Raw genomic sequence first — 43,743 nt, 5'->3', positions numbered from 1 at the left:
CAACTTTGGACGCCGATTGACAAAGCGGGGCCGGCCATAGCCGAAGCCGGAGTGCCCCCCGTAGCGGTGGTCGACATACTGGCGGGACTGGGCATTGGCGATGGCCGAGCCGATCAGCAGACCGCCCACACCGGCCGCGATGCCGATGGCAAGATGGTTGTTGGAGCGACGCGCGTTCTGCGCCTCGGCTTCGCTGACGAGCATCGGGCAGGCGGCAAGACTGGCGGCGAAAGCGGCAATGGCGAGCTTGCGGGTCATGGTGGTCTCCTGTGGGGTTGCTGGCGAACCATTCCGCCCATGTGATGACCCTAGAGCCGCCCCGGCATCGCCGCTGTTCCCACCGGAACAGGCGGAAGGACATTTCGGACCCGCTCACGATCCCATCAAACGCGACAGCGGGGACCCAACGCGCTTGCTTCCAGGACGCCGGCAGCATCGAGACTGGCCGTCGTTGCAGCCTTCAAGACTCCCGCAGCATCCCGGTTGGCGACAGCGGCTCGCCATACGCCCGCAACCCGTCCGTGGAGGGAACTGGCGATCCGTCAAACCTTGCCGGCTCAGATCGGTTTTCCCGGAGCGCTGGCCCTGATACCGGTCGCAGTCTCGATCCGCTTGATCACCGGTGACGGCGAGCGGTCCTTGGACCCCCGCGCGCGCAGCGTCAGGATCAGTTCCGCCGTCATTCGACCGATCGTGCGCGGATCGACCTTGACCGTGGTGATGGCCGGCAAGGCGATAAGCGAGATTTCGAAATCACCGAAGCCCGCCACGGCGATGTCCTCGGGGACACGCACGCCGCGGCGCTTCCGTGCATTGATGACTCCGAAAGCCAGAGGGTCCGACACGCACATGATGAGGTCCGCCCCGGGACAGTCGCGCATGACGACAGCCAGCGCCGCCTCACCATCCGACATCGTCGCTGGTGGCCGGCCGATGGAGCACATCCGCGGATGGTCGACGCCGCGCAGCATGTGGGCTTCGGCGAAGCCGCTCGCCGCTTCAGGTGCCTTCGTCGGCATTCTCGCCGACATAGACGATGTTGCTGGAGCCACGATCCATCAGGGCAAAGGTCAGGTCGCGCATGGCTTCGCGGCTGGAGAACCCGACGACATGCTGGATCGGATCCTCCGGTCGGCCCCAGATCTCGACCACTGGCAGGTCGGTCCGCGCCAGAAGACGGCGCAGGTCGGGCTGGTGCTCGTCATTGGTCAGCGCCAGCGCCTCCGGCTTGCGCGACAGAAACGCGCGCACGAGCGATGATTGCGTGCGGCTGTCTGAGTTGGTGCTGCCGATCAGCGGCTGGATCCGATGGGTTGCAAAGGTCTCGTCGAGCGCCAGGACCGTCTCGCTGAAGTGCGGGTTGTTCGGGGCGCTTCATGCCTGCGATGTCTTCGAACAGTCATCGCACCGCGACCTTACCTTCACATCGCCGTGGCACTCGTGAGCCTCACCCGCCGCTTGGAGGTCCGCCATGCCGTTACGCATACCCGAACTCGCCCGCCGCCTGGTGGTCGCGCTGCCGATCATCGCCGGTTTCGCGGCACCGCTATCGGCCCAGCCTGCCGACACGCGGCCGGTCATCACCATTGCCGTGCAGCAGATCGTGACGTCCGGTGCTCTCGAGCCGCTGCGCGAGCAGTCCAATGTCGGCGCGCGCATCTTCGATTCGATCTTCGAGAACCTGATCGAGGTGGACAAGACCGGCGATCTCAGCCTCAAGCCCGGCCTTGCCGAGAGCTACCGCCGCATCGACCCCCAGACCATCGAATTCACGCTGCGCCGCGGCGTCAAGTTCCACGACGGCCGCGAGATGACGGCCGAGGACGTGGTCTTCACCTTCGGCCGCGAACGCATGTGGGGCACGGGTGAGGCCAATCCGCAGACCAGCGGCCAGCCCACCGCGACGCTGTTCGCACAGGGCGCGCAGGGCGCGACCTCGGTGCCGCGCGAGGCGGTCGCCATCGCCGGCCGGCTGCTGCCCGCCTTCGGCTCGATGGAGGCCGTCGGCCCCTATACCGTGCGCTACACCAACCGCGTGGCGGACCTGACGCTGGAAGGCCGTCTGACCCGCAACGGCACCGAGATCATTTCCCGGGCCGGCTTCCAGGCCGCGGAGAACTGGGGCGCCTGGGCCCGCCGCCCGGTGGGCACCGGTCCCTACCGTGTCAAGGAATTCCGCCCGGACAACATTCTCGTCCTTGAGGCCCATGACGACTACTGGGGCGGTCGCCCGCCGATCCGCGAACTCCGCTTCGTCGTCGTGCCGGAAATCGCCACCCGGGTGAACGGGCTTCTGTCCGGTCAGTTCGATTTCATCACCGACGTTCCGCCCGACCAGTTCCGGGCCATCGAGCGCTCGGCGCGTCACGACGTGATCGGCGGCGCCATCCTCAATCACCGCCTTCTGGTGTTCGATAAGAACCATCCGCGTCTGCAGGATCCCCGCATCCGCCGCGCGCTGACCCATGCCATCGACCGGAACCTGATCGTCGAGGCGCTTTTCCAGGGGAAGACCTCGGTCCCCGCTGGCCTGCAGTGGGAATATTACGGCCCGATGTTCCATTCCGACTGGACCGTGCCGGCCTTCGACCCGGCCCTTGCCCGCCGCCTGCTGCAGGAAGCTGGATATCGCGGTGAAGTCATCCCCTACCGGGTCGCCTCGGGCTACTACACCAACCAGGTCCCGACCGCGCAGGCCCTGCAGCAGATGTGGCAGGCCGTTGGTCTCAACGTGCAGCTCCAGATGGTCGAGAACTGGCAGCAGATTTTCGACCGGTCGAATCCGCAGAACCCGCGCGCCATCCGCGACTGGTCGAACTCGGCCCCCTTCAACGATCCGGTGTCCTCGATCGTCAACCAGCATTGCGAGCGTGGCCAGCAGCAGCAGGCCGGCGAGTGGACCAACGCCGACTTCAACGGGCTGTGCACGGTGCTGGAAACCTCGACCAATGCCGATGAGCGCCGTTCGACGTTCCGCCGGATGATGGAGATCATCGAGCGTGAGGACCCGGGCTATACGGTCCTCCACCGCTCGGTACTCTTCTTCGGCAAGCGCAAGGACATCGAGTGGAAGCCCTCGCCGACCCAGGCGATGGACTTCCGGGCGTCGAACTTCCGCATCGTCCCGGCCACCCGCTGACCCGGCATCGCCTGCCAGCGGCCGCGCCCATTCCGGCGCGGCCGGCATCCGGAGGAGCGTTCATGACCAGCCCACTCGTCGAACTGAAGGACCTGACGGTCGACTTTCCCGTGGGTGGAAACTGGGTCCGGGCGTTGCATGGAGTCTCGCTGACGATCCGCCGCGGCGAGGCCTTGGGCCTCGTCGGCGAATCCGGCTCCGGCAAGAGTGTGACATGGCTTGCCGCCACCAAGCTTCTGCCGGCCAAGGCCAGGATCGCTGGCGAGGTCCTCCTGGACGGCAGGCCGATCCAGGGTCTGACCCGCGATCAGATGGCCGGTGTGCGCGGCAAAAGGGTCGCGCTGATCTTCCAGGACCCGACGTCCTCCCTGAACCCTGTGCACCGTGTCGGCACCCAGATCGCCGAGGCGGTCCGCCTCCATCGCGGATTCGATGCCGCTGCCGCCCGCGCCGAGGCCCGGCGTCTGCTGGACCGCGTTCATATCCCGTCGGCGGCCCGCCGGATCGACGATTATCCGCACGAACTGTCGGGCGGCACCAACCAGCGCGTGATGATCGCGGTGGCGCTGGCCGGCGAGCCTGATCTGCTGGTCGCCGATGAGCCGACGACTGCGCTCGATGTGACCATTCAGGCGCAGATCCTCGATCTGCTTGCCGAGATGCGCCGGGAGACCGGCATGGCGCTCGTGCTGATCTCGCATGATCTCGGCATCGTCGCCGACATCACCGACCGGGTCGCTGTCATGTATGCCGGGCGGATCGTCGAGGAGGCACCTGTCGATGCCCTGTTCGACGATCCTCGCCATCCCTACACGCAGGGACTGCTCGCCGCGCTTCCGGATGTCGGCGGCCCGCGTCGTCGCCTCACCGCCATTCACGGTCAGGTGCCCAATCCTGCGGCGCTGCCGCCCGGGTGTTCCTTCGCGCCGCGTTGCCCGGCCGCGATCGCCGGCTGCGTCACGGCGATCCCCTCGCTCGATGCTGTCGCCGCCGATCGGCGGACCGCCTGCTTCCGCGCCCGCCCTGCGACCTCCTTGGAGATCGCGGCATGAGCGCTCTCCTTGAGGTCGAGGGCCTCGTGAAGCATTACCTTGTCCGCGGCGGTGGCGGGCTTTTCGGTGCCCCCGTCGTCCTCAAGGCGGTCGACGGCGTCTCGTTTTCCATTCCCGCCGGCCGCACGCTTGGCCTCGTCGGGGAATCGGGCTGCGGCAAGTCGACGACAGCCCGCCTCGTGCTCGGGACGCTGGCGCGCGACGACGGGAAGGTGGTGTTCGACGGCGAGCCGGTCGGCGCGGTACGCGATGCCCGGTGGCGCGCGCAGCGTCGCACCATGCAGATGGTCTATCAGGACCCGCTCTCGGCGCTGGATCGCCGCCTGACCGTCGGCAAGCAGGTCATGGAGCCGGCGCTGATCCATGGCCTCGGTACAGCGGCGGAACGCCGTCAGAAGGCGCTGTCCATCATGGATGCGGTGGGCCTCTCGTCGCGCTTCTTCGACCGCTATCCTCATGAGCTTTCCGGCGGCCAGCGCCAGCGGGTGGTGCTCGCCCGAGCCCTTATCCTGTCGCCGAAGCTGCTGGTCTGCGACGAACCGATTTCGGCGCTCGACGTGTCGATCCAGGCCCAGGTGATCAACCTGCTGCTGGACCTGCAGGACCAATTCTCGCTGACCTATCTGTTCATTTCCCACGACCTGAAAGTGGTCCGCCAGGTCGCCCATGAAGTGGCGGTCATGTATCTCGGCCGTATCGTCGAGCGCGGCGACCCGGAGGCCCTGTTTCACGCCCCGGCCCACCCCTATACCCGGGCGCTGGTCGGGGCGATCCCGACCCCTCTGACGCGCGGCCGCGCGCGCGCGTCGCTCCAGGGCGATCCGCCGAGCCCGATCAATACGCCCCCTGGCTGCGCCTTCCACCCGCGCTGCCCGCGCGCCGAAGCCCGCTGTCGCAGCGAGGCCCCGCTGCTGCGCCCTCTCGATGACGGCCGCTTCGCGGCATGCCATTTCCCGGTCCTTTCAACGCCCGCCCGCGAGGCCGCCTGATCATGCTCGGCTATATCGCGTCGCGCGCCTTTCGCGCCCTGGTGACCATTCTCCTCGTGCTCACCTTCGCGTTCTTCATCCTCAACGCCACCGGCGACCCGGCGATCCTGATCCTTTCCGCCGATGCGCCGCCGGAAGCCATCGCCGCCTTCCGCGAGGAATGGGGGCTCAACGCACCGCTCTGGAAGCAATATCTAGGCTATCTCTGGAACCTCGCCCATGGCGAACTCGGCCGGTCGATGCGCGATGGGCGCGATGCCTGGGCTGTGGTCTCAGAACGCATACCTGTCACGCTCGCCATCACGATTCCGGCCCTGATCATCAAACTGGTGATCGGCATTTCGGCGGGAATCATCGCGGCCCTCTGGCGCGACACCTGGATCGACCGTCTGGTCATGGCCTTCTCGGTGACCGGCTACACGGTGCCGAGCTTCGTGCTGGGCCTGGGACTGATGCTTGTCTTCGCCGTCCAGCTGGGCTGGTTGCCGGCGGCCGGTGCGGACAGCTGGCGCCACGCGATCCTGCCGATCGTCACGCTTGGCGTCGCCGGTGCGGCGGTCCTCGCGCGGTTCACCCGGTCGGCCATGCTCGAGGTGCTCGGCCAGCCCTTCATCCGAACCGGACTGGCCAAGGGTCTGGTCTGGCGCGCGGTCGTCATCGGACATGCGTTCCCGAACGCCGCCATTCCGACGCTGACGATCGCCGGCTTCATGATCGGCTCGCTGGTCGCCGGTGCCGTGGTGGTCGAAAGCGTCTTCGCCTGGCCAGGGGTCGGCCGCCTGCTGGTCTCGGCGGTCGGCAACCGCGACCTGATGGTGGTACAGGCGATCCTCTTGCTGGTGACGGTCACCATGGTCTCGGCCAATCTGATCGTCGACATCGTCTACGGCTTCGTCGATCCGCGATTGCGGACCGCACGGGGCGGCCTGGCGCGAGGTGGCACATGAGCGACGCCGCGCTGCCCTCAACCGAAGTCGAGACCAGCGGGCGGCGGCGGTTCTTCCGCGCCTGGCCTCCGGCTGTCCTTCTGGCGCTCGCCTGGATCGCCTGCATCGCGCTCGTTTCGATTTTCGCCGACTGGCTCAAGCCCTACGACTTCATGGCGCTCGACCTGCGAGACCGTCTTGCAGAGCCGGTCTTCATGGGCGGCACGTTCCGCCATCTCCTCGGCTCCGACGAACTCGGCCGTGATGTCCTTTCACGGCTGATCGAGTCGGTCCGCATGAGCCTCGTCATTGCCTTCCTCTCGACGTTGATCGCGGCTGCCATCGGGGTCAGCCTCGGCTTTCTGGCCGCCCATTTCCGTGGCTGGATCGAACAGGTCATCCTTGGGGCCATCGATTTCATGGCGGCGATCCCGTTTCTCATCATCGCCCTGGCGGTCCTGGCCTTTTTCGGCAACACATTGACGCTCTTCATCCTTCTGATGGGGATGCACGGATGGGAACGGATCGCCCGCATCACGCGTGGCCTTGCCATTGCCGCCAAGGAACAGGGATATGCTGCCGCGGCGAGCGAGATCGGCGCGTCGCCCTTCCGCGTCTATGGTGCCCATATCCTTCCCAACATCGCCTCGACCCTTATCGTCGCCATGACGCTCAACATTCCCGAGGTCATACTGCTCGAGTCCGGCCTGTCGTTCCTCGGCCTCGGCGTTCAGCCGCCCCTTACCTCGCTCGGCAACATGGTCGGCTATGGCCGCGAGTACATCCAGACGGCCCCCTGGATCCTGCTGTCGCCGGCCGTCGTCATCATCCTCACAACGCTCGCAGTCTCCGTGGTCGGTGACTGGCTGCGCGACCGTCTCGACCCGACCCTTCGCTGATCCGGATCACACCCATCATGACATTGTCGAACCTGCCGACCCTCGGTGCTGCCATCGCCCACGAGAATCTCGGCCTTCACCGCGACTGGCTGATCGAACGCCAGCGTGACCTCGAGTTGCAGGCCTTCTTCAAGCCGGAGGCATTGGATGGCGACTTTTCCGACGTCATCGCGGCGACGAAAAAGACGCTCGACGGCCATACTGGCCGGCTCGGCATCCACGGACCGTTCTGGGGCTTCTCGATCGCGAGCCATGATCCGGCAGTCCGCCGCGTCGTCACCGACCGCTTCCTGACGGCTCTCGCCGTCTGCGAAAAGCTTCGTGCGACCCAGATGGTGATCCACTCGCCGGCGACGACCTGGGGATTCAACAACCTGCAGGTCTTCCCGGACGAGGCCGCGAAGCTGATCGAACGCACGCACCTGACGCTCGGCTCGGTGGTGAAGCGGGCCGAGGACCTGGGCGTCACGCTGGTCATCGAAAACATCGAAGACAAGAACCCCATGGACCGCGTCCGGCTGGCGGAGAGCTTTTCCTCGCCCAACGTCAAGGTGTCGCTCGATACCGGCCACGCCCATTATGCCCATGTCTCCACCGGCGGGCCGCCGGTCGATGTCCATGTGATCGCCGCCGGCAACCTGCTGGAACATGTCCATATCCAGGATGCCGACGGTTTCGCTGACCGCCACTGGCTCCCCGGTGAAGGCACGATCAACTGGATCGCCGTCTTCCGCGCGCTCGGCCGGCTCACGTCCAATCCCCGCCTGGTGCTCGAAGTCCGCGACCAGACCAACCTGCAGAAGGGCGCAAGGCATCTGGTGGAGATGGGACTGGCCGTCTGAGAGGCCTGCCGCGCGGACACTGTGAGCCGGCTCATCGAGGCCCATGGGACAAGCGAAAGGCGAGCCATCGGGACAAGGGCCCCGATGATCGTCCAGATGCGTGTGAATGAGCGCCGGTCGCTTGATCCCGGTGCCAACCCGCGGACCGTCAGACTCCGGTCCCGGGTGCTATCCATCATGGCGGATCGCACCCGCCTGTGTCCGGCCCTGATGCCGGACAAGCCGTGGCGGATGTGACGCCCGCGCGCGAACTCGGCTGGTCGTCAATTCGCCGCGCCGGCGACCACCCCAGCGGCACGCAGGGTCGCCGCCCACTTGGCGATCTCAGCGTCGAAGGCGGCCTTGTGGGCTTCACGCGTGCGCTGAGCGGCCGGGAAGCTGCTCGTGCCGAAGGACGCGAAGCGCTCGTTGATCGCCGGGTCGGCCACCGCCGCCCGCAGCGCGGCGGACAGCTTCTCGACGGCTTCCGCCGGCGTGCCGCGCGGCGCGTAGAGACCGTGCCAGATCGTCATGTCGATCGCGGTTCCGGTCTCGCGCGTGGTCGGGACGTTCGGAATGATCGCAAGGCGTTCCGCCGAGGTGACGGCAAGCCCGCGGATGCGGTTGCCCTGGATCTGGGGAATGGCCGAGGTCGACTGGTCGCAGAGCGCGTCGATCTGGCCGCCGACGAGGTCGTTCATGGCCGGGCCGGTGCCCCGATAGGCGATGAGCGTGGGCTTGGCGCCGCTCGCCTGGCCGATCAGCAGCGCACAGAGATGGGAATTGGAACCGACGCCGGCATGGGCCATGGTCAGCCGGTCGCCCTGGGCGCGGGCATAGGCGAAGAAGTCCGACGCCGTCTTGGGCTCGAGAGCCAGTTTGGTCGCAAGGACCATCGGGCCGGTATTGATCATGCCGAGCGGCTCAAAGGCCGCAGCGGTGTCATAGCGCAGGTTGTTGTAAAGCGCGGGCGCTGCCTTCAGGGCCAGATGGTGGATGAGAACGGTGTATCCGTCCGCCGGGGAAAGCGCCACGCGCGTGGCGCCGGTCGTGCCGCCGGCACCGGCCGTGTTCTCCACCACGACGCTCTGGCCCAGCGTGCGGCCCATATGCTCGGCAAGCAGACGCGCGATGACGTCGCTCGGACCGCCGGCGGCGAAGGGCACGACCAGGGAGATCGTCCGGGCCGGAAAGGATTGCGCCTCAGCGGTCCGGGTCAGGCCGGCGACGCAAAGAGCCGCGAGGGCGAGTTTGGCGACGAGCGTCGCTCTGGGGAACATGGTCATGGGCAGTTTCCTCCTGTGATGTCTGGTTCAAGTTCCGGCCGCTTTGTGCGGTCCTTTGGGCGCGTCATTGACAAGGTAATGCGCGGAGTCGGTCAGGCATAGGCTCACGCGCCATTCTACGGCGCGGCCATCGAGCGCGGTGGCCAGCCTTTCGACGCGCAGCGCAGGATGGCCGTCCGGCCGATCAAGACGGGCGGCGTCCTCGCCGGCGAGGGTCACCGCCTTCAGCCGCTCGGTCGTATGGGCGATCGTGATCCCGTAATGTGCGGCATAATGCGCATAGAGACTGTTCGGCACCGGCGACTGCGTGAGCCCCGGGAACAGCCTGTCGGGCAGCGACAGGGTCTCCAGAATGACGGGCGAACGCCCAAGCGAGCGGACGCGGCCGATGCGGGCGACCTTCGCGCCGGAGGGAAGCACCAGCGCGTCGCGCTCGTCCTTGCGCGCGGCATGAACACCTTGCGACAGCACCTCGCTGTCAGGGAAACGGGCGATGCCGTCATCGGGAACAAGACGAAAGAACTGGAACAGGATGCGCGCTTCGTCATGTTCGGCGACATAGGTGCCGCGTCCCTGGCGACGGACCAGCACATTCTCGGCGGCCAGTTCGTCCAGCGCCTTGCGCACAGTCCCCTGGCTCACGCCGAGTTCGGCGGCGAGGCCCTGCTCGCTCGGCAGCGCGGTGCCCGTCGCCCAGCGCCCGTCGACCATGCGGCGCACGAACTCCTCTTTCACCTGACGATAAAGCGGCCGGAAGCCGAAATCGGTCGGCGGGGCAGCCTTGCGCGACAGCGGCGACGAAGAGGCATTGTCATCTATCATATAACTTATATAAGACATTCCCGAGCGGCCGTCGAGAACGGCGGTCAGACATGCGTTCCGGGAGGGATTTGATGAGCAAGCCGCACCTGCTCGTGCATGAGACGGCGGATAATGTCGGCGTGGTCGTGGTCGAAGGCCTGAAGGCCGGCACGAAAATGCTGTGCGTGGTCACCCACGACAATTCGTCCTTCGAACTCACCGCCAAAGCCGACGTGCCGATCGGCCACAAGGTGGCGCTGAAGGACCTCAAGGCCGGCGACACGGCCATCAAATACGGCCAGGACATCGGCAAGATCATCGGCCCGGCCGCCAAGGGCGACTACGTCCACGTCCACAATCTCAAGACCAAGCGCTGGTGAGGAGAGATCCGTCATGACGATCGTCGCCAATTTCGACCTCAACCGGAACCGGCTCGCCCAGATCAAGGGCCGGAAGATCGATGTGCCCGCCTTCAAGGCGCCCAAACCCAAACGCCGTACCACGGCCGCCGCCTCCTCCTTCATGGGATGGCGGCGCGAGAACGGGCGCGTTGGGGTCCGCAACCACGTGGTGATCCTGCCGCTCGACGACCTGTCGAACGCGGCCTGTGAAGCCGTCGCCAACAACGTCAAGGGCACGCTCGCCCTGCCCCACGCCTATGGCCGCCTGCAGTTCGGCGAAGACCTCGACCTGCATTTCCGCACCCTGATCGGCATCGGCTCGAACCCGAATGTCGCTGCGGTGGTGGTGATCGGGATCGAGGACGGCTGGACCAAGATCATCGTCGATGGCATTGCCAAGACCGGCAAGCCGGTCGTCGGCTTCGGGATCGAGGGTGTCGGCGACATCGGCACGATCGCCAAGGCGTCCTATGTCGCCAAGGAATTCGTGCAATGGGCGTCAGAGCTTCAGCGCGAGAAATGCGACATTGCCGAGCTCTGGGTCTCGACCAAATGCGGCGAAAGCGACACGACCACGGGGCTGTCCTCCTGCCCGACCGTCGGCAACATGTATGACAAGCTTCTGCCGAAGGGCATCTATGGCGTGTTCGGCGAAACCTCCGAGATCACCGGTGCGGAACATCTGTGCAAGGCGCGCGCGGCCACCCCGGAGGTCGGCGAGCGCTGGTACAAGATGTGGAAGGCCTATCAGGACGACGTGATCGAGCAGTTCAAGACCTCCGATCTCTCCGACTCGCAGCCGACCAAGGGCAATATCAAGGGCGGACTGTCGACCATCGAGGAGAAGGCGCTCGGCAATCTCGAGAAAATCGGTCGCAACTCGACCTATATCGACATCCTGCAGCCGGCAGAGGCACCGGCCAGGGGGCCCGGGCTCTATTTCATGGACACGTCCTCGGCCGCTGCCGAATGCGTGACCCTGATGGCCGCCGGCGGTTACGTGGTGCACACGTTCCCCACGGGACAGGGCAACGTCATCGGCAACCCGATCGTGCCCGTCATCAAGATCACCGGCAATCCGCAGACCATGCGGACCATGCCCGAACATATCGATGTCGACGTGTCGGGGATCCTGCGCCGCGACATGACGATCCCCGAGGCGGGCGATGCGCTGATCGCCAACATCGTGCGCACCGCCAATGGGCGGCTGACGGCGGCGGAAGCGCTTGGCCACCGCGAGTTCGTGATGACCAAGCTCTACCGCTCGGCGTGACCGCGACAGCGGTCGCCCTGCGGACCAAGCGCAGGGGGGGCCCGGCCGGGGCCGGTGCCATATCGCCCAGGATGGGCGCATGAGCATCCTCTCGCCCCTGGTCCCGGGCCTCGCCCTCGCCGGCCTTGTTGCGCTGGCGGCGGCGCTCGCTGAGCCAGCGCTCGCCGTCCTGTCCGGCGGGCGGCTGGCCCTGCCGGCCATGGTGATCGCATTGATCATCGGCGTCGCGCTGAACGGGATCGCCAGCCGGGCCACGTTCCAGCCCGGCCTGACCTTCTGCGTGAAGAAGCTGCTGCGCTGGGCGATCGGTCTCCTCGGCCTGCGTATCGCTCTCGGTGACATCGCCGGCCTCGGTCTCGGCGTTGCCCTCCTCGTCATCCTGTCCATGGCCACGACCATCATCCTGGCCATGGCGCTGGCCCGCCTCATGGGCCGGGAGGCCGGTTATGGCGCCCTTGCGGGTGCCGCCAATGCCGTCTGTGGGGCGTCCGCGACTCTGGCGACCGCGACCGTGGTGCCGAACTCGCCAAACAAGAGTGCGGATGTCGCCTTCGCGGTCGTGATGGCGAATGTCCTCTCCACCGTCGTGATGCTGGCCTATCCCCCGCTCTGCGCCGCGCTGGGGTTCGACGCGCGCACGACGGGAATCATGCTGGGCGCGACGATCCACGACATGGCGCAGGTGGTGGGCGCCGGCTATGCGGTGTCCGAGGCCACCGGCGACACGGCCGTGATCGTCAAGCTGTTCCGCGTCTTTCTGCTTCTGCCGGTCGTCGTCGGCATCGGCTGGTGGTTCACCCGGCAAGGGGAGGCGACCGGGAGCGCCAAGGTTCCAGCCCCCGTTTTCGCCTTCGTCTTCATCGCTCTCTGTGGCTTCAACACATGGATGAGCGCCCAGCCCGCCCTGGCCGCGAGCCTCGCCTATGCCCCGATCCGCTCAGCACTGATCCAGGCCTCGGGCCTCGGACTCCTCGTCGCGATCGCGGCACTGGGGCTTGGTACCTCCTTCGCCGCGCTGCGCGCCATCGGATGGCGCCATGGCGCGGTGTTCGTCGGGGCGACCCTCTGGATCCTCCTCGTCGTCGTCACTGGTCTCACACTCCTCGGCTGAGAACGCGCCATGCCCGATATTGTCATCAGCGAATTCATGGATGAGGCGGCGATCACCGGGGGGCTGGCCGGCTTCGACGTTCACTACGACCCCACGCTGGTCGACCGTCCGGAAGCGCTCCTCGCTTTGCTGGCGGAAGCGCGCGGGCTGATCGTGCGCAACCGGACGCAGGTGCGCCCGGAACTGCTGGCAGCTGCGCCGCGGTTGAAGGCGATCGGACGGCTGGGCGTCGGGCTCGACAATATCGACGTTGAAGCCTGCGCCGGCCGGGGCATCGCGGTGTTTCCCGCTACGGGAGCGAATGACGCCTCGGTTGCCGAATATGTCATCTCCGCCGCCCTGATGCTGCTCCGCCGCGCCTGGTTCGCAACCGACCGGGTCAGCGCCGGCCAGTGGCCGCGCACCGACCTGATGGGCCGTGAACTGATGGGCAAGAGCCTCGGCCTGCTCGGATTCGGGGCGATCGCCCGCGAGACGGCCCGCCGGGCCGTGCCTTTCGGCGTCACGATCCTCGCCCATGACCCGTTCCTTGGCGCGGATGATCCGGCCTTCCGGTCGCTTGGCGTCCAACCGGTCGCGTTCGACGATCTCCTGCGGCTCAGCGATGTGCTCAGCCTGCATGTCCCTCTGACCGCCGCAACGCGGGACTGCATCGGGGCCACGGAGCTCGCCGCCATGAAACCCGACGCGATCCTGATCAACGCCGCCAGGGGCGGTGTCGTCGACGAAGCAGCGCTCGTCGCGGCGCTGAAGGCCGGAACGATCGGCGGAGCGGCGCTCGATGTCTTCGCTGTCGAGCCCCTGAAGGCAGACAAGGCGGAGATCTTTGTCGGCTGCCCCAACCTGATCCTCACCCCGCATATCGCCGGGGTGACGGCTGAATCGAACACGCGCGTCTCATGGGTGACTGTCGAAGCCGTCCGTCGCGCCCTGGAAGGAGTTCCTGCATGAGCCGCACCTTGTCGATCGCCGACGGTATCGCCCATGTCGCAGGCAGGTTCGAAGCCGAAGGCGCAAGCGCCGGGAACGCGCTCTCGGTCGCGCGCGCGCTCGTCCGCGCCGAGGCCGACGGCCTCAAGGGGCACGGGCTGTCCCGCGTGCCGACCTATCTGACCATGCTCCGCGCGGGCAAGATCGATGGCCGCGCGACACCCGCCGCGTCGCATCCCCGTCCGGGCGTTCTGGCGGTGGATGCCAGGGATGGTTTCGCCTATCCGGCGATCGATCTGGTGATCGCCGAGCTCCCGGCGGTCGCCCGCGCGCAGGGGATCGCCTGCGCACCGATCAGCAACTCCAACCATTGCGGCGCCGCGGGTCTCCATGTCGAAGCTCTGGCGGAACAGGGTCTCGTGGCCCTGATGTTCGCCAACACACCCGGTGCGATCGCGCCCTGGGGCGGATCAAAGGCGGTGTTCGGCACCAACCCCCTCGCCTTTGCCGCGCCGCTCAAGGGCCGCGAACCCGTCGTCATCGACATGGCGATGTCGAAGGTGGCACGTGGACCGATCGCCGCCGCGCATCAGAAGGGCGAAACCATCCCGGAAGGCTGGGCGCTTGATGCCGACGGGCGGCCGACCACCGATGCGGCGGCTGCGCTCGCGGGCACGATGACGCCGATGGGCGATGCCAAGGGGGCGACCCTGGCGCTGATGATCGAGATCCTCGCCGCGGCGCTGGTCGGCGCGCATCTCGCGGCGGAGGCCTCATCCTTCCTGGACGGGGAGGGCGGACCCCCGCGCACCGGGCAACTGGTCATCGTCATCGATCCCGCCGCCATGGGCGGGGATCATCTCGCCGAGCGCCTGTCGAGGCTTGCCGGCATGATCGAGGCGCAGGCCGGCGCGCGTCTGCCTGGCCAGCGGCGGCTCGGCTTGCGCCGGAAGGCCGAGGCCGAGGGGCTGACCGCGGCCTGGTGAGGGTCACAGGCGGCGGTCAGGCGCCGCAGCGCAGGATGATCTTGGCGGCCGGGGTCGCACCGGCGTCGATATCCGCGAAAGCTCCCGGTCCCCCGGCGAGCGGCCGCTCCTCGAACCAGCGCAGCGTGCCCAGCGACCGGGCGGCGAGGGCTGCAACCGTCTGGGCGAAATCGGTCGGCGTGTAGCAATAGGTCCCTGTCAGCGTGACCTCCTGAAGCGTGATCTTGCGCAGGTCGAGCCCGTCGGTGCCCGGCAGAAGCCCGGCATGGACGATGACCCCGCCGGGGCGGACCATGGCCGAGGCGGCGGCGCGGGTGGCATCGGCCCCAACGGCGTCGATGACGAGGTCGACGCTGTTGTCGGCCGGGTCGGTGGCGCCACCCGGCGCATAGACATCGAAACCCTCGTGCTCGCCGATGGTGCGGCGGCGCAGGGGATTGGGTTCGCCGAGGCTGATCCGCCGGGCGCCGAAAAGCCGTGCGACCAGGGCGGATGCCAGCCCGATCGCGCCGCCGCCAAGCACGACGGTGCGGCAGGCGGCCAGGGGCTGATGCAGCCGCTCGACGCCGAGCCGCACCGCATGCCAGGCCACCGCAATCGGCTCCGCCAGGGCGGCCATCTCGATCGGCAGGTCGTCGGGAATGGCGACGACATTGCGCTCCGGGATGGTCACGAGTTCGGCGAATGCGCCGGCACGCGGCGGCATGGAGATGATCTGCCGCGAGGGCGAGAGGTGCCAGCGTCCCTCGATCGCATAGGGGCAGCTCGGATCGACCACCAGCGGGTTGATGGTCACGCGCTGGCCATCCCAGGGGCCGCCGACGATGCGGCCCGCCGCTTCGTGGCCGAGGATAAGCGGCGGCGGGCGGCGGCTGTCATGGCCATGATAGGCATGCATGTCGGAGCCGCAGATGCCGACCGCCTCGACCCGGACGAGAACCTCGCCCGGGTTCGGGACGGGATCGGGCTCGTCGCGATGGACGAGGCGGTTGGGACCGAGATAGACGAGGGCCTTCATGCGAATCGGATCCTGTGTTCGCCTTCACTTGGCAGTGAAGCCGCCATCGACGGCGAGGGTCTGGCCGGTGACATAGAGCGACGCGTCCGAGGCGAGGAACACGCTGGCGCCGTACAGGTCTTCCAGGCGCCCGTTGCGGCCGATTGCCGTCTGGTCGGCATTGCGGGCGGCCCGCACGGGATCGGCGAAGACCGGTTCTGTCAGTGGCGTCGGAAAGAAGCCGGGCGCTATGGCGTTGCAGGTCACGCCGCGGCGGGACCATTCCTCGGCGATGGCGCGGGTGAGCTGGACGACCCCTCCTTTCGCCGCGCCGTAAGGGGCGCTGTTGGGGAAGGCGCGCGTACTCTGCAGCGATGCGATGTTGAGGACGCGTCCCCATCCGCGCGCCGCCATGAAGGGACACAGAGACTGGACCAGAAGGAAGGGCGCGCGCAGATGCAGCGCCATGTGCAGGTCGAAGCTCTCGGCCGTCACCGCGCCGAAGGGTTGACGCAGGTTCACGCCGGCGGCGTTGACGAGGATGTCGATCGGGTTCCGCTCCGGTGCGAGCTTTGCCAACAGCGGCGGGATGAAATCCGGCGCCGCCAGGTCGGCGACGACGACCGATGCGGTGATCCCGTCATCGCTCCGCAGCCGGGCTGCAGCCGCCTCCAGGTCCGCGCTGCGCCGCGCCAGCAGAATGACGCTCGCTCCGGCGAGGCCGAGCGCGCGGGCGATGGCGAGGCCGATGCCGCTATTGCCGCCGGTGACGAGGGCGGTGCGGCCAGTGAGATCGAAGAGCGGGGCGAGCGCGAAGGCCATCACACCTCCACCGGCGCGCCAAGGTCGACATTGGCGCCCGGCGCATATTTCGCCATGCGCACGTCGCTCGTGCGCGCATGGGCCTCCATGCCCTCGAGGCGCGAGATGCGGGCGGAGACCGGTGCCGCAGTGCGGCAGGCCTCGCGGGTCATCTTTTGCCAGGTGAGGGGCTTCAGGAACTTGTGCGCCGACAGACCCGCCGAGTAGCGCGCGGCGAATTTCGTCGGGAGGATGTGGTTGGGACCGGAGACCTTGTCGCCGAAGGCGACGTTGGTTTCCTCTCCGAGGAACAGCGACCCGTAATTGGTCAGGTTCTCGTGCCACCAGGCGAGATCGGCGCAATGCACTTCGAGGTGCTCGCAGGCGTATTCGTCGGACACGCGGACCATCTCCTCGCGCGTGTCGCAAAGGACGATCTCGCCATAGTCCCGCCACGCCGCGCCGGCCGCATCGCGCGCGGTCGGTGGCAGCGTCCCGATCAGGTCCGGGATGAGGCGCGCCACCTCGTCAGCCACCTGGCGCGACGATGTGATCAGCCAGGCCGGGCTTTCGTGTCCGTGCTCCGCTTGCCCGACCAGGTCGGTCGCGACGATCAAGGGATCGGCGGTCTCATCGGCGATCACCGCCACCTCGGAAGGGCCGGCGAAGACATCGATGCCGACCTTGCCGAACAGCATCCGCTTGGCTTCAGCCACATATTTGTTGCCGGGGCCGACGATGATATCCGCCTTGCGGCCGGTGAAGAGGCCGAAGGTCATGGCAGCGATGGCCTGGACGCCGCCGAGGCACAGGATGATGTCGGCGCCGGCGACCTGCATGGCGTGCAGCACATGCGGGTGAATGCCCTCGCCGCGATAGGGCGCGGAACAGGCCACCACAGTTTGGACGCCCGAAGCCTTGGCGGTCGCGACCGACATATAGGCCGACGCGATATGGGCATAGCGGCCGGTCGGGACATAGCAGCCGGCCGTGTTGACGGGCACGAGCTTCTGCCCGAGCGTCAGGCCCGGCGAGATTTCGATCGCGAAATCGGTGACCGAAGCGCGCTGCGCTTCGGCGAAACGACGGACCTGCCCGGCCGCGAAGGCAATGTCGTCCTTGATCGCTTGCGGGATGCCGCGTGTGCGCTCGGCAATCGCCTCCGGGCTCATGACAATGTCGCCGGCCCATTTGTCCAGCGACAAGGCATAGTCACGGACGGCGGTTTCGCCGCCCCTTTCGATGGTCGCGAGCATCTCGGTGACGACCGAGCGGGCGTTGTCCGTTTCGGATTCCGGCGTCTTGGCCGCTTTCTTCAAGAAGGTGGTCGCCATCGATCGTCTTCCATGGGTCGGTGGGAAACGGGCCGCATCGCTGCGGCCCGCCTGAAGAGGATGAACAAGGTGGCCAGGCGCCCGATGTCAGCGCCTGTCGAACTCGGTGGCGAAGGCGCGCAGACGCGCGTCTGCGGCCACACGCTTGAGGAAATCGTCCGAGATGTAGCTTGCCGGTGCCGGGTTCGTGGGGATCGTGCCGACATCGGTGATGAACTTGCCGATCTCGCCGAACCAGCCGTCGACCGTCGAGCCGGAGGCGCCGCGCGCCATCATGCGCAACTGCTCGTCGAGGCCGAAGGTCGGACGGAGGGCGAATTCCTGGTCCATCGCCCGGGGCGACACTTCGAGCCCACCCTGCTTGTAGAAATCGAGGGCGAGGGCGCGGGCTTCCGCCGGGTTCGCCTTGGCCCAGGACCAGCCACGCAGATAGACGGCGAGGAACTTCGCCACGTCATCGGGACGCTCGCGGGCGAAGTCGGCACGCACCACGAGGGCGCCGGGAACGATAGCCCCCGCCTCGGCGCCAGAGCACAGGTAGCGGGCGTTGGCGCGCTCCTCGAGCGTGTAGGTGTTCGGTGCCCAGACGCCGGCGAAGTCGCCATTGTTCGAGGTCAGCGCGGTGATGATCTGCGCCTGACCGAGGTTGACGAACTGCATGTCGTTGGCGGCAAGGCCCATGCTGACCAGGCATTTGCGCGCCGCGTAGTCGACGGTGGAGTTGGTGGTCAGAAGCAGGCGCTGGCCGCGCAGCAGCTGCGGATTGGCGCGGACCGCGTCGAAACGCTCGCCGCGCACCATCATCGCATTGGTCTTGGATTCGTCGTTGGTGATGCCGATGGTCAGGATGTTGAAGCGGACCGCACCGAGCACGGCGGGAACGGAGCCCGTTCCGCCGACATCCCAGGACCGGGAGGGGGCCGCGGCAATCTGCGGCGCGCCGGCCGGGAAGGTGGTGAAGTTCGGCGCGAGTCCGACCTCGCGCCACCAGCCCTTCACCGTGGCGTAGTGGAACGGCAGCGCCCAGTAGAGCGAGGGCTGGTAGCTGACGCCGATGGGCGTCGGGGTCTGGGCGACAGCGGGCGCCGCCAGCCCGATCGATGCAGCGGCCAGAAGTCCTGCGATCAAACGCTTCATGAATCATCCTCCCGTGTTGTTCTGAAGCCGTCCGCCAGGTGTCCGGCGGGGGCGGCGCCTTTGCGCGGCCAGGCAGACGCCCGGACCACGGTCTCGATGGCCTCACAGACGATGTCGCCGATGAGGTCGCATTCCTCGTCCGTCAGCGTGACGGGCGTTCGGATATCGCAAAGGCTGGCGAGCACCTGGTGCGTCGCAGTCAGCGGTCCCTGGTCGCCCGCGTAGCGCCAATGCCGCGGCGCGCTCGTGAAGCCGACCTGACGGGCGCCGCCGAACCATTTCACCGGCAGTCCGCGTGCCTTGCAGGCGGCAAGCGCCGCGATGATCTCATCCATCGACAGGCCCGGCAGTGAGAACTGCACCGAGGTCGCCGAATAGCTCTCGTGGGGGCTGCGGTGCGGCAGCCGGACATGCTGCGAACGGGACAGGCGCGCGCCGATGCGATCATGGATCTCGTTCCAGCGCCTGGCGCGGCGGGGAAGCTCTGCGAGTTGCGAGCGCAGCAGCGCTGCGGCCAGTGCAGTCATGCGCAGGCTGAAATTCGGCGTCTCTTCGCTCCAGCGGGCGATCACCGCGGGGGGCGGAACGCTGCGATGCTGGGCGTGCAGCATATAGCTGCCGGAATGAAGGATCGCGCGCGCCGCCATGTCCTCGTCGTCGAGGACGACAAAACCACCCTCACCGGCGTTCAGGTGCTTGTAGGTCTGGGCGCTGAAGGCGCCGATCGCGCCGAAAGTGCCGATGGCGCGACCCCGCCAGGACGCGCAGAGCGCATGGGCGCAGTCCTCGACCAGCGCGAGGCCGAGATCGGTACAGGCGGCCATGACCGCGTCCATGTCGGCGATATGGCCGCGCATATGCGAGAGAACGAGGACCTTCGCGCCGGACATGCGGGCCTTGGCGACAAGGTCGTCGATGTCGATGCAATAGTCCTGGCCGATCTCGACGATGACGGGTCTGGCGCCGGCATGGCGGATCGCACCCGGCACGGGGGCCAGCGTGAATCCGTTGACGAGGACCGGTGCGCCCGGCTCTACATCGAGAAGCTTCAGGGCGAGAAAGATCGCCGCGCCACCGGAATTGACCGCGACGCAATAGCGCCGCCCGACAAAGGCCGCGAATTCCTCTTCCAGGAGCGAGGCGTCGAGCTGGTCCGCTCCCATCTCGCCATAGCGGAACAGGCGCCCTGATCGCATCAGCTCGGTCGCGCGCGCGATACCGGCTTCCGGAATGGGCTCCGGTTCGGTCAGGTCGCGGGTCAGTGCCAGCTGTTCAGACACCCTGAGCGCCCTTTTCTTCGCGCAGTGACTTCCAGATCTGGGTGCGCAGGTGAACGAACGACTCCTGATCCATGACGTCCTCGATCCGGGCGAAGCGGTCCCAGTTCTCGGCGAGGCGCACGGATTTGATGTCGAGGACTTCCTTGATGCGGCCCGGCCTGCGGGTCATGATAGCGACGCGATCGGCCAGATAGACGGCCTCCTCCACGGCATGGGTGATGAACAGAACCGTGCGCGGATTGACCCGCGCGAGGCGCACCAGTTCCTCCTGCATCACCACACGGGTCTGGGCGTCGAGCGCGCCGAAAGGCTCGTCCATCAGCAGCACATCGGGGTCGAGCACATAGGCGCGGGCGATCGCGACGCGCTGCTGCATGCCCCCCGACAGCTGGTGGGGGAAGGCGCCGGCGTGGCTCTCGAGGTTCATCAGCTTGAGGGCGTCGGCGATGAGGCGATCGCGCTCGGCTGCCGGCAGGTTCTTGTTGCGCAGCCCGAGGTCGATGTTCTCGCGGACGGTTTTCCAGGGGAACAGCGCGAATTGCTGGAACACGACGGCGCGGTCAGGCCCCGGCTCGCTGACGACCTTGCCGGAGACGGTGATTGTCCCCGAGGACGGGGCCTCGAACCCGGCGACCATGCGCAGGCAGGTGGTCTTGCCGCATCCTGAAGGGCCGACGATGGCGACGAATTCCTTCTCGCCGATCTCCAGATTGATGTCGTCGAGCACCTTGACGCCCGCCTGGCTGGCGCCGAACACCTTGTCCACGTTCTGGAAACGGATCGACCCCATGGGACTTCGCCTTCTTCCTAGCTGTCGAGCCCACGGCGGCGGCGCATCCACGCCTCGCCCTGGCGCAGGAGGATATCGATCAGCATGCCGACGAGGCCGATGGCGAGCATGCCGGCCATGACTGTCGTGGTCTGAACGCTGCCCTGTGCCTGCACCATCATGAAACCGACGCCGGCAGCCGCGACGATGAGCTCGGCGCCGACCAGCGATTGCCAGCCAAGTCCGGCCGAGACGCGCAGTCCCGCGACGATCGAGGGCACGGCGGCCGGCAGCAGGATCTCCAGGATCATGCGCAGGTTGCCCGTGCCGAGCATGCGGGCCGCCTCGATCAGACGCGGCTCGACGAAGCGCGCGCCGCGATAGGCGTTGATCAGGCAGGGCGGGAAGGCGCCGGCGAAGATGATCATGACCGGCCCGCCGATGCCGGTTCCGAACCAGAGGGCCGCAAAGGGCACCCAGGCAATGGGGGCAATGAAGCGCAGACCGTCGAAGATCGGGGTGACGATGTCGTCGAGAAGGCGGAACCACCCCATGAGAAGTCCGAGCGGTATGCCGATGGCCGCCGCCAGCAGCACGCCGAAGGCATAGCGGCGGAAACTCGATGCGAGATGCTCCGGCAGCGTGGCGCCGGCGAAAGGCGAGGTGAGCAGGTGGAAGAAGCGCTGAACGAGATCGAGCGGCGAGGGCAGGAACTGGCGCGGGACAAGTCCGGAGGTTGTGATCAGCGTCCAGAAGCCGACGAATGCGAGGGCGCCGAGGGCGCCCCAGGCCAAGGTTTCGCGGAGGGAAAGCGGCGCGCCGTTCATCGGATCAATCCCGGGCCGCGACGTTCCAGGCGAGCGCCTGCCGCTCGACCCGCGCCAGCGCCACGGTCGTTGCCCAGCCGAGGATGCCGACCGTGATCATGCCGACGAGGATCATCGCCGGGTAGAGATCCTGTTGCGCCATGTTGAGGACGAAACCGACGCCGACCATCGCGCCGACGAGTTCAGCGGCGACCAGCGTTGTCCAGCTCGCCTGCAGCGACAGGCGCAGCCCGGTGAAGATGAGCGGCGAGGCGGCGGGGGCGATGATCTCCGTCACCATGCGCCCGCGCGGCGTGCCGAGCATGCGCGCGGCCTCGAGGATCGGCCGGTCGATGTTGCGAACGCCGGCGAAGGTGTTGATCACCGAGGGAACGAAGGCCGAGAACCAGATGACCATGATCTTGGCGGCGTCGCCGAGGCCGAGCCACAGGATCGCCAGCGGGATCCACGCCAGCGGCGGGATCGGGCGGATGACCAGGAAGACCGGATTGATGGCCGCCTCGGCCCGCCGGCTCCATCCCATCCAGAGGCCGAGGGGAATGCCGGTCGCGATGGCGACGAGGAAGCCCATGACCACGAGCTTCAGGCTGTGCAGGGCGTGGGCGAGCAATTGCCCGCCGGCATAGCCGCGGGTCCAGATCTGCACCAGCGAGGCCCAGAATTCCGACGGCGAGGGAAAACGCGCCCCGGAGACGATCCCGGTCAGGGTGGTCAGCAGGAACCACAGGGCGATGACGCCCGCGACGGTTCCCAGCCCGATCAGCCCTCGCCGTCCGATCATCGGCCGACACTCCCCCTGGACGCCTTTTATGATAGCGCTTTCATCGAAAGTTTTCAGACCTGCATGAGTGAGTCAAGTGCATTCGGGCCTGGCTTTGATCGGCTTTCGTTGATGGCTATCTTGAGGGGCTCGACAGGTACTGAAAAATTTTTCATAACCGCACCATGGCTTCCCACCGCAAAGCCCGGCTGGTCGATGTCGCCCGTGACGCCGGTGTTTCCCCGGCGACCGTGTCGCGCGCCATGGCCCAGCCCGGCCTGCTGGCGCTCGAAACCCTGACGCGCGTGCGCGACAGCGCCCGCCGACTTGGCTATCTGACTGACGGCACCGCGCGCGCCCTCGCCTCCGGTCGCTCGATGACGATCGGCGCCGTCGTCCCCACCCTCGACAGCACCATCTTCGCCCGCGTGCTCCAGTCCTTTCAATCGGCCCTAGCGCGTGAAGGCTATCAGCTGCTGGTCGCCTCCCACGAAATGAGCCTTGCGGCGGAAACCGAGGCGGTGCGCATGCTTCTGGCGCGCGGCGTCGACGGGCTGATGCTGGTCGGGGCCGAGCGCTCCCAGGAGACGGTAAGGCTCCTGGCGACGAGCGAAGTTCGGGTTGTCCTCACCTGGGTCGGCGCGCCCGACTTCGCGGCGGTGACGGTGGACAACGAGGCGGCCGGGCGGTTGGTCGCGGAGCACCTGATCGGTCTAGGCCATCGGCGCATCGGCATGATCGTTGGCCATCTGGCGTTCAACGACCGCCAGCGGGCAAGGCTCGCGGGCGTCAGGCAGGCCATGGAACGGGCGGGCCTCGCGCTGCCCGATGCGCTGGTCAGCGAGCAGGTCCTGACCATGGCCGGAGGACGCGCCGGCTGCGCGCGGCTGCTCGATCTGGCCGAACGACCGACCGCCGTCATCGGCGGGATCGATCTCTTCGCCATCGGCGGCGTGCAGGAAGCGCAGGCGCGCGGGCTATCCGTGCCCGGGGAATTGTCGGTGGCGGGCATCGACGACATCGAGTTTTCAGCCAGTATGATGCCGGCCCTGACGACGGTGCGCATTCCAACCGCGCAGATCGGGCAGGTGGCGGCCTCCACCCTCCTGGCCGAGATCAGTGGTCAAGGTCGCCTGGAGCATACGCGGCTGCCGATCGAACTGGTCGTGCGGCGCTCGACGGCCGCGCCCTGACGCAAGCCGGAACCAGCGCCCATGCCGGCGGTCATGTGCCGGGATGTTCGCTGCCCACATGTCCGAGAAAGGGGAGAAGCAGAGCGGCACACCCTGATCGCGACATCAAGCAAGCCCGACCGGCTGTCCATTCGCCAAAGGCATCACGCAGCAGGCGGATTGCACGACACGCGGCGCGCGGGACGGCCGCGGGCAGGACCCCAAACAGACCAGAGCCCCAGCCGGGGGGGCTGGGGCTGTGGGGACCGCGGCGGATGGGGCGTCGCGCTTACTCGCAGACGCGGACGGTGCGGCGCTCCATGCCATAGGGGCCCTCGACCCAGCGGCGCATGGTGAAGCACTCGCGCACCTCATAGGCCCGGGCGCGGCTGGAGGCGGCGACGGCGCTGCCGACGATGAGGCCGACGGCCAGGGCGCCGATGCCGAGGGCGGCGTTGCGCGAGCGGGCCTCGGCCGGGGGCGCCATGGCAAGCGACAGGGCGGCGGCGGCGACGGCGGCGAGAGCGAAAGACTTGAAGCGGTTCATGGCGGTGGTCCCTTTGGTGTGGCGGGGGCGTCTCCTGCCCCGATGTCCAGACCCTAGACCGGCCCCACAACCCGGCATGTTCCCGCCGGAACAGGGGCACGATTTTCTGCGAAGAAACATCCGGACCGGCCGCCCGCGGCTTTTCGAGATCACAGGCTGTCTGCGCCGACGCGATCTCCAGCTTGGCGCACGGAAGTCCGACCTGAGGCAGGTCAAAGGAAGCTGGCCGATGACAGTTTTCCCGCGCTTCATGAGCGACCACCGTCCATCGACAGGATCTGGTCGCTGATCCAGCCAGCCTTGTCGCCGACCAGGAACAGCACGGCATGGGCAATGTCCGCTGCCGTGCCGAGGCGACGGACATGGATGGATTCCACCAGCCATTTCTGGTCGTCGGAGCCATAGGCGTTCCATTGCCGTTCCGGTGCCGGATTGGAGCGCACGAAGCCTGGCGCGACCACGTTGCAGGTGTTGCCGGATGGCCCGAAGGCCTGGCTGAGTTGCTTGGTGAGGCCAACCAGCGCATGTTTCGCCGCCGTATGGGCCAGGATGCCGATCTGGCTGAACGGGATCGGCCCCGGCCGCGATGGAAAAATCAGGCGGCGTGATCTTCTTGATGCGTCCGGCAGACGCTAGCCTTCGCGGCCGGCGACGCGCCGAGCGCCCGTCGCGTCGGCGGGCTTCGACCGCGGATGAAGGGTGGAGTGTGATCGCCATGGAGACCAAGCCGCAGCGGGGCGTCGGCGCGATCGAGACGGGCAGCCGGATCCTCCACGCCTTCGTGACGATCGGGCGCCCCTGCATGCTGCGCGACCTGGCAGAACATGCCGGCATGACCCCGGCGCAGGTCCACGCCTATCTCGTCTCCTTCAAGAGCGCCGGCCTGGTCGAGCAGGAGGACGGCTCCGGCCTCTACCGGCTGGGGCCTATGGCGCTCAGCCTCGGTCTGGTCCGGCTTCGCACCCATGACCCCCTCCGCATGGCGAGCGAGGCCATCGTCGCCTTCTCGACCGAACAGGCCGCCATGGTTGCGCTGTCGGTCTGGGGCACCTATGGCCCGACCATCGTCCAGGTGCAGGAGGGCCCCCACCAATTGCACGTCAATGTGCGGGCCGGGACCGTCTTCTCCATCACCGGGACCGCCACCGGACGGGTTTTCGCCGCCCATCTGCCGGACAGGCTGATCGACGAACGCGTCACCGCCGAACGGACCGATCGCGCGACCCAGCGCATCGGCGAGGCGACGACCCTGGCCGACCTGAAGCGCCACACGACCTTCATCCGCCGCCACGGCTTTGCGCCGATCGAAGGCCAGCCCGTGCCCGGCGTGAATGCCATCGCGGCACCTGTCCGGGATTACACTGGCCAGCTTCAATGCGTCGTGACCATGATCGCCGCTGCCGGCATGCTGGAGACGAGGTCAGGCGGCGCACGGGCGGAAGCGATGCTTGCCTTTGTCGGAAAGCTCTCGTCGGATCTGGGATACCGGGCACCGTGAAGATCCGGTGACGGCAGGGAGGGTGTGATGAAGCTTCAGGATCGTGTGGCGCTGGTAACCGGTGCCGGCGGCGGCATCGGGCGGGCGCTCTGCCTCGGGCTGGCGCGGGAAGGCGCCACCGTGATTGCGACAGACCGCTCTCCGGATGCCTGCGCGGCCGTTGCCGCCGCCGTCGTGGCCGCTGGCGGACGGGCGGAATGGGCGGCGCTGGACGTCACCGACCGGGCGGGCGCCGCCGACATCCTGTCCAGAGTGATGGCGAAGACCGGCGACATCTCCATCCTGGTCAACGGCGCCGGGATCTGCCCGCGGCACGGCATCGACGACCCGAGCCTTTTCGAGGCCTGGGACGCGGTGATGAAAGTCAACCTGGACGGCGCGCTCAACGTCACGATGGCGGTTCTGCCGGCGCTGAAGCGAACACGCGGCTGCATCGTCAACATCGCCTCGATCGCCGCCTTCGTCTCCACCGCGACCTCCCTCGGCTATTCGACGTCCAAGGCAGCCCTGAAGATGCTGACGCAGAACCTCGCCCAGGAACTCGCCCCCAGCGGCGTCAGGGTCAATGCCATCGCTCCCGGAACGATCGCCACCGAGATGACTATCGCCACCCGCAGCGACCCGGCCCGGGCAGCCAGGTTTCTCGCCCGCATCCCGATGGCGCGCTTCGGCGAACCCGAGGAACTGGTCGGTCCTGTCGTCTTTCTCTGCTCGTCCATGGCGACCTATGTCACCGGCACGACCCTCGTCGTCGACGGCGGCTATCTCGCTGTCTGAACGGCGAAGGCCGGACCTGCCGAACGGCCGCTTGCCAAGCGGGCGAAACCTCGCCTAGCTTGACGAATGAATTCGTTCATCGCGAATTCGTGGCGACCCCCACCCCCGAGAGGGAGGCCCTTCCGTGACCGCAATCGCGACGGACACCCTCGTCGTCGGCTCAGGCGCCGGTGGCCTCGCCGCAGCCGTCACCGCCCGGCTCGGCGGACTCGACGTGATCGTGGTCGAGAAGGAGGCCCAGTTCGGCGGAGCCTCGGCGCGGTCGGGCGGATGGCTCTGGATTCCGTGCAATCCGCACGCCCGCGCCGCCGGCATGGAAGACAGCCCGGCCGAGGCCCGCCGCTACCTGCAGCATGAGGCAGCCAACCATTTCGACGGCGAGAGGGTCGACGCCTTCCTCGCCAACGGACCGGAGATGGTGTCGTTCTTCGAGCAGAACACCGCGGTGAAGTTCGTGCTGGGACCGGCCTTTTCCGACTACCACCCGGATGCCCCCGGCGCGAAGCCCGGCGGGCGCTCCATCGTCGCCGAGCCCTTCGACGGCCGCGAGCTCGGACCCGAGATCAAGCGCCTGCGCCCGCCGCTCCCCGAGATCACCTTCCTCGGCATGATGATCGGCTCCGGCAAGGAGCTGCTGCACTTCTTCAACGTCACCCGGTCGCTGAAATCGGCCGGCTATGTCGGCATGCTCCTGGCGCGCTATGCGCGCGACCTCGCCCTCCACGGCCGCGCCATGCGGCTGACCAACGGCAATGCGCTGATCGGCCGGCTGGCGAAATCGGCCCTTGACCTCGGCATTCCCATCCGCACGTCCAGCGGCTTGCGCGAACTGATCGTCCGGGACGACCGCGTGGTCGGTGGCATCGTCGAGACACCCGAAGGCCCGGTCGAGATCCATGCCCGCCGCGGTGTCGTGCTCGCCGCCGGCGGCTTCCCCCGCAATGTCGAGCGTCGCAAGGCGCTCTATCCCCATGCTCCGACGGGACAGGAACACTTCTCCCCCGCCCCGCCCGGCAATACCGGCGATGGGCTGGGTGTCGCCGAGCGGATCGGCGCCGCCATCGTCACCGACTATCCCAATCCTGCCGCCTGGGCGCCGGTCTCGCGGGTGCGGCGCCGTGACGGCTCGACCGGGCTCTTTCCGCATTTCATCGATCGCGCCAAGCCGGGGGTCATCGCGGTCACGCCGGCCGGCGAGCGGTTCGTCAACGAGGCCAACTCCTATCACGACTTCATGCAGGGGCTGTTCAAGGCGACGCCGAAGGGAACCGACGTCAGGGCCTATCTCATCACCGACCATCCGACGCTGCGGCGCTACGGCCTCGGCTTCGTCAAGCCCTTTCCCGTGCCGCTCTCGCCCTATCTCGGCAATGGCTACCTGAAGAAGGGGCGGACCTTGCGGGATCTCGCCGTCGTGACGGGCATCGCCCCTGAGGCCTTCGAGGCGACCCTGCACGGCTTCAATGACGCCGCGCGACGCGGCGAGGACCCGGCTTTCGGCCGCGGCAGCACCGCCTACAACCGCTATCTCGGCGACCCCGACGTCAAGCCCAACCCCTGCGTCGCGCCGATCGAGACCGGCCCTTTCTATGCTGTCGAGGTGGTGCCGGGCGAACTGGGGACCTTTGCCGGCATTCGCTGCGATGCCCATGCGCGCGTGCTGGACGCGACAGGGGCCCCGATCGCCGGTCTCTATGCCGCCGGCAACGATGCCGCCAGCATCATGGGGGGCAATTATCCCGGCGGCGGCATCACTCTCGGCCCGGCCATGACCTTCGGCTACATCGCCGCCAGGCACATGGAACAGAACCCTGTCGCCCCATCGGACGAGGAGTTGCCGCAGGGCACACGTGCCTGATCACGCCTAGACGGCCTCCTGGTACCCGCCGAGGATGCGCCGACATCAACAAGGCCGAATGGCCAAGCGGGCTTCTGTGACCTGCCGGAGGAGGAAACGGCGATGAAACTCTTGAGGACAGTGACGGCCGGGCTTGCGCTTCTGGCCGCGGCGACCTGGATGCCGGTGGCGGAGCCCGCCATGGCGCAGCAATCGCGGACATTCGATCTGCAGCACGGCTTCCCCATCAACCTGCCCTCGCTCGGACCGAGCCCGGGCCGCTGGGCGCAGATGGTCGATGCCATGACCAATGGCGAGATCAAGATCCGCGTCCGCAATGCCGGCGAATTGTCGCCGCCGCTGGAGATGTTCGGTGCCGTCTCGTCGGGCGCCATTCCCATGGCCTTCGACTGGATGGGGTACTGGGCGAACCAGATCCCCGTCACCAACCTCGTGAGCGCCATGCCCTTCGGCGCATCCCCGGAGATCCTGCTCGCCTGGATGTTCCGCGGCGGCGGTCTCGAGATCATCCAGAAGGCCTACGACCCGCACAACGTGGTCATCCTGCCCTGTCACCTCGTCGATTCCGAGGCCGGCGGCTGGTTCCGCAAGGAGATCAACTCGGTCGACGACCTGAAGGGCCTGCGCATGCGCATCGCCGGCCTCGGCGCCCTCGTCCTGTCGAAGCTCGGTGTCTCGACGCAGCTGGTGCCCGCAGGCGAGATCTTCGTGGCCCTGGAGCGCGGACGCATCGATGCCACAGAATTCTCGCTGCCTTCAATCGACCGCGGCCTGGGCTTCTATCGGGTCGCCAAGAACTACTACTTCCCCGGCTGGCACCAGCTCGCCACCTGGGATTCGATCATCATCAACAAGGGGGTCTGGAACTCGTTTACCGACCGGCAGCGCACGATCATGCGCGAGGCCTGCATGGCGAACGTGACCTTCAACATGTACGACCAGATCGACACCCAGCGCACCGCCCTTGAGTATTATCGCAGCCAGGGCGTCACCATCCGGCGCTTCCCCGACACCGTGCTCACCGCCCTGCAGAAGGCCTCGGAAGAGGTTCTGAACGAGCAGGCGGCGCGCGACCCGCTGTTCAAGGAAGCCCTGACCAGCCTGCGTGACTACATCACGAAGGTCGGCGAGTGGCGCGAACTGCAGCGCATCCCTGCGCCGCTGCGCTGATCCAGGGACGGCGGAATGACCCTGCGGCCGGCGCCTCGCGTGCCGGCCGTCGCTTGCAAGGAACCCGGCACGTGGATGCGGCGCTGAAGCTTCTGGATCGGACCAGCCGCCTGGCGAGCGGCTTCTGCCGGCTTGCCAGCTGGACCCTCCCGCTCGTCATCGTCGTCATTCTCGCGACGGTCCTGGCGAGCCAGCTGCGGCTGTCCACCATCGTCATCTGGGGCTTCACGCTTCCCCTCTTCGGCGACCGCCTGACGGTCACCGGCCTGACCGAACTGCAATGGCACCTCTTCGCCGTCATGGTGATGCTCGGCATCGTCTACGCCGTCGAGACCGACGCCCATGTGCGCATCGACTTCATCGCCAGTCGCTGGACGGCGCGCACGCGCGTCATCATCGAACTGATCGGCGACACCTTTCTTCTTCTGCCCTTCACGCTGTTCATGCTGCACTTCTCGTGGCGTTTCACCGGAACCGCCTTCAGGACCGCCGAGCGCTCAACGACCGGCGGGCTGGAGGACCGCTATCTCGTCAAGGGCATGATGCCGCTCGGCTTTGCCTTGCTAGCCATCGTCGTCCTGGTGAAGATCATCCAGCATGTCGTCGCCCTGTCCGGACGTGGCCGTGATCCCGCCCGCGTCGACTGGTTCACCCGCCGTCAGGGCGCCAAACCGGAAGAGGGGATGACGACGTGACCGGACAATGGCTCCCGATCGCCATGCTCGTCATGCTCGTCGCGGGGGCCTTCAGCGGCTATCCCATGGGCTTCGTCATGGCCGGCATCGCAGTGACCTTCTGCCTCGTCGCTGACGTTCCCATCGCCTTCCTGTTCACCTTCGTGACGCGCATCTACGCCGGAATCCTCGCCGACTGGCTGCTGCTGTCGATCCCGCTCTTCGTCTATATGGGCCTCATGCTCGACAAGTCGGGCATTGCCGGGCGGCTGCTGACCTCGCTGGCGCGCCTGATGGGACCCCTGCCCGGCGGCTATGCCATCGCCGTGGCGGTCATCGGCATCATCATGGCGGCGTCGACCGGCATTGTCGGCGCCTCCATCGTCATGCTCGGCCTGCTCGGCCTGCCGGCCATGCTCGAACGCGGCTACGACCCGCAGATCGCCACCGGCATCATCGCCGCCTCGGGCACCCTCGGCATTCTCATTCCCCCCAGCATCATGCTGGTGGTCCTTGGCGAGGTGCTCCAGGTTTCGGTCGGCGATCTCTTCCTCGGCGCCCTCGTCCCCGGCATCCTTCTCGGCCTCCTGTTCATCGGCTGGATCCTCATCGGGTCGGTCTTCTGGCCCCAACGCATGCCGGCCATCGAGCGGCGCGAGGGCATTCGGATCGGCGCGCTGCTGCTGGAGGCTGCAGCCAATCTCGTGGCGCCGCTCGGCCTCATCATCGCCGTTCTCGGCTCGATTGCGGCCGGTATCGCGACGCCCACGGAGGCGGCGGCCATCGGCGCCCTCGGCGCCACGCTGCTCGCCGCCTTCTCACGCGAGTTCCGCTGGGCGTCGCTGCCGCCGATCCTGCACTCGACGCTGCGGACCACCGCCATGATCGCCATGGTGATGATCGGTGCAACCTGCTTCACGGGGCTCTTTCTGCGCATCGGCGGCGACGACCTGGTGCGCAACATGCTCTTTGTCGACACGGTCGGCGCCTGGGGCGTCCTCGTCATCATCATGCTGGCGGTCTTCGTCCTCGGCTTCGTGCTGGAATGGGTGGAGATCACCTTCATCCTCATCGTGCTCGTCGCCCCGATCGTCGCCGACCTCGACTTCGGCATGGGGCTGTCCCGCGAGGAGACGCTGATCTGGTTCGGCATCCTCGTCGCCGTGAACCTGCAGACATCCTTCATCTCGCCGCCCTTCGGCGCCTCGCTCTACTATCTGAAGGGCATCTGCCCGCCGCATGTCACGATCGGCACGATCTATCGCGGCGTGACGCCGTTCATGATGATCCAGCTCATCCCGCTGGGCATCGCCATGGCCTGGCCGCCGCTGATCCTGTGGCTGCCGAAGCTCATGCGCTGACGGTCGCCGCGGGCCCGCGGGCGACGGCCGGCCGCAACGCGAGCGGCTGCCCCGGGCGGTGACCACAGGATGAGCGCCGGCCATGGCGACCAGGATCGACAGCCGCGCGCGTCTCCGGCGCCGCTGCCGCGCTCGCCCGACGGTTTGTCTTGATTGTTGACAATCGACAATCGGCGCTTTTGACTGTCGGGCAGCGGCGCTCCAGCCGCGGCCGGACGGGGGGAACCATGACCATCGATCGACGGATATTCGCCGCATCCCTTGTTGTCTCGGCGGGAGCCACCCTCGTCGCGCCAGCCATCGCCCAGGGCACGGGCACCCTGGACGAGGTCAAGCGCCGCGGCGCGCTGCGGGTCGGCGTCACCCAGGCGCCGCCTTGGTATTCCAAGGATCCCCGCACCGGCGAGTGGTCGTCCGGGGTCGGCGTCTCGCTCGGCAAGGCCATGGCAGCCGCGCTCGGCGTCCGCTTCGAGCCGGTGGAAGTCACCTGGGGCACGGCGATCGCGGCCCTCCAGGCCAACCGCATCGACATCATGTACGTGCTGGACGCCACGCCCGAGCGGGCCCAGGCGGTCGACTTTCCCACCTCCCCCCTGCTCTACTATTCGCTCGCGGTGCTGGCCAAGGACGACCTCGCCGTGCGCAACTGGGAGGACCTGAACAAGCCGGAGGTGCGGATCGCCGTGCCGCAGGCGACCAGCATGGACCGCTTCCTCACCACCAATGTCGCCAAGGCCTCCATCCAGCGTTTCCCCGGCAATACCGAGGCCATCGCCGCCTTCCAGTCCGGCCGCGTCGAGGCGGTCTGCCTGTTCCATCCCCCACTGATCGCGGCGCGCCAGCGCCTCGGTGCGGGCAAGATCGTGGTGCCGCAGCCGACCCAGTCGAATGCCTCGAGTGCCGCGGTCCGCAAGGGCGATGCCGCCTTCGTCGCCTGGGTCGACCAGCAGATCGCCGGCTACTACAGGAGCCGCCAGATCCAGGCCTGGTACGAGGAATTCCTCACCGGCTTCGGCCTCGATCCCAAGGCGGCGCCGCCGATCATCAAGGAAATGCTCGGCTGACGCAGCTCCCGTGTACAACTGGGACTTCACGCCGATCTGGGCCAATGGTGACCTGCTTCTGGCCGGCCTCGGCAACACGCTTGCTCTGACCGTCGTGGCGCTCGCCGGCGGCCTGCCGGTCGGCCTTGCCCTGGCGCTGGCACGGCTGTCCGGCAGCCGCCTCCTGGCGGCCCCGGCCGGGCTGGTGATCGAGGTGTTCCGGACAACGCCGCCCCTGGTGCAGCTCTTCTGGTTCTATTTCGGGCTGCCGATCATCCTGAAGGTCGAGATGACGCCCTATCTCGCCGCGGCGCTGACCTTCACCATCCAGTCCGGGGCCTTCTTCGCCGAGATTTTCCGCGCCGGCATCGTCTCCGTGGAGAAGGGGCAGGGCGAGGCGGCCCGGGCCATCGGCATGAGCAAGGCCCAGGCGATGCGGCGCATCATCCTGCCCCAGGCGGTGAAACGCATGTTCCCGGCCATGATGGAACGTTCGATCGAGCTGATGAAGACGACCACCCTGGTCGCCACCGTCTCCTATGCCGACCTGCTCTACCAGGCCAACGAACTGGCCCAGAAGACCTTCCGCCCCCTCGAGGTCTTCACCGCGGCGGCCCTCCTCTACTTCCTCGTCATCACGCTGGTGAGCATGCTGGGCGCCCTCGTCGAGCGCCGCATGGCGCAAAGCGGCGAGATGGCGCGATGACCTACCGCTGGGACTTCACGCCGCTGCTCGACAACTGGCAAGCCCTGGCCATGGGCGCCGTCGGCACCCTGCGGCTCTTCGCCGTCTGCCTGGTGCTCGGTCTCGGTTTCGGCCTTGTCGTGGCCCTGGCGCGGCGGTCACGCTGGCGGGCGGCGCGCTGGTTCTCCATCGGCTTCATCGAGTTCTTCCGGAACACCCCGGTACTCGTGCAGATCCTGTGGTTCTATTTCGCCCTGCCGATGCTCGTTCCGGTCGAGATAACCCCCTTCACGGCGGCCATCCTCGGCATCTCGCTCAACTCGGCCGCCTATTCGGCCGAGATCTACCGCGCCGGCATCCAGTCGATCGAACCGGGCCAATGGGAGGCGGCGCGCGCCATCGGCATGTCCGGCCTGCAGACGCTCCGGCGGATCGTCCTGCCCCAGGCCCTGAGGCGGGTCCTGCCGGCGCTGACCAACCGCGGCATCGAGATCTTCAAGATGACGACCCTTGCCTCGGTCGTGGCCTATATCGAGCTGCTGCACCAGGGTCGGCTCATCGCCTCGCTGAACTTCAACCCGCTGGAGGTCTACAGCGTCATCGGCGCCCTCTTTTTCCTCTTTCTCTACCCGCTCGTGCGCGCGACCTATGCGCTGGAGCGGCGGCTGGCGCGGAGCGACTGAGCCATGGACACGCCTCTCCTCCGGCTTGCCGGCCTCGACAAGCGTTTCGGCGAGCGGGCTGTCTTTTCCGGCGTCGATCTCGACGTGAAGCGCGGCGACCGCATCGCCATCATCGGCGCATCGGGGTCGGGCAAGTCCACCCTGCTCCGCTGCATCAACTTCCTGGAGCATCCCGACGCGGGGCGTGTGATCCTGAACGGGGAGCCGGTCGGCGCCGAGCGGCAGCGCGCGGGGGCCACCGGGATCCGCTACGACGAGGGCAGCCTCAACAGGCTGCGCCAGCGCGTCGGCATGGTGTTCCAGCAGTTCAACCTGTTCCCCCACATGACGGCGCTCGGCAACGTCATGGAAGGCCTCGTGACGGTGAAGCGCATGGCCCGGGACGATGCGGCACGTCTCGGCCTCGCCGAGCTCGCCCGGGTCGGCCTCGCCGACAAGGCCGAAGCCTATCCGGCTCATCTCTCCGGCGGGCAGAAACAGCGCGTCGCCATTGCAAGAGCCCTCGCCATGGAGCCGGAGATCCTGCTCTTCGACGAGCCGACCTCGGCCCTCGACCCGGCCCTTGTCGGCGAGGTGCTGGATGCCATCCAGACCCTGGCAGCGGAAGGACGCACCATGATCCTGGTCACCCACGAGATCGGCTTCGCCTACCACATGGCGACCCGCGTCCTCTTTCTCGCCGAGGGCGGCATCTACGAGCAGGGAACGCCCGACGAGGTGCTCAAGGCACCACGCCGGCCGCTGACCCAGGCCTTTATCGCCGGCCATCGCCGGTTCAGCTTCTGACGGACCATGCCATGACCAGCGCATCGACCTCCACTGCGGGCAGTGCCCAGGGCTATCTCGACGACCCGCGCAACGAGTCGGTTCTCGTCTATGTCGACGGGACCTTCGTCCCCCGCCACGAGGCGCGCGTCTCCGTCTTCGACAGCGGCTTCGTGCTCGGCGACGGCGTCTGGGAGGGCCTGCGGCTGAAGAACGGCCGCCTGATCCAGCTGGAGGCCCATCTCGACCGCCTGTTCGAAGGGGCCAATTCCATCGCCCTCGACATCGGCCTCAGCCGCGCGGAGGTCGCCGCCGCGGTCAACGAGACCCTGGCGCGCAACGGCATGACCGACGGCGCCCATGTGCGTCTCATGGTGACCCGCGGTGTCAAGAAGACGGTCAACCAGGATCCGCGCTTCATCCTGGGCAAGGCGACCATTGTCATCGTCGCCGAGTACAAGACGCCACGTCCGGAGGCGAAGGCGCGCGGCCTGTCCCTGTTCACCTCCACCTTTCGCACCAGCACGCCGGACGTCTTCGACCTGCGCCTCAACTCGCATAGCCGCCTGAACCTCATCCAGGCGCTGATCCAGGCGATCCATGCCGGAGCCGACGAGGCCCTGATGCTCGACCCGCAGGGCTTCGTCGCCAGTTGTAACTCCACCAATTTCTTCATCATCCGCCGCGGCGCCCTGTGGACCTCGACCGGCGCCTTCTGCTTCAAGGGCCTGACCCGCCAGGCGGTGCTGGATGCATGGCGCGCCGCAGGCCTGCCCGCCGAGGAGCGTCCCTTCACCCTTGCCGAGGTCTATTCGGCCGATGAGGCCTTCATCACCGGAACGCTCGGCGGGGTCACGCCGGTGACGAAGATCGACGGGCGGGTGATCGGCGACGGCGCGCCCGGAGCGATGACCAGGCTCGCCTCCGACCATTACCAGGCCTGGGTCGCCCGATGAGCCGCGCCGCCGGCCTCGCGACCGACACGGCCGTCGCGCCGCTGCGTCGCGCGACTTTCCGCGATCGCGTCGCCGAGCGCCTGCGCCATGCCATCATCGACGGCCGCATCGCGCCGGGCAGCACGGTGACGGAACAGCAGCTCGCCGCCGATTTCGGGGTCAGCCGCGGTCCCCTCCGCGAGGCCATGGGCCAACTCGTCGAGGAGGGGCTGCTCGTCTCGGTGCCCTATACGGCCACCCGCGTCATGGCGCTGTCGCGCCACGATGTCGGCGAGATCTACTCGCTGCGCACGGCCATGGAACGCCTCGCCTTCGCGCAGATCTGGGACAGGCGCACCGAGGCCTTCGCCGCAACCCTCAGGGCCCGGCACGAGGCCCTGCTGGCCGCCCTGCCCGGGGGCGACGGCTTCGCCGCGTCGCAGGCCGAGGTTCAGCTTCACGCGACCGTCTACGAGTTCTGCGGTCACAGGCTTTTGCTGGAGACCTGGAACCGCATTGCCCCCCGGCTCCATCTCTATCTCGCGATCCACCAGAAGGCCCATGGACGCTCCGGCCCTCTGGATGATGCGCACCGGGCCTATGTGGACCTGGCCACCGGTGACCGGCTCGACCTGATGCTGGCCGAGCTCGACCATCACATGCAGCGCGGCCTCGACCGGCTGCAGGACTATGTCGCCCGCATCGCCGGCGCCCCAGGCTGAGGGTCCCCGGCCGGGGCCTGTCTCAGGAGGCCCGACCGAACAAGCGGGCCGCATCGAGGCAGCGGCCGCAGGCGGTGATCAGGCAGGCCGCGGCGAAGATCCAGGCGATCAGCGCGAAGGAAGCCGGAAACAGGCACATCAGCACGAAGGCCGCGATGGTCTCGGTGCCCTCCGCCAGCCCTCCGGCATGAAAGAAGCCCTTGCGCCCGCGGGCCGTGGTTGCGAGGCCGCGCTTCTCGGCGAGGGTGGCGAAGGCGAGAAAGCTTCCGCCGGACAGCAGGAAGCTGGCGACGAGAACCAGGGCCGGGAAGGCATTCGCCGGATCGGCGATGGCAAAGGCGATGGGGATGGCCGCGTAGAACGCGAAGTCTGCGACAATATCGAGAAAGGCGCCGAGATCAGTCGGCCCGCGCACGCGCGCCACCGCGCCATCAAGACCGTCCGCCAGCCGGGAGACCAGGATCAGCAGCAACCCCCAGCCGGCATGACCCATCGCGATGGCGAGGGCTGCCGCCAGTCCGACCACCAGCCCCGCCGCGGTCATGGCATTGGCGGAGCCGCCACGCCGGGCGATCCAGGCGCCGAGCCGCGCCAGAGGAGGATCGATGAGGCGTCTGGCGAGAGGGTCGAACATCGACGGGCGGTCCTCGATCGGCCGGAAAGGGCATATTGCGGCCGGATGGAGTTGTGTGTTCCGCAGGGCTCTTGATCAATCCCCGCCGCGCACCGGGACGAGGCCGATCGGGAGCATCGCGGCGCGGTGCTGCCATCCGCCAGCCGGCCTGGGATCACATCGCTGCCGCCAGCGCCTCTTCCACCGCGGCCGCCAGCCGGAGCAGGTCGCGGTCGCGCCCGCGGGGCATGACGATCTGCAGCCCGAGCGGCAGGCCCGACCGGTCGAGGCCGCAAGGAACGGAGATCGCCGGCTGGCGCGTGTGGTTGAACAATGGCGTGAAGACCGCGTGGCCGCGCGGACCGACCGGCACGCCGCCGATCGTCTCCGGACCGAGGCGGTCGACAGGCCAGGCGGCACAGGGCGTGGTCGGTCCGATTGCCGCATCAAGACCCTGCGTGGCGAAGAAGCGCGCACCGGCGACGGCGACCTGTTCCGACAGGAGCAGCGCGCCGGCGACGTCGGTTCCCGCAAGCCCGAGACCGGCGCTGATCTGCGCCCCCAGATCGGGATCGATGCGATCCGGCCGTTCCGACCACGACGCCCCGAAGAGGGCGGCGAGACCGCCCTGCTGGATGGCGCCGAGACCGGCCTCCGCGGCGCCGGCCGGCCATTGGGGATCGCTGTCGAGGATGGTCAGCCCGGCGCGGCGCAGCCGCTCGACACAGGCGGCGACATGGGCCGCGACATCCGGTTCGACCGGCACGTCGAGGCCCCAGCGCGGGCTGTAGGCGATCCGCATCTGCCGGGCCGGGAGCCCGCCATCCGCCGGCAGGACAGCCGAATGGGGGTCGAGCGCGCTGGCGCCGGCCATGACCTCGAAGGCGAGGGCGGTGTCGGCGACGGTCCGGGCGATGGGGCAGATGCAGGAAATGGCGAAGAAGGGCTCGGGAAAGCCCGGACCATAGGGAACGGCGCCAAAGGAGGGCTTGAGGCCGACCAGGCCGGTATGGGCCGGAGGTCGGCGGCTGGAGCCCCCTGCATCGGTGCCGATCGCCAGCGGCACCATGCCGCTCGCGACCGCGGCAACCGGGCCGCCGGAGGATCCACCGGGAGTCAGGGCCGTGTTCCAGGGATTGCGGGTGGTGCCGTGGAGGAGATTCGTCGTCTGGCCCTTGGCGGCGAATTCAGACGTATTGGCGATACCGACGATCACCGCACCGGCAGCCACCAGCCGCGCCACGGCCTCGGCGTCCGCCGGCGCGACGAAGTCGCTGAACAGCCGCGAGCCCTGCGTGATCGGGCGCCCCGCGACCCAGATATTGTCCTTGATCGCCACGGGCACGCCGGCGAGGGGCAGGCGTTCGCCGGCGGCGATCCGCGCATCGACCCGTGCGGCCCGCGCCGCCACGTCGTCCCGGTCGACCGCAGTGAAGGCATTGATGGCCCCGTCCAGTTCGCCGATGCGCGCCAGGGCCCGATCGGCCTCGGCAGCAGCCGTGCTCCGGCCGTCGTTGACGACGGCCGCGATGGCGGCGAGCGGAGGCCATAAGGCGAAGGCCGCGGTCATGTCGATCGGCAAGGCGGCCTCCTCGGCGGCAGATCGGCGAGCAAGACAGGAGACGGAGGATCTTTGCAACCGCTCCCGGTTCCGCCTCCGAAGCCGCCGGCATGAGCTGGACGGCGCCCCACGCATCGCCCGGGATCTCCAGAGGGAGACCCCGGGCGCGCAATGGTCGACGGCGGCGATGGGGATCGCCGGGGGATCAGGGCCTGAAGACGAAGCCCGGCCCGATCGCGGCATCCGCCGGGATCGACGGCAGATCGGCGAACAGGGCCGGGTGGTCCTGCATCACCTTGACCATGTGCTTGGGCTCGAAATGCTTGTTGACGTCGAAGGTCGAACGCAGGAAACCGAGGCGGTGCAGCCTGTCGAGGGCTTCGTGCATCGCGCGGTAGTTGTTCGCCGACAGGCGCCGGTCGGCCTGCTGAATGTTGAACTCCATCGCCGTCTCGGCAATGTCCTGCCGAAGACCGGGGATCCAGCGGGTCGCCACCTGCGCCGCCGGCTTGGGGTTCTTGCGCATCCACTGATCGGCCTCCGACACGGCGATCAGGAACTTCTCGATGGTCGGTCCGTTGGCGGCGACCCAGGGCCGCAAGGCCACGTTGAAGCCGACATAGGAAATAGCGTCGCCGCCACGGATAATCTCCACCGCACCCGGAACGTCCTTCAGCGCGACGATGGGCCAGGGGTCCCAGCCGACGAAGGCGTCGATGCCCTTGGCGAGAAGGGCGACGGTCATGTCCGGCGGCGGCGTGTTGACGAGAGTCACGTCGGCCGGGGCCAGCCCGCCCTTCTCGAGCAGGGCGAGAATGTAGAGATGGTTGATCGTGCCGAAGGAGGCGGCGATCCGCTTGCCCCGGAGGCTGGCGAGATTGCCCTTGGTGATGCCGGAATCGCCGCGTGCGATCAGCGCCATGGTGGCGTCGGAGCCGCGGGCGGTGGCCTTGCCGGAATAGTTGGCGAGAGCGACGAGGTCCATGCCGCGCACCACGGCACCGATCATCGGCACGCCGACCTGCACGATGGCGCTCTCGCCGGCCTGCAGGGCGTTCAGCGCGTCGACGCCGGTGGCGTAGGGCCGCGCGATGTCGACGTCGAGGCCCTGCTTCTCGAAGAAGCCGCGCTCGAGAGCGATCGGCAGGCCGATCTGGTCGATGCCGGTGACCATACCGGCCTTGAGCTTGGTCATGGGCTGGGCATAGGCGAGCGCAGGCGCTGCGAGCAGCGTTCCGGCGACGGCCGTCCGTCTCGTGATCATGGTCATCCTCCCTGTTGCAATGGCTCTATCCGCCTCACCCAGTAGAGCCGGGCGATGGCGCCGAGTTGGCTTCTGTCGATGCTGCGCAGTTCGACGCTGTTGCCTTCCGTTCCCGACACGCGGCCGTAGCGCTGGAACACAAGGATATGGAAACGCTCCGGGGCGAAGGGCAGCGTGATCACGGCATTGACGCGCGCGCGCTCCGGGAAGCCGGCGGCGATCTTGGCCGGCGCCACGGCGAAGAGCCAGGCCTGCCAGAGGAGCCACGCGGCGGCGAGCCCGAGCAGGATCAGGCCGCGCCGGGAACCGAGGGCCTGCCGAAGAAGCCTCATGCCGACCTCACCAGGGCAAGGACCTGGTTGGACAGGTCCTTGAATTCATCGTCGGCCACCAGCCGGTCCCAGACGCGCGGGCGACTGATCGGCACCTCGACCTCCGCCAGAACCTTGCCCTTGGAGAGGACGACCACCCGGTTGGCGAGGAACACGGCCTCCGGCACGTCGTGGGTGATGAAGACCACGGTCGGACGCCGTTCCTCCCAGATGCGGGAGAGCTCGTCCTGCAGCGTCATGCGGGTCTGCGCGTCGACGCTGGCGAAGGGCTCGTCCATCAAAAGAACGTCCGGCTCGTTGGCAAGGGCCCGGACCACGCCGACGCGTTGCTGCATGCCGCCGGAGAGCTCGTTCGGATAGCGGTCCGCGGCATGCGAAAGCCCGGCAAGCGCCAGATATTCCCGCGCGATCGCATCGCGCTCGGCCTTCGGCACGCCGCGCATCTTCGGGCCGAAGCCGACATTGTCGAGCACGGTCTTCCAGGGAAACAGCGCGAAGGACTGGAAGACGACGCCGCGATCGGGGCCGGGGCCCTTCACCGGGGTGCCACCGACCAGGATCTCGCCGCCGGAATGCGGGATGAAGCCGGCCACCATGTTGAGGATGGTCGACTTGCCGCAGCCGGACGGCCCGACGATGGAGACGAACTCACCGGCGGGCACCTCCAGCGACACGTCGCGGATGGCGGTGACATGTTCGCCCTTGTAGGCGTCGAAATAGGTCTTCGCGAGGTTCTTCAGGCTGAGCGACTTCACTGCGTGACCAATCCCCAGCGTCGGCCGGTGGCCTGCTCGATCGGAGCGAGGATCCACGCGTCGACGATGTACCAGAGGATGCCGAGCACGATCATGCCAAGCACGATTTCGGTGACCGAGCCGGCCCGGCGCGCGTCGAACATGAGGAAGCCGATGCCGCTGGTGCCGACGATCATCTCGGCGGCGATGAGGGCCCGCCAGCCATAGCCGAGGCCGTTGCGCAGGCCCGTCATGATGTTCGGCAGCGCACCGGGAACAACGACCTCGCCGACGATGCGGGCGGGGGAGGCGCCCAGGCTCTGGGCCGCCCGGTGCAGTTCGATCCGGACGGAGCGCACGCCGAGCACCGTGTTCAGGATCACCGGGAACAGCACTGTATAGACGATGACGAAGGTCATGGTCGTCAGGCCGAAGCCGAACCAGATGATCAGGATCGGCAGCCAGGCGATATCGCCGATGGCCTGGAAGAACAGCAGGACCGGCCAGAGCGCGCGGTGTGCGCTCTTGTTGAGGCCGATCCACAGACCGAGCGGTACGCCGAGCCCGATCCCGACGGCGGCGCCGATGGCCAGCCGCGCGACGCTGTCGCCGAGATATTCGGGGAGGATTCCCTTCTCCATCAGCGAGACGAACTTGGCGACCACGTCGGCCGGGGAAGGGAAGAAGGCGGGGGGGAAGGGACCCCAGGCAGCCACCGCCCACCACAGCGCGACGACGGGCACGAAGGGCGCCAGCGTCTGCAGGATCGGCCATTTCACCGAGGTCCTGACGACGAAGCTCCAGAGCGGCAGGAGGGCGTTCATGCGCTGACCAGCCCCCAGCGCTCGATCGTCGCCCGTTCGAGAGGCACGAGGATCAGCCGGTCGATCAGCAGCCAGAGCGTGCCGATGACGATCATGCCGAGGACGATGACCTCGGTCTGGTAGAAATCGCGGGCGACGAAGAGCATGTAGCCGAGGCCGACATCGGTAGCGATCATCTCGGCGGCGATCAGGCCACGCCAGGCAAAGCCGAGGCCGGTGCGGATGCCGGTGACGATGTTGGGCAGCGCCCCTGGCAGCAAGACGTCGGTGAGCATCGCCTGGCGGCCGGCGCCGAGGGAGGCCGCGGCGTGACGCAGCGTCATCGGGATGGTCGAGACGCCGAGCAGCGTGTTGTAGGCGACGACGAAGAAGACGGCGTTGAAGATGACGAAGACGATGGCGCCGAAGCCATAGCCGAACCAGAGGGTGGCGATCGGGATCCAGGCGATGCCGGCCAGAACCGAGAAGAAGCGCATCAGCGGCGTGAGAAAGGCTGAGACGCCGCGGCTCACCCCCATGAGGATCCCGAGCGGCACCGCGACGAGCACCGCCAGGACCGTTCCGATGGCGACGCGGGACACGCTCGCGGCCACATGACGCAGCAGCGATCCGTCAAGGATGCTGTCGAGACCGGCCCGGCCAACAGCCGGGACGCTCGGAAAGATCTGCGGCCGGACACCGAAAACGGGGACGACCACGGCCCAGAGCGCGACCAGCACGGCCAGCGGCGCAATGAAGATCAATGCCGCACTGATGCGGCTCGTCCGTTCCATCCGTCCTCCCATCGGATGCGGAAGCCGCATCCCGGCCGCTCTTGGAGCGGCACGCGACGCATTCCTTTGCATGGTCCGATCGAGCGGACCGTGGAACGTCATCGCGTAACGGAAGCCTTTCGATGCAGGGGGCAAAAAGCAAGATGCCGCAGGGTGCATAGCTCGTCTGCAACGCGCCAAGCGGGCGCGGTGCGGCTCCGCGCCCGCAGGTCACGGCGCCGCCCCGCGGTGTTCCTGGCACTCAGTGGGAGATGAGCACCGGCATGGAGGGCGCGGCGAGCACCCCCTGCGTGGCGCCGCCAACGACGAAGTCCCTCAGCCGCGAATGGCCATAGCCCCCCATCACCAGCAGGCCGGCACCGACCTCACCGCAGGCAGCCTGAAGGGCCTGGGCGACAGGCCGGTCCTTCGCCGATACGGTCCGGACCGCCGCCGTCACGCCACGGCGCGACAGGCTGTCCACCAGGAGGTCGCCGATCCCGGCCTCGAGCTTTTTCTCATCGCCCGCCATCAGCACCGTGACCTGCGCTCCCGCGGCGAGGAAGGCCCGCGCATCGGCGAGGGCCCGCGCCGCCACACGGCTGCCGTCCCAGGCCACGGCGACATGGCTGATCGGCGTCGCCTCGTGGGTCTCGGGGACAAGCAGAACAGGCCGACCAGCGCCGAAGATCAGCGCCTCCGCCAGTTCGCGGGACGTCAGATTGTCCTCCGACCAGGGGACGATGGCGAGATCGCGATAGCGGGCCTCCGCGACAGCCCCGTGGACGGCCTCGGCCGGCACCGCATGGCGCTGATCGAGCTGCAGGGCCAGGCCGTGGCTTCGCGCCACGTCCTGAACGGTACTCGCCAGCCCCGCACTGTGCTCGCGGCTGTCATTCTCGACCTTTCGGATCATATCCGACACGTTGATGATCATGCCGCCGAAGGAGGTGCTCGAGCGCGGAAGATCCACGGAATAGATCATAACGTCGAGATCGGCGCCGATTGCGGCGGCCATTCTCGCCGCGGCTGCGGCCGCCTTGACGGATACCGTATCGGGATAGGTCAGCAGGGGCAGATAGGCGGTCGTCTTCATTGTCTGAATCCCGTGTCGTTGGTCTGTCCCAACAATCTGTCAGAGCCTGACCGAAAAAGAAGTTGAGTGATATCAGCCGCTTGTGATTCCGTCGGTGGTTGCGAGACCTTCGATGGAGATCGGCATGTGGACCGATATCACCCGGGCGCATCATGCGC

The 43,743-nt window shown here is 67.7% G+C and carries 46 protein-coding genes and 1 pseudogene; 24 read left to right on the top strand and 23 right to left on the bottom strand.

Features of this window, described 5'->3' with window-relative positions:
• The 3 genes and pseudogenes from Q0C57_RS18895 to Q0C57_RS18885 form a co-directional block, all read right to left on the bottom strand.
• A pseudogene (locus tag Q0C57_RS18895) lies at positions 1-258 on the bottom strand (hypothetical protein); the annotation flags it as partial.
• A 299-nt stretch (positions 259-557) separates the two neighbouring features.
• Entirely contained in the window at positions 558-1,019 is a 462-nt protein-coding gene (locus Q0C57_RS18890) for a substrate-binding domain-containing protein (RefSeq protein ID WP_296578799.1), read from the bottom strand.
• Positions 1,000-1,251: a hypothetical protein gene (locus Q0C57_RS18885; RefSeq protein ID WP_296578797.1), complete on the bottom strand. Its 252-nt coding sequence runs from the start codon at positions 1,249-1,251 to the stop codon at positions 1,000-1,002. The genes Q0C57_RS18890 and Q0C57_RS18885 overlap by 20 nt, the downstream gene beginning before the upstream one ends.
• A 220-nt stretch (positions 1,252-1,471) precedes the next feature.
• On the opposite strand from Q0C57_RS18885, the gene Q0C57_RS18880 reads away from it, so the two are divergent.
• From Q0C57_RS18880 to Q0C57_RS18855, 6 genes are all read left to right on the top strand, one after another.
• On the top strand, positions 1,472-3,139 hold the full coding sequence (locus Q0C57_RS18880) for an ABC transporter substrate-binding protein (protein WP_296578794.1): 1,668 nt from the start codon (positions 1,472-1,474) through the stop codon (positions 3,137-3,139).
• Positions 3,140-3,201: 62 nt separating this feature from the next.
• The gene (locus Q0C57_RS18875) at positions 3,202-4,191 is read left to right on the top strand and encodes an ABC transporter ATP-binding protein (protein WP_296578791.1); all 990 of its coding nucleotides are present in this window, start codon (positions 3,202-3,204) and stop codon (positions 4,189-4,191) included.
• Entirely contained in the window at positions 4,188-5,180 is a 993-nt protein-coding gene (locus tag Q0C57_RS18870) for an oligopeptide/dipeptide ABC transporter ATP-binding protein (protein WP_296578788.1), read from the top strand. Before Q0C57_RS18875 ends, Q0C57_RS18870 begins: the two co-directional genes overlap by 4 nt.
• Before the next feature lie 2 nt (positions 5,181-5,182).
• A complete protein-coding gene (locus Q0C57_RS18865; RefSeq protein ID WP_296578786.1) occupies positions 5,183-6,127 on the top strand; it encodes an ABC transporter permease in 945 nt (314 codons plus the stop codon).
• The gene (locus Q0C57_RS18860) at positions 6,124-7,005 is read left to right on the top strand and encodes an ABC transporter permease (protein WP_296578785.1); all 882 of its coding nucleotides are present in this window, start codon (positions 6,124-6,126) and stop codon (positions 7,003-7,005) included. Before Q0C57_RS18865 ends, Q0C57_RS18860 begins: the two co-directional genes overlap by 4 nt.
• 23 nt (positions 7,006-7,028) lie before the next feature.
• The gene (locus Q0C57_RS18855) at positions 7,029-7,847 is read left to right on the top strand and encodes a sugar phosphate isomerase/epimerase (RefSeq protein WP_296578808.1); all 819 of its coding nucleotides are present in this window, start codon (positions 7,029-7,031) and stop codon (positions 7,845-7,847) included.
• A 263-nt stretch (positions 7,848-8,110) separates the two neighbouring features.
• On the opposite strand, the gene Q0C57_RS18850 is transcribed toward Q0C57_RS18855, so the two are convergent.
• The gene (locus Q0C57_RS18850) at positions 8,111-9,112 is read right to left on the bottom strand and encodes a tripartite tricarboxylate transporter substrate-binding protein (RefSeq protein WP_296578782.1); all 1,002 of its coding nucleotides are present in this window, start codon (positions 9,110-9,112) and stop codon (positions 8,111-8,113) included.
• A gap of 27 nt (positions 9,113-9,139) precedes the next feature.
• Positions 9,140-9,934, bottom strand: coding sequence for a GntR family transcriptional regulator (locus Q0C57_RS18845; protein ID WP_296578780.1), 795 nt, complete (start codon positions 9,932-9,934; stop codon positions 9,140-9,142).
• A gap of 71 nt (positions 9,935-10,005) precedes the next feature.
• On the opposite strand from Q0C57_RS18845, the gene Q0C57_RS18840 reads away from it, so the two are divergent.
• From Q0C57_RS18840 to Q0C57_RS18820, 5 genes are all read left to right on the top strand, one after another.
• Positions 10,006-10,293: a UxaA family hydrolase gene (locus Q0C57_RS18840; protein ID WP_296578778.1), complete on the top strand. Its 288-nt coding sequence runs from the start codon at positions 10,006-10,008 to the stop codon at positions 10,291-10,293.
• A gap of 142 nt (positions 10,294-10,435) precedes the next feature.
• The gene (locus Q0C57_RS18835) at positions 10,436-11,587 is read left to right on the top strand and encodes a UxaA family hydrolase (RefSeq protein ID WP_296578805.1); all 1,152 of its coding nucleotides are present in this window, start codon (positions 10,436-10,438) and stop codon (positions 11,585-11,587) included.
• A gap of 79 nt (positions 11,588-11,666) precedes the next feature.
• Positions 11,667-12,698, top strand: coding sequence for a putative sulfate exporter family transporter (locus Q0C57_RS18830; protein WP_296578776.1), 1,032 nt, complete (start codon positions 11,667-11,669; stop codon positions 12,696-12,698).
• 9 nt (positions 12,699-12,707) lie between these two features.
• The gene (locus Q0C57_RS18825) at positions 12,708-13,649 is read left to right on the top strand and encodes a hydroxyacid dehydrogenase (RefSeq protein WP_296578775.1); all 942 of its coding nucleotides are present in this window, start codon (positions 12,708-12,710) and stop codon (positions 13,647-13,649) included.
• Entirely contained in the window at positions 13,646-14,614 is a 969-nt protein-coding gene (locus Q0C57_RS18820) for an Ldh family oxidoreductase (protein WP_296578773.1), read from the top strand. The genes Q0C57_RS18825 and Q0C57_RS18820 overlap by 4 nt, the downstream gene beginning before the upstream one ends.
• 16 nt (positions 14,615-14,630) lie before the next feature.
• Here Q0C57_RS18820 and Q0C57_RS18815 read toward each other — a convergent pair whose 3' ends face one another.
• The 8 genes from Q0C57_RS18815 to Q0C57_RS18780 form a co-directional block, all read right to left on the bottom strand.
• Positions 14,631-15,632, bottom strand: a complete 1,002-nt coding sequence (locus Q0C57_RS18815; RefSeq protein ID WP_296578771.1) for an alcohol dehydrogenase catalytic domain-containing protein — start codon at positions 15,630-15,632, stop codon at positions 14,631-14,633.
• A gap of 24 nt (positions 15,633-15,656) precedes the next feature.
• A complete protein-coding gene (locus Q0C57_RS18810; RefSeq protein ID WP_296578769.1) occupies positions 15,657-16,433 on the bottom strand; it encodes an SDR family oxidoreductase in 777 nt (258 codons plus the stop codon).
• On the bottom strand, positions 16,433-17,746 hold the full coding sequence (gene hisD, locus Q0C57_RS18805; RefSeq protein ID WP_296578767.1) for a histidinol dehydrogenase: 1,314 nt from the start codon (positions 17,744-17,746) through the stop codon (positions 16,433-16,435). The genes Q0C57_RS18810 and hisD overlap by 1 nt, the downstream gene beginning before the upstream one ends.
• Positions 17,747-17,833: 87 nt before the next feature.
• On the bottom strand, positions 17,834-18,883 hold the full coding sequence (locus tag Q0C57_RS18800; protein ID WP_296578765.1) for an ABC transporter substrate-binding protein: 1,050 nt from the start codon (positions 18,881-18,883) through the stop codon (positions 17,834-17,836).
• Positions 18,880-20,163, bottom strand: a complete 1,284-nt coding sequence (locus Q0C57_RS18795) for a DegT/DnrJ/EryC1/StrS family aminotransferase (RefSeq protein WP_296578762.1) — start codon at positions 20,161-20,163, stop codon at positions 18,880-18,882. Before Q0C57_RS18795 ends, Q0C57_RS18800 begins: the two co-directional genes overlap by 4 nt.
• Complete coding sequence (locus Q0C57_RS18790; RefSeq protein WP_296578759.1) at positions 20,156-20,953, bottom strand: ABC transporter ATP-binding protein; 798 nt, start codon at positions 20,951-20,953, stop codon at positions 20,156-20,158. The genes Q0C57_RS18795 and Q0C57_RS18790 overlap by 8 nt, the downstream gene beginning before the upstream one ends.
• Before the next feature lie 17 nt (positions 20,954-20,970).
• Positions 20,971-21,759, bottom strand: coding sequence for an ABC transporter permease (locus Q0C57_RS18785; RefSeq protein ID WP_296578757.1), 789 nt, complete (start codon positions 21,757-21,759; stop codon positions 20,971-20,973).
• Between the two features lie 4 nt (positions 21,760-21,763).
• Positions 21,764-22,540: an ABC transporter permease gene (locus tag Q0C57_RS18780; RefSeq protein ID WP_296578754.1), complete on the bottom strand. Its 777-nt coding sequence runs from the start codon at positions 22,538-22,540 to the stop codon at positions 21,764-21,766.
• Positions 22,541-22,704: 164 nt separating this feature from the next.
• On the opposite strand from Q0C57_RS18780, the gene Q0C57_RS18775 reads away from it, so the two are divergent.
• Entirely contained in the window at positions 22,705-23,712 is a 1,008-nt protein-coding gene (locus Q0C57_RS18775) for a substrate-binding domain-containing protein (RefSeq protein WP_296578751.1), read from the top strand.
• 268 nt (positions 23,713-23,980) lie between these two features.
• Here the strand turns inward: Q0C57_RS18775 and Q0C57_RS18770 are convergent, their stop codons facing one another.
• Both Q0C57_RS18770 and Q0C57_RS18765 read right to left on the bottom strand, forming a co-directional pair.
• Positions 23,981-24,238: a hypothetical protein gene (locus Q0C57_RS18770; RefSeq protein ID WP_296578748.1), complete on the bottom strand. Its 258-nt coding sequence runs from the start codon at positions 24,236-24,238 to the stop codon at positions 23,981-23,983.
• Positions 24,239-24,486: 248 nt separating this feature from the next.
• Positions 24,487-24,786 (bottom strand): SDR family oxidoreductase, encoded by a 300-nt coding sequence (locus Q0C57_RS18765; protein WP_296578802.1) that lies wholly within the window; start codon positions 24,784-24,786, stop codon positions 24,487-24,489.
• 167 nt (positions 24,787-24,953) lie between these two features.
• On the opposite strand from Q0C57_RS18765, the gene Q0C57_RS18760 reads away from it, so the two are divergent.
• The 12 genes from Q0C57_RS18760 (at position 24,954) to Q0C57_RS18705 (ending at position 36,409) form a co-directional block, all read left to right on the top strand.
• Positions 24,954-25,736, top strand: coding sequence for an IclR family transcriptional regulator (locus Q0C57_RS18760; RefSeq protein WP_296578746.1), 783 nt, complete (start codon positions 24,954-24,956; stop codon positions 25,734-25,736).
• Positions 25,737-25,763: 27 nt separating this feature from the next.
• A complete protein-coding gene (locus Q0C57_RS18755; protein ID WP_296578743.1) occupies positions 25,764-26,513 on the top strand; it encodes a glucose 1-dehydrogenase in 750 nt (249 codons plus the stop codon).
• Positions 26,514-26,637: 124 nt separating this feature from the next.
• Positions 26,638-28,371, top strand: a complete 1,734-nt coding sequence (locus tag Q0C57_RS18750; protein ID WP_296578740.1) for an FAD-dependent oxidoreductase — start codon at positions 26,638-26,640, stop codon at positions 28,369-28,371.
• A 102-nt stretch (positions 28,372-28,473) separates the two neighbouring features.
• A complete protein-coding gene (locus tag Q0C57_RS18745; RefSeq protein ID WP_296578737.1) occupies positions 28,474-29,541 on the top strand; it encodes a TRAP transporter substrate-binding protein in 1,068 nt (355 codons plus the stop codon).
• 71 nt (positions 29,542-29,612) lie between these two features.
• Positions 29,613-30,236 carry a TRAP transporter small permease subunit gene (locus Q0C57_RS18740; RefSeq protein ID WP_296578733.1) on the top strand — a complete coding sequence of 208 codons (624 nt, stop codon included), beginning with the start codon at positions 29,613-29,615 and terminating at the stop codon, positions 30,234-30,236.
• Positions 30,233-31,576, top strand: a complete 1,344-nt coding sequence (locus Q0C57_RS18735) for a TRAP transporter large permease subunit (protein ID WP_296578730.1) — start codon at positions 30,233-30,235, stop codon at positions 31,574-31,576. Before Q0C57_RS18740 ends, Q0C57_RS18735 begins: the two co-directional genes overlap by 4 nt.
• Before the next feature lie 227 nt (positions 31,577-31,803).
• On the top strand, positions 31,804-32,640 hold the full coding sequence (locus tag Q0C57_RS18730) for a transporter substrate-binding domain-containing protein (RefSeq protein WP_296578728.1): 837 nt from the start codon (positions 31,804-31,806) through the stop codon (positions 32,638-32,640).
• Positions 32,641-32,650: 10 nt separating this feature from the next.
• On the top strand, positions 32,651-33,325 hold the full coding sequence (locus Q0C57_RS18725; RefSeq protein WP_296578726.1) for an amino acid ABC transporter permease: 675 nt from the start codon (positions 32,651-32,653) through the stop codon (positions 33,323-33,325).
• The gene (locus Q0C57_RS18720) at positions 33,322-33,987 is read left to right on the top strand and encodes an amino acid ABC transporter permease (protein WP_296578725.1); all 666 of its coding nucleotides are present in this window, start codon (positions 33,322-33,324) and stop codon (positions 33,985-33,987) included. Before Q0C57_RS18725 ends, Q0C57_RS18720 begins: the two co-directional genes overlap by 4 nt.
• A gap of 3 nt (positions 33,988-33,990) precedes the next feature.
• The gene (locus Q0C57_RS18715; RefSeq protein ID WP_296578723.1) at positions 33,991-34,773 is read left to right on the top strand and encodes an amino acid ABC transporter ATP-binding protein; all 783 of its coding nucleotides are present in this window, start codon (positions 33,991-33,993) and stop codon (positions 34,771-34,773) included.
• Between the two features lie 11 nt (positions 34,774-34,784).
• On the top strand, positions 34,785-35,708 hold the full coding sequence (locus Q0C57_RS18710; protein ID WP_296578720.1) for an aminotransferase class IV: 924 nt from the start codon (positions 34,785-34,787) through the stop codon (positions 35,706-35,708).
• Complete coding sequence (locus Q0C57_RS18705; protein ID WP_296578718.1) at positions 35,705-36,409, top strand: GntR family transcriptional regulator; 705 nt, start codon at positions 35,705-35,707, stop codon at positions 36,407-36,409. Before Q0C57_RS18710 ends, Q0C57_RS18705 begins: the two co-directional genes overlap by 4 nt.
• A gap of 22 nt (positions 36,410-36,431) precedes the next feature.
• On the opposite strand, the gene Q0C57_RS18700 is transcribed toward Q0C57_RS18705, so the two are convergent.
• The 8 genes from Q0C57_RS18700 to Q0C57_RS18665 all read right to left on the bottom strand — a co-directional run bounded on the left by Q0C57_RS18700 (position 36,432) and on the right by Q0C57_RS18665 (position 43,585).
• The gene (locus Q0C57_RS18700; protein WP_296578716.1) at positions 36,432-37,043 is read right to left on the bottom strand and encodes a CDP-alcohol phosphatidyltransferase family protein; all 612 of its coding nucleotides are present in this window, start codon (positions 37,041-37,043) and stop codon (positions 36,432-36,434) included.
• 154 nt (positions 37,044-37,197) lie between these two features.
• Complete coding sequence (locus Q0C57_RS18695) at positions 37,198-38,604, bottom strand: amidase (protein ID WP_296578714.1); 1,407 nt, start codon at positions 38,602-38,604, stop codon at positions 37,198-37,200.
• 184 nt (positions 38,605-38,788) lie between these two features.
• Positions 38,789-39,847 (bottom strand): ABC transporter substrate-binding protein, encoded by a 1,059-nt coding sequence (locus tag Q0C57_RS18690; RefSeq protein ID WP_296578710.1) that lies wholly within the window; start codon positions 39,845-39,847, stop codon positions 38,789-38,791.
• A 2-nt stretch (positions 39,848-39,849) separates the two neighbouring features.
• Positions 39,850-40,179 (bottom strand): hypothetical protein, encoded by a 330-nt coding sequence (locus Q0C57_RS18685; RefSeq protein WP_296578707.1) that lies wholly within the window; start codon positions 40,177-40,179, stop codon positions 39,850-39,852.
• Positions 40,176-40,934: an ABC transporter ATP-binding protein gene (locus Q0C57_RS18680; RefSeq protein WP_296578704.1), complete on the bottom strand. Its 759-nt coding sequence runs from the start codon at positions 40,932-40,934 to the stop codon at positions 40,176-40,178. The genes Q0C57_RS18685 and Q0C57_RS18680 overlap by 4 nt, the downstream gene beginning before the upstream one ends.
• The gene (locus Q0C57_RS18675) at positions 40,931-41,737 is read right to left on the bottom strand and encodes an ABC transporter permease (RefSeq protein WP_296578701.1); all 807 of its coding nucleotides are present in this window, start codon (positions 41,735-41,737) and stop codon (positions 40,931-40,933) included. Before Q0C57_RS18675 ends, Q0C57_RS18680 begins: the two co-directional genes overlap by 4 nt.
• The gene (locus Q0C57_RS18670; RefSeq protein ID WP_296578698.1) at positions 41,734-42,510 is read right to left on the bottom strand and encodes an ABC transporter permease; all 777 of its coding nucleotides are present in this window, start codon (positions 42,508-42,510) and stop codon (positions 41,734-41,736) included. The genes Q0C57_RS18675 and Q0C57_RS18670 overlap by 4 nt, the downstream gene beginning before the upstream one ends.
• A 241-nt stretch (positions 42,511-42,751) precedes the next feature.
• Positions 42,752-43,585, bottom strand: coding sequence for a universal stress protein (locus Q0C57_RS18665; RefSeq protein ID WP_296578695.1), 834 nt, complete (start codon positions 43,583-43,585; stop codon positions 42,752-42,754).
• Positions 43,586-43,743 lie beyond the last annotated feature (158 nt).

It is taken from the genome of Phreatobacter sp., assembly GCF_022843985.1.
Lineage (GTDB): Bacteria > Pseudomonadota > Alphaproteobacteria > Rhizobiales > Phreatobacteraceae > Phreatobacter.
Note: the sequence above shows the minus strand (reverse complement) of the source record. Positions and strands in the feature narration are given on the sequence as shown.

Excerpts from the sequence above, each read along its gene's own strand:
- Q0C57_RS18890 (WP_296578799.1), bottom strand. The coding sequence starts at position 1,019 with ATGCCGACGAAGGCACCTGAAGCGGCGAGCGGCTTCGCCGAAGCCCAC.
- Q0C57_RS18880 (WP_296578794.1), top strand. The coding sequence starts at position 1,472 with ATGCCGTTACGCATACCCGAACTCGCCCGCCGCCTGGTGGTCGCGCTG.
- Q0C57_RS18875 (WP_296578791.1), top strand. The coding sequence starts at position 3,202 with ATGACCAGCCCACTCGTCGAACTGAAGGACCTGACGGTCGACTTTCCC.
- Q0C57_RS18870 (WP_296578788.1), top strand. The coding sequence starts at position 4,188 with ATGAGCGCTCTCCTTGAGGTCGAGGGCCTCGTGAAGCATTACCTTGTC.
- Q0C57_RS18865 (WP_296578786.1), top strand. The coding sequence starts at position 5,183 with ATGCTCGGCTATATCGCGTCGCGCGCCTTTCGCGCCCTGGTGACCATT.
- Q0C57_RS18860 (WP_296578785.1), top strand. The coding sequence starts at position 6,124 with ATGAGCGACGCCGCGCTGCCCTCAACCGAAGTCGAGACCAGCGGGCGG.
- Q0C57_RS18850 (WP_296578782.1), bottom strand. The coding sequence starts at position 9,112 with ATGACCATGTTCCCCAGAGCGACGCTCGTCGCCAAACTCGCCCTCGCG.
- Q0C57_RS18845 (WP_296578780.1), bottom strand. The coding sequence starts at position 9,934 with ATGATAGATGACAATGCCTCTTCGTCGCCGCTGTCGCGCAAGGCTGCC.
- Q0C57_RS18840 (WP_296578778.1), top strand. The coding sequence starts at position 10,006 with ATGAGCAAGCCGCACCTGCTCGTGCATGAGACGGCGGATAATGTCGGC.
- Q0C57_RS18835 (WP_296578805.1), top strand. The coding sequence starts at position 10,436 with ATGGGATGGCGGCGCGAGAACGGGCGCGTTGGGGTCCGCAACCACGTG.
- Q0C57_RS18830 (WP_296578776.1), top strand. The coding sequence starts at position 11,667 with ATGAGCATCCTCTCGCCCCTGGTCCCGGGCCTCGCCCTCGCCGGCCTT.
- Q0C57_RS18825 (WP_296578775.1), top strand. The coding sequence starts at position 12,708 with ATGCCCGATATTGTCATCAGCGAATTCATGGATGAGGCGGCGATCACC.
- Q0C57_RS18820 (WP_296578773.1), top strand. The coding sequence starts at position 13,646 with ATGAGCCGCACCTTGTCGATCGCCGACGGTATCGCCCATGTCGCAGGC.
- Q0C57_RS18815 (WP_296578771.1), bottom strand. The coding sequence starts at position 15,632 with ATGAAGGCCCTCGTCTATCTCGGTCCCAACCGCCTCGTCCATCGCGAC.
- Q0C57_RS18810 (WP_296578769.1), bottom strand. The coding sequence starts at position 16,433 with ATGGCCTTCGCGCTCGCCCCGCTCTTCGATCTCACTGGCCGCACCGCC.
- hisD (WP_296578767.1), bottom strand. The coding sequence starts at position 17,746 with ATGGCGACCACCTTCTTGAAGAAAGCGGCCAAGACGCCGGAATCCGAA.
- Q0C57_RS18800 (WP_296578765.1), bottom strand. The coding sequence starts at position 18,883 with ATGAAGCGTTTGATCGCAGGACTTCTGGCCGCTGCATCGATCGGGCTG.
- Q0C57_RS18790 (WP_296578759.1), bottom strand. The coding sequence starts at position 20,953 with ATGGGGTCGATCCGTTTCCAGAACGTGGACAAGGTGTTCGGCGCCAGC.
- Q0C57_RS18785 (WP_296578757.1), bottom strand. The coding sequence starts at position 21,759 with ATGAACGGCGCGCCGCTTTCCCTCCGCGAAACCTTGGCCTGGGGCGCC.
- Q0C57_RS18780 (WP_296578754.1), bottom strand. The coding sequence starts at position 22,540 with ATGATCGGACGGCGAGGGCTGATCGGGCTGGGAACCGTCGCGGGCGTC.
- Q0C57_RS18775 (WP_296578751.1), top strand. The coding sequence starts at position 22,705 with ATGGCTTCCCACCGCAAAGCCCGGCTGGTCGATGTCGCCCGTGACGCC.
- Q0C57_RS18770 (WP_296578748.1), bottom strand. The coding sequence starts at position 24,238 with ATGAACCGCTTCAAGTCTTTCGCTCTCGCCGCCGTCGCCGCCGCCGCC.
- Q0C57_RS18760 (WP_296578746.1), top strand. The coding sequence starts at position 24,954 with ATGGAGACCAAGCCGCAGCGGGGCGTCGGCGCGATCGAGACGGGCAGC.
- Q0C57_RS18755 (WP_296578743.1), top strand. The coding sequence starts at position 25,764 with ATGAAGCTTCAGGATCGTGTGGCGCTGGTAACCGGTGCCGGCGGCGGC.
- Q0C57_RS18745 (WP_296578737.1), top strand. The coding sequence starts at position 28,474 with ATGAAACTCTTGAGGACAGTGACGGCCGGGCTTGCGCTTCTGGCCGCG.
- Q0C57_RS18730 (WP_296578728.1), top strand. The coding sequence starts at position 31,804 with ATGACCATCGATCGACGGATATTCGCCGCATCCCTTGTTGTCTCGGCG.
- Q0C57_RS18720 (WP_296578725.1), top strand. The coding sequence starts at position 33,322 with ATGACCTACCGCTGGGACTTCACGCCGCTGCTCGACAACTGGCAAGCC.
- Q0C57_RS18715 (WP_296578723.1), top strand. The coding sequence starts at position 33,991 with ATGGACACGCCTCTCCTCCGGCTTGCCGGCCTCGACAAGCGTTTCGGC.
- Q0C57_RS18710 (WP_296578720.1), top strand. The coding sequence starts at position 34,785 with ATGACCAGCGCATCGACCTCCACTGCGGGCAGTGCCCAGGGCTATCTC.
- Q0C57_RS18705 (WP_296578718.1), top strand. The coding sequence starts at position 35,705 with ATGAGCCGCGCCGCCGGCCTCGCGACCGACACGGCCGTCGCGCCGCTG.
- Q0C57_RS18700 (WP_296578716.1), bottom strand. The coding sequence starts at position 37,043 with ATGTTCGACCCTCTCGCCAGACGCCTCATCGATCCTCCTCTGGCGCGG.
- Q0C57_RS18690 (WP_296578710.1), bottom strand. The coding sequence starts at position 39,847 with ATGATCACGAGACGGACGGCCGTCGCCGGAACGCTGCTCGCAGCGCCT.
- Q0C57_RS18685 (WP_296578707.1), bottom strand. The coding sequence starts at position 40,179 with ATGAGGCTTCTTCGGCAGGCCCTCGGTTCCCGGCGCGGCCTGATCCTG.
- Q0C57_RS18675 (WP_296578701.1), bottom strand. The coding sequence starts at position 41,737 with ATGAACGCCCTCCTGCCGCTCTGGAGCTTCGTCGTCAGGACCTCGGTG.
- Q0C57_RS18670 (WP_296578698.1), bottom strand. The coding sequence starts at position 42,510 with ATGGAACGGACGAGCCGCATCAGTGCGGCATTGATCTTCATTGCGCCG.
- Q0C57_RS18665 (WP_296578695.1), bottom strand. The coding sequence starts at position 43,585 with ATGAAGACGACCGCCTATCTGCCCCTGCTGACCTATCCCGATACGGTA.